Here is a 57,671-nt window from a genome sequence, read left to right as displayed (position 1 = left end):
CGTTTTGAAGACTTCTGCGCGCTGAATAATGTCGGAGGAGAGTACGTCAAATGAGAATTCACGACCGTCATTATCTGTTGCGATTGTACGGTCATTAATCGTGACCACGTTGAATTCCGGCCCAAGACCCCGAACTGTGATGAACTGCCCCTCACCGCCGGACCGGTCAATTGCGACACCCGTAATACGCTGAAGGCTTTCAGCGATATTTGTGTCGGGGAATTTACCAACATCTTCTGCCGAAATGGCATCGACGATGGAATCAGAATTACGCTTCACATCGAGTGATTGTTCGAGCGAGCTGCGAATACCTGTTGCAATGACGACATCGTCGCCTGCGGTTTGCGCCATAGCAGGTAAGGACGCGACCATTGCGAATGCGCCTGCGGAACAGGCCAAAATTGTTTTTGTGGATTTCATTTTCGATTCCCTCAGATGTTTTCGCCCGTTATTTTTATCGGGTCTTCTATACTTTTTATTCATGTGCCTGTCCGTTTTCGAACGGTCAAGATAGAAAAATGTTGTTTTTCGAACATTGTGACAAATTAGCATCATGACATCGCTGTCATTTGCCACTCAAACATTTCGGTATCGAATATTTCCGGACATAGTGGATTTACGGAACAGATGCACGGAATCATAATGTGGCCTGATTTAAACGAGCCTCATAAGCGCCCTCAGACGTGTTATCGCACGATAAGTCTTTACAAGCTCAATAAACCTAATCCTCGCAGACATGTACGTCTGTATCGGACTCTCGACAGAGGGTTTTATATTTTTCACTCAAGGGCGCGTCTGTGACGAGTGCATCAACATCGCGCAAATGCCCGGTCCGATTCATCGCCCGAATCCCAAATTTATGATGATCTGCGATTAGAACGACTTTCTGCGAATTCCGCATAACGGATTGCGCCGTTCGGACTTCATCCGCGTCAAAATCCAGTAATGCCCCTGTTTCATCGATCCCGCTAATGCCGACAATTCCCACATCCATGCGAAAACTATCGACGAAACTAATGGCAGAGAGCCCAACAACGGCCCCATCATGATGCCGAACCTGTCCTCCGGCCAGCATAATTCTGAAGCTTTCATTTTTCGACAGGATCGTTGCAACATGCATATTATTCGTCGCAACATGGAGGTCTTTATGATCCAACAGAGCCTCAGCCACAGCTTCTGCTGTCGTACCGATATTCAGGAAAAGCGAGGACCCATTCGTGATGAGCGAGGATGTTAGCTCGGCAATTTTGCGTTTGGCTTCCAAACCGCTCAGGCGTCGATCCTCATAGGGGAGGTTGACAGCACTCTTGGCTTGCCCGGCCCCACCGTGAAACCGCGTGAGTTGACCCTCACGCCCAAGTTCATTCAGGTCCCGCCTTATCGTCTGAGGTGTCACTTTAAATTCGGCCACCATAGCTTCCGTTGAGACGAAACCATTTTGCGCGACCATATCCAAGATGGCCTGCTGACGATCAGAAGGTATAAAGTTTGTCATGTTCGTTTGTCTAAACAATCTCGCCGCGAACGTAAACCAACATGAAATATCACACGAATTCCCCCTAGCCATGAGCGGAGAGCTTGGATAGAGAATGTTCGAATTCGAAAATGACGACGTTCTATGATTGATGAAACGAACACACTTTCTACGGTGGCTGCAGGCCGGACTGTTTATCGACGCCATTTCACAAAACGGGATGGGCGCCCACTTTTCCTCTATGGATATAAGGCCCATTCCGAAACGGCTCTACCTCAAGAAGAAGCCGAGGTTGCTAAGGGCGGAGAACTCCGTTGGCACCCCTTGCGCCGCGAGTGGAATGTTTATGCCCCGCATCGTCAGAACCGGACCTTTAAACCGTCTTCAGCAGACGACCCGCTCGCGCCATCTCGTCCCGGCGGACCCGAGACCGAAATTCCGTTTACCGATTTCGAACTCGCAATTTTCGAAAATAAGTTCACGAGCCTTCACCGCGAAGCTCCGGAACCCCAACAGGTCATAGGCGTCGAGAGCGCAGTTGCAAAAGGTCATTGCGATGTCGTCGTCTACACGCCGGAGCACACAGGTAATCTCCACACAATTGGGCAGGACAAACGACGCCTTCTTCTCGCGGCTTGGAATGATCGCTATGCAACGCATTTTTCCAATGGCGCGAAATTCGTGTTACCATTTGAGTCGCGTGGCGACGCGGTCGGCGTGACATTGCATCACCCACACGGTCAGATTTACACATTTCCTTTCGTCCCAAAAGTTCAACGCGACGCCGCCGCAGGATTCCAAGACGGATATGATCTGGTCGGCCATATGGCGGACTGTCGTGAAACCTATGGCGTGACCTCGGCAGGTGGAATTGATGTCATCTGTCCGCCCTTTGCTCGCTTCCCCTATGAAACTTACATTGTCCCGCAGCGCCCTGTGAAAGGGCCTTGGGAATTCACAGAGGAGGAAGCCGACGGGTTCGCGCATTTGCTCGGGGACATGACCCGCCGCTATGATGCGCTATTCGGGCAAACCACGCCCTATATGCTCTCGCTTCATGCGGCGCCTGTTGGCTTGGAAAAAGACTGGCAGTTTTCTGCACAGTTCTATCCCCTGATGCGGGCGCCCGGACGGATTAAATATCTTGCATCTGTCGAACAATCGACGGGCACATTTACTGTTGATGTTATGCCCGAACGTGCGGCGCAGGAGCTCCGAGCCTTATGATCGTCGCAGAATTCAAACGCGTCTTCGATATTGCACCCTCCGTCACAGGATTCACGCCCGGTCGCGTAAATCTGATAGGGGAGCATACGGATTATAATGGGGGGAACGTTCTGCCGACGGCACTTGATCTCGGCGTGACCCTCGCCCTCGCCCCGCGTGAAGATGGCCTGATCAGAATTTGGTCCGATAAATTTGACGGTATTGCCGAACGGAAGATGACGGATGCCGCCAGCGATCACTGGTCCGATTATATTGCGGGGGCCCTACAACTCGCGCGATCCGAGGGGTTCGGGCCGGACGGGGCAAATATCGCGGTCACAACCACCCTACCCTTTGGCGCAGGTATCTCGTCTTCTGCGGCTGTCACAGTCGGCGTGATACGCGCGGCGGCCGGTCTTTCCGATAATTCCCTTACAGACACAGACATTGCCGTTCTCGCCCGTCGGGTCGAAAATGAATATATCGGCATGCCCTGTGGTATTATGGACCAAATGGCCGTCGCGATTGCGAAACCCGGTCAGGCCTTATCACTGGACACAAAGTATTTGGAGTTTGGCCTCGTCAATCTTCCTGAAACACATCACATGGCTGTCATCCATTCCGGTGTGTTCCGGCAGTTGAATGAAGGGCGTTATAAAATTCGCAAAGAAGAATGTGACGCCGTGAAAGCTGCTCTCGGCCATGATGATCTCTGCCTCATGACGGACGCGGAATTCGCGTCACTGGCGCACCTGGCCGCGCCCCTGCGCCGTCGCGCAAAGCATTGTATGACGGAACATCGCCGCACAGTGGCCGCAACAGTAGCACTGCAAAAAGGCGAGATGGCAGCCTTTGGCGTGCTCATGAATGAGAGTCACATTTCCATGCGCGATGATTTCGAAATGTCAGTTCAACCCGTCGACGCACTCGTGGCGGACGCGCAAAAATTCGGCGCAACGGGCGCCCGTCTGACCGGCGGTGGTTTTGGTGGCTGTATTGTTGCTTGTATTGAAAAAGAAAAACTGGGCGCTTGGCGGACGGCTCTGCTCGACGCTCATCCAGACGCTTTTTGGGTTTGCTGATATGTATGACTTAAACGGACAGGATATTATCGTCGTCGGCGGGGCGGGTTATATTGGCAGCCATGTTTGCAAAATGATTGCGCAACAGGGCGGCCGCCCCATCACATTCGACAACCTTTCCGCCGGACATGAACATGCCGTGCAATGGGGGCCGCTTGAAAAAGTTGATCTCTGTGACCGCGCCGCCTTGGACACAGCATTCAAAAATTGGTCCAACGCCACTGCCGTGGTCCATCTTGCCAGTTCTATCGAAGTCGGTATTGGTGAAAAGCAGCCCGCAGAATTTTATACAAATAATGTGGTCGGCGCATTGAACCTGCTCGACGCCATGCGCGTGGCAAAGCTCGATAAGCTCATATTTTCGTCCACCTGCGCGACCTATGGCGAGACAGATAAAATGCCGATTGAGGAGAGCGATCCTCAATTACCCTTCTCCGTCTATGGCAAAACCAAACTCGCCATTGAGCATATGATACAGAGCTATCACAAAGCCTATGGTCTGAACTATGTGACGCTGCGTTATTTCAATGCGGCCGGCGCAGATGAAAGCGGACTAATCGGCGAAGAGCACGATCCCGAAACCCACCTGATCCCGATTGCGATGCAAGCGGCGGCAGGTCGCCGGAAAGAGTTGACCCTGTTCGGTACAGATTACGACACGCCCGACGGGACCTGCGTTCGCGATTACATCCACGTCAATGACATCGCCCGCGCCCATATATGTGCACTTGAGAAATTCGAGGCCGGATTATCAAAAGCTGAAATCAATATCGGCACAGGCGATGGCGTCAGTAATCTTGACGTTCTGAAAACGATTGGCGAAGTGACAGGTCATGTTGTGCCTTATGTCGAAGGCGCCCGCAGAGACGGCGACCTCTCCAAACTCTATGCTGATAAGGGACAAGCGAAAGCAGTGTTAGGGTTTGAGCCCATTCATTCCAGCTTGGAAAATATCATCAAGACGGCGTGGAACTTTCACAATTCTCGATGGCAGAATTTAGAGAATTAATTGCTTGAGTGGAACGACCTCATCCGCGAGGCGGGATCGATCAAGTTCCATCCCTTTCGTTAGAACCTGCCGACCAAACATAAAATCACGTGGCGCATTCACGGCATCAACGGCAAGAAGGTCTCCATCCTTGAAATAGTAAGCTGCGAAACTTCGACTACCTTTTATGTCTCCGCGAATAATTAATTCGTCATATCCATCTGACAGGCCCGCGATTTGAAGTTTGAGATCGAATTGATCCGACCAGAACCATGGCAGCGCATCATACGGTTTTTCCGTCCCGTTAATATGCAGCCCAACCGTCTTCGCCTGTTCCGTTGCATTCGGCACAGATTCTAAGCGTAAATGACAATCATAATGCGGGTTGTGATGCCACGTTACATCACCCGCAGCATAAATTTCCGGATCAGACGTTTGGCAGAATTCATTTACGGCGATGCCATTGCCAATGTCCAATCCCGCAACTTCCGCCAATTCAACATTGGGAATGACGCCTATTCCAATAATGACGATATCAGCGTCGAAATCCTCATCAGTAGATGTTTTCACAGATAACCCGGACTGGGATTCAATGATTGCCGACGCCATCACCTCTTCACGGATATCAACGCCTTCTTCCCTATGAATGCGTTTGTAAAAACTTGAGAGCTCGGGGGCCGTCACACGTTGAAGGATACGCGGCATGGCTTCTAAGACGGTAACCTCCATCGCCTGCTGTCGCAAACTCGCGGCGGTTTCTAAACCAATATATCCGCCACCAATGATGACGGCGCGTCGTCCTGCGGAAACTTTTGATTTTATCGAAAGCACATCTTTTGAGTCGCGCAGATAAAACACATTAGCCAGATCTTCCCCCGCAATCGGCAAGCGTCTGACCCGCGCGCCCGTACACAAAACGAGTTTATCATAGGCAACCGTCTCGCCCTCATCAGTGAGCACTGTCTTTGCATGGCGGTCTATCGCACCAACCCGTGTCGCTAATTTCATTTCGATGTCAGCAGTCTCGTAAACAGACTCAGGGCGCAGAAAAATATCATCCAATGATTTATTTCCGGACAGGAAATCCTTGGACAGAGGTGGGCGATGATAAGGCAGAACGGCTTCGTCCCCGATGACCGTCACACTGCCCGCATATCCGCCCTGTCGCAGGGACACGCAAAGCTGCGATGCGGCATGAGACGCGCCAACAATGACTACGCCGGGATCTGTGTGAGTTTCCATAGACACCTTGTCCGCCCCATGCCCGTGAAAATCAAGAGATTGCGTTCAGTGAAAAACCCTGTTCAATAACACCTATGAAAAATCCCTCCAAAATCCTCGTCACTGGCGCGACCTCCGGTCTAGGGCGTGAGATAGCATTGCAACTTGCGGGGCGCGGCGCACATGTTCTGGCAACGGGACGACGGGTTCAGAGATTGGCGGAGCTGGAAGCCAAAGGCTCTATCACAGGATATCAGCTCGATATGAATGATCCTGACGCGATTGAAGCGTTTTCCGCACAGCTGGGTTCATTAGACGGACTCATCCTTAATGCGGGTGTGACCTTTGCGGATGATTTTGAGAGTGGGGACTACGCAACAGACGCAGCTATGGTGCAAACCAATGTGCTTGCAAACCTGCAGCTGATCCGGCTTTGCCTCCCGGCCCTCACCGCCACCAAAGGATGTATCCTTTTGGTCGCGAGCCTCGGCGGATTAACACCTGTGCCCTATCAATCCGTCTATGCGGGGACGAAAGCCTTCATGGTGAATTTCGGACTGTCTCTGCGCGAAGAACTCGCGCCCTCCGGCGTGCGAGTGAGCGTCTTTGCGCCAGGCGGGATCAAAACGGAAATGACGGACATTCCAGCCATGTCGCATTTGGAGAAAAACCTCGCGCCCGTTGCAGAGGTCGCGAAAGCCGCCCTGAAAGCCTATGACACCATGCCCGCCCTCTCTGTGCCGGGCAGAGAAAATAAGCTCGTGGCCGCAGCCGGGAAATTACTGCCGCGCGGGTTCATGGCGCGACAGGCGGCAAAACTTTACCGCAAGGATTAGGCCTTCAAATAACGCGCATGCCACGCGATATGTTCATCCAGAAAGCTGGACACGAAATAATAGGAATGGTCGTAGCCTTCCTGCATGCGTAGCGTCAGCGGAATTTTGGCAGTCTTGCAGGCCGCTTCCAACGCTTCGGGGCGTAACTGTTCCGCTAAAAATTGATCGTCTATTCCTTGGTCAACAAGAATGCGAGTCGTGCGCGCACCGTCCTCAATCAAACACACGGCGTCATGCGCACGCCATGCCGCCGTATCATCACCCAAATATCCACCAAACGCTTTCTTGCCCCAAGATACGTCACTGGGATGACAAATCGGGGAAAAAGCGGAAACAGATTTAAAGGCACGCGGATGACGCAGGCCAATGGTCAGTGCCCCATGCCCGCCCATGGAATGTCCCGTTATCCCCTGCCGTTGCATATCAGCGGGAAAATTTGCGGCAATTAAGTCCGGTAATTCCCGCTCGATATAACTGCCCATTTTGAAATGTTCAGAAAACGGGGCTTGCGTCGCGTCCAGATAAAACCCTGCGCCCTGCCCAAAATCATAGGCGTCATCATCGGCGACACCTTCCCCGCGCGGCGAGGTGTCCGGCGCAACGAAGATAATTTTATGCTGCGCACAGGCGGCACGATATTCGCCCTTCTCTGTCACATTGGCGTGGGTACAGGTCAGGCCGGAGAGATAGGTCAGGACCGGAAACGGACCTTTCCCTTCAGGCACAAACACCGAAAAGATCATCGGCGTTCCGGTTGACGTGCTCTCATGGCGATAGACGCCCTGCGTTCCGCCATGAGATTTATTCAGGGATAATGTTTCCATTATTTCGCTGTCGTAAAAGCGCAGATTTTATTGCCATCCGGGTCTCGGAGGTAAGCCCCATAAGGATTACCCGGCGCACCTGAGCGCTCGCCCGGTTTACCTTCGCAAGTCCCGCCATTGGCGCAGCCCGCCGCATGAAACGCGTCGACTTCAGCGCGTGATTTCGCTCCAAAACCAATCGTCCCGCCATTCGCAAATGTTGCCGGTTCGCCGTCAATCGGCTCACCTACGGCGAAAGCTCCGCCCTTGCCCATATTTCCATAGAAAGACCGGTTCCCCATGCGATTACCGGAAATACCAAGCGCCCCGAGTGAGGCATCATAAAAGGCAATCGATTTGTCCGGGTCATTTGCCCCGACCATAACGTGTGTGAACATAGGGTTTCTCCTTTGGTGAACTATTTTGATTGATATTTTAAACTCAAGCCAATTCTAGGTCTTGCAGATTCGATCTTGAGTTCTTCATTTGATCTGAAAGGCCAAAAATTTTCATCACCATAGTTTCTGTATGCATCAAGCTGACGTTGATATTTATTTGGTTTCAGAGTAATCCATCCCAAAAGAGCTTTCCACCATGATGGATAAGAAGGCCAATTGAATTCCAGATCAGAATGAAGAAAAAGAATACACCTTTCCACTAAACGCCTGCCTTTCGGGCTAAGGCTGTCAGGCTTTAAAGTATGCTCTTTAAAATCATCGTATGTCGACCATAATATATCTTCCAATTCATGGATAACCCGTTCGTTCGTGTTAAATAATGAGAGTTCAAATTCGTGATTGGTCATCCTACCTGTCACGAGTTTTCGAACAAGTTTAGAAAACTTTCGTCTGTCCGAGAAGTTTACCATCTAATAAACCACCACGGCCCGAATACTCTTACCCGCATGCATGAGATCAAACGCCTCGTTAATCTCTTCTAATTTAAGCACATGCGTGATCATCGGATCGATCTCGATCTTTCCACTCATGTACCAATCTACGATTTTCGGGACGTCTGTCCGGCCCTTCGCGCCGCCAAAGGCTGTGCCTTTCCAGACGCGACCTGTGACGAGTTGGAAGGGGCGGGTTGAGATTTCTTTGCCAGCCTCTGCGACACCGATGACGACGGAGACGCCCCAGCCGCGGTGGCAGGCTTCCAATGCATCACGCATCACATCCGTATTTCCGGTGCAATCAAATGTGTAATCCGCACCGCCATCTGTAAGGTCAACGAGGTGCGCGACCACATCATCATGGTCTTTCGGATTGACAAAATGGGTCATGCCGAAACGCTCGCCCCACTCTTTCTTGTCGTCATTAATGTCGACGCCTATAATCTTATCCGCGCCGACCATGCGGGAAGCTTGCAACACATTGAGTCCAATTCCGCCAAGGCCAAAGACGATGACATTCGCGCCCGGTTCAACCTTTGCCGTATTCGTCACAGCACCCACGCCCGTCGTTACGCCGCAGCCGATATAGCAGGACTTGTCAAACGGTGCGTCTTCGCGAATTTTCGCGACTGCGATTTCCGGCAGGACAGTGTGATTGGCGAAAGTTGAGCAGCCCATATAATGATAGATCGACTCGCCCTTATAAGAGAACCGCGACGTCCCGTCCGGCATGACGCCTTTGCCCTGCGTCGCGCGGATGGCCGTGCAGAGATTTGTTTTGCCGGAGAGGCAGGATTTACACTCACGACATTCCGGCGTGTAGAGCGGGATGACGTGATCGCCGACTTTGAGCGACGTCACGCCCTCCCCGATTTCACGGACAATACCCGCCCCCTCATGGCCGAGGATGCAGGGAAACAGTCCCTCACTGTCCAATCCGTCCAGCGTATAGGCATCCGTATGGCAAATCCCCGTCGCCATAATTTCGATCAGGACTTCGCCCTTTTTCGGCGCTTCCAGATCGACCTCGACAATTTCGAGCGGTTTATTGGCGGCAAAGGCGACGGCGGCTTTGGTTTTCATGGGAGGCTCCTATTTCGGAAATAGGATAAACGCTCAGTGGGGCGACGCAAGACGCCTATTGGCGCTTTTCGTGTTCCTTGTCAGTGAACGCGTCAAAGGCATCAATCACGTCATCTACACTGCCCTGCATCTCGACATGACCGTCTTTGAGCCAAATCGCCGTCTTGCAATAGCGGCGAACGATTTTGGTATTATGACTCGCAAGGACAAAGCCCGAGGCACCCTCGACCATGCCTTTCAGACGCTTCTCAGCCTTCAGCCGGAAGACGCGGTCACCCGCCCCAATCCATTCGTCCAGCAGGAGAATTTCGGGCTTCAATGCCGTGATCGTGGCAAAGGAGAGACGCATCGCCATGCCCTGCGAATAGGTCACCATCGGGTCGTCAATCACAGCTTCCAACTCGCTGAACGCAATAATTTTGGGCATGATCTCAAGCATTTCGGCGCGGGAAAACCCTGCGATCATCCCCATCAGGAGGATGTTGGCCCGACCCGACATATCAATCCGCATCCCGATACCGAGATTAAACAGAGCCGCTGTACGACCGTTAATTTCGACGCTGCCTGTATCAGGTTCATAGATACCCGCAAGAATACGCAGCAACGTTGATTTTCCGGAGCCGTTCAGCCCAACCAATGCGAGGCTTTCACCTTCCACAATTTTCAAATTAATACCGGAGAGCGCTTGCTTTGGCGGCGCGGCTTTGCGCGTCAGAAGGCCTTTCAATCCACCCGCGACACGCGGATAGGTCAGTGAAAGGTCTTTGACGTCAATGAGGGTTTTGCGGCTCATGACATCAGACCCAGAACACGACGCGTTTACGGAAAATTTGCAGCAAGATAATGGCTAGTATCCAGCCGACCAAACTCATCACGCCCACGACAATCCAGGCCTTAATCGGCATCGTGCCATAAACAATCGGATCACGCACAATGGCGATATAATGTGTCAGCGGATTCCAATCGAGCATGGCTGCGCGTTTGCCGACCTGTGACGGAAAGTAGAGGATGGGCGTGAGGAAGAACATTACGCCCATAATCGCCTGCACTAAATGCGCCGCATCGCGAAATCGCGTGCAGATAATGCCGAGGACAATTTGGACCCAGACCGTATTAATTAATATCACGATAAAGCCGACAATCGCCCATAATCCTTCCAACGGGATTTTCCATGGCGACAGAACAACAACAAAAAGAATAACGGGAATTTGGTAGGCGAATTTAATCAGGCCGCGCAGAATACTTTGCAGGATAAACCCCGTCAGCGGTAGGTCTGTTGCCAGCAACCAGTTTCGGGAATGCACAAATATATTTGACCCATCCACGACCGTTTGCTGCAGGAAGAAAAACAGCCAGAGCCCGAACGTCAGCCACATGGCAAACTCGCCCGGCTCGCCCGGGGCAAAGGATCCGAAGATGAAGAGCTTCACGGCCACGAACAGGGCGAAGGCGAACGCAATCCATGCGACACCCACGATGGAGCGTTTATAAGTTTGCTGCATATCGGTCACGGCCAGACGCGCCCATAAATTGGTGCGTCCCAATGCGCTGCCGATATCCCTGAATGCATCCATCATTATGCGTGCGGATTAAGGCCGTGACAGCGTAACTGCAACCGCCAATTCATGTCAGTCTGCAGCCGTGACGTCATGACCATAGAGCCAATCCATGCGGCGATGGACAATGGACGGCACCATGCGCCCTGCCAACCACATGGGGCCGTAAGTCGCGAGTTGTTCCGGGACGGTGCGTTTGTGGAATGTCTGCATATTTGCGCGGGACGCGGCTTGGACTTTTGCCGTGCGCGCCAATCGCTTGGCCTGATAAGCTTGCAAGCCTCTGGGAGACTGCACTTTTGCGAGTTCCTCTGCCAGCACCCAAGCGTCTTCCACGGCCATTGCGGCGCCCTGTGCGAGGAAAGGCAGCATGGGATGGGCGGCATCCCCAAGCAAAACAACCGGCCCATCCGTCCATTTTGGAAGCGGGTCTCGGTCAAACAAAGCCCATTTATTGAGGGTCTCCGCCTCCTCTATCAGTGACGTAATCGTTGGATGCCAGCCTGCGAAATCCTCTAATGCGTCAGCCTTATCGCCTTTGACAGACCAACCTTCCTCTTGCCAATCCGTGCGTTCAACGACGCCCACAAAATTCGCGAGCGAAGCATCCGCGCCTAAGCAATATGTCACCGCATGCCGACCTTTCCCGAACCAAGCGCAGGCGGTGTGCCGCGGTGCATTCCGGCCCAGACGGTCCATGGGCACAACAGCCCGCCACGCGACATTTCCTGTAAATCGCGCTTTCTCAGGTCCCAACATGGTCTCTCGGATTATGGATTTGATACCATCCGCCCCAATGAGGATATCACCCTCAATATGAGAACCACCCTCTAGAATGACCCGAATACCGGTCTCCAATGTTTCATAAGACTGAATTTTTGAGCCTAGTTTCAACACGCCCGGTGGAAGATTAGCGGCCAGCGCTTCAATATAATGCGCGCGGTGAATGTGAAAATAGGGCGCTCCCCAGCGCGTCTCGCTTTGGTTCGCCAAGGGGATATCAAAGATGGGACGCCCGCTTTCCCCCATCCGCGCTTCAATTGAAACGGGGCGAAAGGCCCGTGTGGCCACGTCATCTAAGAGGTTCAATTTCTTTAGAACTTTCACCGCATTCGGTGAGATTTGAATACCGGCGCCTACCTCTTTGAGGGCGCTAGCTTGTTCTAATAATACAACCTCTAGGCCGCGACGATGGCAGGCAATTGCAGACGTGATGCCCCCAATCCCTGCCCCGACGATAATTATCTTTGTCATAAACCGAACGTGCAGATTTAACGCCTCTGACGCAATAAAAAAGGCGATGCCACGGCACCGCCTTTAAAGCTACTGAGTTTCAGAAAAGCTTAGAAAATCCGCTTCAAACTCGCAGAAACGGTTGTGCCACGATCAAAACTGTCTGTGATGACAGTTGTGTCACCTAACGTCTGGCTGGCTTCATATCCATCATTAAAGATGTTCTGGACTTTAAAGCCCAGTTCGTACTCGCCGCCTTTGATGTTGAAATCATGGTTATAAACAAAGTCGACCGTCAGGGGCAGTTCTTCGATAATGGAGGGCAAGCCGTTTGAGAGGTCTTCAACCGCACGGATACGCTCGGAAGAATAGTTCAATAGGAAAGTTGCTTCCCATCCACCGTCGAAATCCTCAAGACCCAGCTGAAGATTGGCGAGATGATCACTCTGTCCCTGCAATTTCCGACCATCGGAATAAAGACCCGAAGCCGATAAAACGAGGGGATCGACACCCTGCGCCGGATTAACACTGGGCGGGGTGATGAAGACATCGCCGTTAGCACTCACCGAACTGTCCGTGTATGTATAATTCGCACGAATGATGAAGTCTTTCCCGTTTAGCGCATCAACGCCAAGACCGGAAAGCTCGGTCACTTTTTCGAACTCAACTTCCATCCCATAAAGTTCTGCGGACGGGGCGTTCAGGAAACTCGTCGCATTAGACTCGCCGAGGCCGTTAAAGATAAATTCCTCAATCGGATTGGTGAAGTCTTTGTAGAACCCACCGAGCGTCACAAATTGCTTGCGCCCGAAATAATATTCGACGCGCGCGTCGAGGTTATTGGCTTCCGAATTTTTCAGGAAGGGGTTACCGACGAAACGGTCATCCGTTTCCGTGTTGACGAAAATGGATGGTGTGAGTTCGCGGAATTGCGGGCGGTTTATCGTTTTGGACGCTGCGAGGCGCAGCTGCAAATTATCCGCAAATGTGTAAGTCAAAGTCGCAGCGGGAAGGAAAAAATCCTGTGCCAATGCGTCAAATTCAAACCGGCTGCCCTCGACAGTGGCTTGAGCAATCGCCGTGTCCTGCGTGGAATCTTCATACCGTGCGCCCGCGGAGAAACGGAGCTTCTCGTTTACCTCAACATCAACACCCGCATAGGCACCGATGACCTCCAAAGCCGCTTCAGACTGATCCGGGAAGCCTGTTGTGCCGCCGCGACGGATTTCGAGGATGCCTGCGTTTACAACTTCATCGGAGAAAATCTGGTCTATTCGCGAATTACGGAGTTCCGCTGGCAGAGAACCGAAATAGCGGAAATCCGCCTGTTCGCTGTCACGGGACTTATCGAGATAAGCACCACCAAATTTCAGGTCTGTTTCCAACCCACCGAGAGAAATAGGTATGACGAAGTCGAGTCCTGCATCGAATGTCGTGTCGTCCAGCTCGGAAAAACGGATATCGTTATTTGTACCGGGACGGTTAAACTGGAATTGGAAGCCGTTGCCGTTTTCAAAATCCTCGTAGTTCACGCGACGCTCATAGGGCGCATCACGGCCCGCTTCCGCATAGGCGAGACGCCAATTGATCTCGGCATCGTTCAAACCACTAATAAAGTGAGAACCGAGGATTTGTCCCATATAGACTTCGCGCTCAAACCATTCGGTGAAATCCTGACGGAAAATCCGGTCTTCGCGGTCAACACCGGTCAGGATACGCGCTTCAGCAGAAGACTGACGTGTCGCCAGACCGACAAATTGAATGTCGTGATCTGGGTTGAACTCGATTCCCAAGCCTAGCAGGCCGTTCAGCGAAATTTTGTTTTCCGTAGAACGACGCGTACCTTGGTCGAGAATTTCGAGGCCTTCGGAGCCGATATTGGCCGTGTTGTCTTCGCCCTCGCGCGTTTCCCAACTATTGTCATAGCCAAGCGTGGCGAGCAGTCCGACGGACATGCCGCTATCCATATCCCAACGTTGACCGCCGGAAACGCGGACACCGCCATTAAATGGAATCTCGTCCTGTTGATCAATGATAAGCGTGGAGAAGCTCTCAAAATTTTCTGTCGGAACGCCATTCGCATCCAGAGGCGGAGCATCACGCAAACCATCATCAAATCCCGTAAAGTCGGAACCTGATCCGTCATAAGTAAGGCCTTCTTCCAAAGTGGTCTCAGAATTATAAGAACCGGAGACGGAGATTTCGAGGAAGGGTTCATTCGGCAAGGATTTGGTCGTCATATTAATCGCACCACCGCCAAATTCTCCGGAAAATTCAGGCGAATAAGTCTTGGACACGACCACACCGGACAGGACCGAAGTCGGGAACAGATCCAGCGGCGCAACACGGCGCAGCGGTTCCGGCGACGGGAGCGGCGAACCGTTCAATGTCGCGCTGGAGTAACGCTCATTCAGGCCGCGCACGACGACGAATTTGCCTTGGCTGAGGGAAAGTCCCGTCACGCGGGTCAGGGCCGAGGCAATATCGCCCGCACCCGTTGTCTCGAATGCACCTGTGTCGAGCACGCTTGTGATCTCAGATGTCACGCGTTTGGTATCAGGAATATTCGTTGCGGTCGCGATGACCACATCCTCAGTGCTGGTATCCTGCGCCAATACAGGCGCGGCTGTCAGCGTGGAAAGTGCGGTGGCGCCCATGAGGAGGCGGGTGAGTTTTTTTTGTGTCATGTGCGTCATGGATACTGTCCGGTTGAGCGCTGAAAGAAAAAGCGGACTGACGACGAGGTTAGTGACCGTCAGCCCTGTGCCGCCCCTTGAGGGGACGGCAGTTCATTAAGGTCTATTGTTGTGCAACTGTTGCGGTCGAGCTGCGATCAACCTGCAGTGTCCAACCTTCATACCAAGTGTCATCCGCATCTTCGACGGCCCCGACATAATCGGCTGCATCAAAGAAGGGGTCGATTGTAGACGGGTCAGTCGCGGGTGTTGTTGTGTCGCCATCGGCAGGCACATATTGGTCATTATCGACACTGGATGTGCCCGCAGAGACATTGTTTGCACCGGCATCGAACGCGGCGACCGTCGCGGCATCCCCTGCGTCGTCATCCGTCTCAAGGTTCTCGGCATTATCCACGACCAGCATGCTGTCAAATGTGATATCGCCGGATGTGACCTGAGCAACTGTTTCGCTATCGTCAATATCGACACCGGCGTCCTGGAAACCCGTAATGAGACCATTCAGGAATTCACCGGCCGTGCCTGCGCGAATGACCATCCCGCTATCGCCGACATCGCCGCCGACAAAGGTAAAGTTGGACACAGTCGGATTAGAGCGAGGCAGAAGCGTGTTGTTTGAAGAGCGGTTATCACCTTCAATCGCGCGGTCGCCCGCATCATCGGCTTGGTCCACGATGACGAATTGGGCGTTACCAACCCAGCCATCTGTCCAATCCATGCTGTCATCGCCATTACCCGTCAGGAAGACGTGTTTGACATTGACCGTCCCGCCGAAAAACTCGATACCGTCATCCGAATTGTTGTGAACCTGAATAAAGTCGACCTGTGTGCCGGAACCGATGCCTTGGAATGCGATGCCGTTCAACTCGTCCTCGTCATTGATAAGGTTGCCGGCAAAGGAGACCCGCGTAAAGAAAAGGTTGCCGGAGTTGTCCGTTGAGTCATTCCCGCCGAACAGACCGGAAGAACCTTCACCGGATTTCTCACAATTGGCGGACCCGCCTGTGGCTGTCGCATCGATACAATCATTGATTGGCGCGCGACCATTGATGATGAGGCCACCCCATTCGCCGCGATCTGTTAGCGGGTCAAAGGCATTGCCCGCTGCATCTTCGCCAAAGACTTCCTTGCGGGATGTCATGTTGACCGGCGCCGTTTCCGTGCCGTTGGACCGGATTTGCGAGCCGCGGGCGATGACGAGGTAATCTTCACCGGAGCGACCGAAAATCGTCACGCCCGGATCAATTGTCAGGATCGCAGAGGCTGCGCCCGCAATTGGGGCTGCCGGGTCACCACCGGCATCTTCACCGATAAAGACCGCACCATCGAGCTGATAGATAAAGTTATTATTCAGGCGGACATTGGATGTCACCGTCCCTGCCAATTCGCAGATGTCTTTGCCATCAACACTCTCACCCGTGGAAAGTGTACCCGCCGGACATTCCGTCGGGCTTTCTGTAATCGCAAATGTCCAACCGGAAGCCCAGTTGCTGTCCGGTGTTTCGGTCGGACCGAAAGCGCCGATATAGTCGACATTCTCGAAGCCGGGCTCAGTCGACAGGTCTGCTGCCGTGACACCTAATTCAGCATTTCCCGGGAAGAAATCGTTGGACAGAGAGTTATTGCCCTGAACGACATTGGGGGAGTTAGCGACAAAGCTCTCCGTGTCGAATGTTTCGCTGCTATCGCCGCTCTCGATATTATCCGCATTGTCGAGGAAGAGTGACGCATATGTCAGAGAGCCGTTCTGGGCGCGGGCAATGGAGCCGTCATCAATGTCGATACCGGCATCCTGGAAGCCCGTGATGATACCATTCACGATATTGGCGTCCGTGCCAGCGCGATTGACGACGCCCGTATCGCCGGACGCGCCGCCGAGGAAGGTGAAGTTGGCGATTGTCGGATTGGAGCGTGGGGTCAGCTCATTGTTCGAGGAACGGTTATCGCCCTCAATCCCGCGATCCCCCGCATCTTCACCCTGACGGACCAACACATATTGTGCGCCACCCTGCCAGCCATCCGTCCAATCAAGGCTATCGTCGCCGATACCCGTTAGGACGAGGAAGTTACACTGGACCGTGCCGCCGAAGAACTCGACGCCGTCATCGGCATTATTATGGACCTGAATATGATCGCAAGTCGTGCCCGCGCCGACGCCCTGGAAAGCAATACCATTCAATTCATCCTCATCATTGATGAGGTTACCCGCATATTTGACCTGCATGAATTGCAATGTACCCGAATTGTCCTGGGCATCATCACCACCAAAGAGACCGGAAGAGCCTTCGCCGGATTTTTCACAATCTGCAGAGCCACCCGTCGCTGTTGCGTCAATACAATCATTGATCGGTGCAAAACCGTTAATGACCAAACCGCCCCAGAGACCCCGATCCGTGTCAGGATTTACCGTACCCTGTACGTCTTCAATAGATGTCATAATGACGGGCGAATCCGCCTCACCCAGCGCGTTCAAACGCGACCCGCGGGAGACAACCAGATAGTCTTCGCCTGCCTTACCAAAAAGCGTCACCCCTGCCGGAATGGTCAGGGCCACATTTGCGCCGCCATCTTCACCGACAAAGACCGGGCCGTCCAGCGCATAGCCGTTTTCGGCTGTGAGGGTGAGGTTCTCGGTCACTGTGCCCGTAATGGTACAGGCCTCGACTGTGCCCGTTGTATTTGTGATCGTCTCCAGCGTTGTGCCTGTCGGACAATTATCATTCGGGACCAAGTCGACATCAGCAGCCGTTGCACCGCCACCGGTCGTTGGCGGGTTAATGACAACCGGCCCCACATCACCCGGAGATGCGACTGATCCCCCATCACAGGCCGCGAGCGCAAAGGCCGCTACAGAAGATAAGAGAAGACCGCGGACAGCGGAGGATTTGGAGAAAAGAGTCATGTGAAGGCCTCACCTACGAAAATTCTTTCAAGACGAGGCATTTCAGAATCGGTTACCTAACCTCGTCGTAACAAAGCGGCGTTTGACGTCTGAATGTGACAGGCGGGTCACAAATAGTTAGAGGTTTTTTGAATATTCCGTGACAGTTCAATGACAGCGCGTGGGCTTGGTCCCACGAAAAAGGCGTCCCAAATGAACGGAACGCCTGTGGATAAGGTTAAAGACTATTTAAGAGTCAGAGAATTGAGGGATAAGCTCTAGATCGCGGCTCTTAAATTGGCGAGATTTTCCTGCGCCATGCTCCATCCAGGCTGTAACGTCAGGGCGCGTTCATAGGCTGCAATCGCCCCCGCGCGGTCACCGGACATTTCGAGCGTGAGCGCCAAGCCGTAAGCCGCCAATGGCGCAGCGCGCTGATGATCCGCGCAATCCGCAAAGCGAGCTTTCGCCGTCGCCGCATCATTTTCCAGCAAAGCCGCAAAGCCCAGACCGAGATTGGCAAATTCATTATCGTCGACAAGGCGCGCAGCCTTGTCGAAATCGCGTGTCGCGGACTCAACTTTTCCGGAGGACAGGCGCAACAGACCCCGACGTGTCAGAAGATCAGAGCGGATATCATAATCCGGCACGGATGCCCGGTACGCTTTTGTACAGGCGCGAATTGCGCGGGAGGAGACATCACTCATATCCGCATTCAGACAATCCGACAGATTACCGAGTGTTTGAACATCCACAGTGGGAAGTGCGGTTGCGAGCGAATCCTGCGAGAATGTCTCAGTGGCATGGGCGGCGCCGACGCTGAGGCCGAGTGCGAGAAGTGTTGTTGTGATCCGTTTCATTGTGATCTCCTTTTTTGCTCCCGAATGTTTCGGGCGAGTTCACCAACTCTGTTCTTTTATGGGGCTGCAGACGCGCGCCGTTGGCATACGCACCGAAAGCCTAACCTCTTGTGACATCTCTGTTACACAAACTGTCACAAAACTGTCAAGAAATAAGGTGTTAACGGGGCGTTAAGGTGGGCTACTCACTTCACGTGGGAGGAAATTTTTATATAAGAAACAGTTATTTAGATAAATTTATATTGAGAATATTTTTTACAAATTTATGACAGTTATTGTCATATTTGTCACATTCTGACTGTCACATAGCGAAATATAAATGAAAACGGTCGGACCAAAAGGACCCGACCGTCATTATAATTACCGTATTTACGGCCTTAGAATTTTCCGACCAAGTTCAAATACCAACCCAGATCATCTTCGTCTTCCAGCGCGCCGAGATATTGCTCCTCGATACCGCCCCATGTGACGCCGACGCCCAGCTTGGCATTGTCGTTCATGTGGCGATAGACGCCGGCCTGCCCCCCTGTGCGGGTGATGACGCCGTTACCGATATCCAACCAGCGGCCTTCCAGATGCAGATCCCATTGGTGGGTCGCGTGGTAGTCGAGGCGGATGACACCGAGGTCAGCCGAGGACTTCGTAAAGTCGAGGCTCTCACGGTTGGATGTGACCTGTCCGGAACGATGCGCATATTTACCGCCCAGCGTCCATTTCTGCGACACGTCATAGGCGGCATCCACGGAGACAATTTCCGAAATCTGACGATAGTTCAGAGTCTCGCCGCCAAAGCGCTGACTCGTCGGAGATAGGTCTTCGAGATAGGTATATTTGGCCAGCAAGTTGAAGCGGTCATCCCAGATCGGGCGGTACGCCGCCGCGATAGAGCCTTCAGTGAACTCGGCCTCATTAAAGTCGACTGGACCTAGATCACCATCTTCCGTTTGTTTGGACATGGCGCGGTTGAACTTACCCTGCAGACGCAGCTCTTCGCTCGCCTGATATTGCGAGGTCCAACGCAGGAGCCAAGTTTCGCGCTCGGCGTCTGTGTCGATATTTTTGTCCTGACGCCATTCAGCGGCAAAGCCGGCCTTGAATCGCTCATTCGCGAATCCGGTCGACAGACCAAAGGCTTCACGGTCGAGTTGGTCGATCCGACCCACTTCGCCGTTCAAACCGAAGTTCCACTTTCCGGGCGTGTATTCGACGCCATAGGCATGTGTAATTCCGTTCAGACCGCGTTGATTGAACTGCAAACGTTCCTCACCAAAGACGGAGAGTGCATCGCCGTAACGCTTGCGCGCCCCGACATTGAACGTGCCGTAATTAGATGTCGGCTGCGCCTGTAGCGGAAGGTCATAGGCGAGGTAATATTCGTCCCCATCCTCTTCCTCTCGGCGGAGTGTTGCGCGCGCACCCAGACCGTCTTCGCCCGTGGAGACTTCGCCGCCACCGAAGAATGTCTTGGACAGGCGGACTTCGCCGCCAACGCCCAGACGGTCCGTTGTTCGGGTATTGTCACCTGTCAAACCAACTTGGCCAAAGACATAGAGATTAGAGTCATCCGTAAACTGATACTCTCCGCGCAATCCAACAGACGCTCCGGCATTGCCGCGTGCATCATCATTAAAGGACAGACCACCGCTAAGTGTTGTCTTCTCGTTCAGGGCGTAATCGACGCGCGCTTCGGCGAAGCTGTTCGTGCCGATGATCTCGGAGTCGGAGATATCCGCGCGGGCGCCGAATTCGAGGCCCTTGGCAATCACGATATCCATACCGCCACCAAACTGCTCGACCGAGCTATTGGTCGCTTCTGCATAGCCCGCAAAGCCGGCCTGACGTTTGCGCCAATAAGTATAGGCGGAGCCTTCGAGATCAGACACTTCGGAGAAGTTGACCGCTGCTTCAATCGCATAGGCCATGGCATCGACATTCTCGTCGCCAAAGACTTCTCCACGGTCGGCGGCATTATAGGTAAAGCCACCATCGATAGAAGCGAAGGTTTCGACACCCAGACCTTCACTGCGGGCGATTTCGCCTTTGATGTAAGTCCCAGCCGCATATTGCAGGGTCAGGTCCATCTCATAGAGGTCAGATTCCACGCCGCCATCATCAGAATGATTATAGGTCGCGCCGAGTTTGACGTGATCGCCGAACCAGCGTTTGGCCCGTGCGCCATAGACAGCGCCCGTGTCATTCGCACCGAAGACGGGCGTAAACTCATAATCAGCGACAAGGACTTGCGCATTGCCGGATTGTGATCCGTCGCGGAAGAGACGTCCGTCATCCCCCGTACTGCCCAGCGGACGGGTCAGGATCACACGACCTTGGATAAAGTCGAGATCATAATCTGTCCCATATTGTAGGCGACGGGATTCTGTAACCAGACCGGAGACACTATCGCGCGTTTCCACGCGGAGCTGTTCCGAGCCAATCGAAATATCACCGTGACGTAAGTAGTAGACCGAGCCGCCCGTGCCGCGCAGTTCATCGCGCGCCTGGCGGGTTCCGCCTTCTGCGATGAAGGCTGTGACGGCTGTGCGGGCATCGCCCAGCGTCGTGAAGCCGTTTTCATCCCAGTGCAGTTTCGCACCATAGAGCGTCCGGTTCACACGGGCGAATTCCGTATCGTTGAAATCGGTCTGATAATTGCCCCAGAGCGCATAATCATCGTCCCGTTCCACACGGGCATAGATACGACCGGATGTCGGCGCGTCCTGCTCAATCGTGGAATTATCACCATAGGTCGGATAATAACGATCGGGGTCCAGACGCCGCAGCAATTGATCAAGGTCTTTATCATCCAATGTGGAGACAAGGTCGCCCAATCCGGCTTCGCCCGTATCCGCTGTTGCTGTGACCGTCCAACGGTCATTCAGGCGGGAGCGGACGTAGAAGGCCACGCGGCCTTCCTCAAACGTATCGTCATCTCCAATGCGTTGACCAATCGTCGCCTCGACCTGCGCGACATAGAATGTCTCGCGGGCTTTGACATCGACCATACGGGCAATGGTTTGACCACCGGCTTCGATCATGACGGATTGCTCTCCGGCGGGCAGAAGCTGTTCCATGACGAAACGTCCCTGCTCATCGACGCGGACCTGCTCACCCATAACAGTCGCAGTTTCACCCGCAACATTGCGGCCATAGACGCGCACGGCTCCGCCGCGCACGAGGATGTTCGAGACTTGTAATGTATTCTGACCAAAGCTGTTCGGCGCTTCCGCGACCCACTCGGATTCCGTCAGATCGAACTTAGCCTCACCAACACGCAGACGTTTCGGTGCAGTGTCATCAAAGGCCCCGTCTTTGCCGTAAGCGCGCAGGATATAGAGCATGTTTTCAGGCAGGATATCCGGCACAGCCATTGAGGCCTCTGTCCCTGTCACAGGTATCGTGAAGAGCGGCTCTCCCCGTGCGGAACGTCGCGCATCAAAGACGCGAATTTCCAGACGGTCCGTAAAGGCCGCATAGTTGGAATAGGTCGCAGCCTTCAGCGTGCGGACACCGTTCCAGTTCACGACATCCACCTGCGCATTCAGGCGCTTGACGGGATCGAGACTATCGACAGTCGTTTCCAGTTCCATACTGTCAACATAGGCAGACGTGGAGTTACCCCAGCCCAGCCAACGTTGCAGACGACCCGGAGCCGGGCTTTGATCCGCTTCCGTCACGCGGTCACGACGACCCAGAACAGACGCGCGATTGCGACGCGTGTCAGATGCGAGCGCACCCTCGTCATCCTGGTCAGTATGATTGTCACGCAGACCTCCACCATTATTCCAGCGACGATCTTCATCACGATCTGTCAAAGCATCACGTCCGACAGGTCCGATCAGGCCATTTTCACCAAGAGCGAAGGCCTGACGATCTGTCCCGTTTTCTCGGCCATTATCTTTGATAGCGTCCATCTCACCTTCATCGGATGGTACACGTCCACCAAAGACTTCGCCTGCAATATTGCCGGACTCTTCGTAATATTTAGCCTGACCCCAACTCGCCTCAAGCGCGATGTCTTTAAGAGAGTTTGGCGCAAGATCGCGGACAGCTTCCAAAGCTACCTGAAGGCGGGCTTGGGCGGCATCAACGCTCATGTCGTCTTCTGCATTGAAGACAAGAACAGCGCGTTCGGCCGCATCATTCTGTGCGAGGAAGCTCTGCAGCTCCTGCACTTTGGCAGCCGCAATACCTGTCCCGTCGAGATTGAAGTCCTCGGCCATAAAGTCGACGCGGAGCTTCGTGCGGAAACCGGCACCAAAATTCATCTTCACGAATTTACCACGCGTAGCGCGGACAACCCGCGGGTTCTCCGTCGTCGGCGCATAGCCGAGCGGCAATGTACGCGTGTCAGCTTTCAACAGGAAGTTGGACCCGTTTTCAGCATCCGCCAAGATCGCACATGGAATGTGATAGCGACCATATTCATCCGTTGTGATGATGTCGCCGTTCACGGTCACGAGGCGGACACCCGGCAGACCGGGTTCGCCGTCATCCGGATAGCCGTTAACGTTCACATCATCATAGACGCGACCAATGACGGGCGTACAATCGAAGCTCGGTTCAGGAATGTAATCGACGACAGCCGTGGCGATGTCAGACCGTGTCCCTGTTGCCGTATTTTCTGCAAAGGCTTGGTTCTCATGCGCGCCGAATGTGACATTCGGACCCGCAAGGAGTTGCAGATTGACCGAGATCGTTTCACCGGGTTGCAGCGCATCCAGCGGCGTGACTTCACCCGCATTCAGTGACCAGCTCAACACGCCACGGGAGCGGACAGTTGGTTCCAATTCGACGACATCAGACGCATCGGACACACGGGAACTGTTCGGCACATAGGCGAACCCTTCCGGCAAGCGGTCAACAATATCCACGCCTGTCAGGGTCGAGGCCGACTCGTTCGTGACCGAGATTGTGTAGAGCACCGGATCACCGATCTGGACCGTCCGCGGGCTGGCCGTTTTCGTGACACGCAGGAAGCTGGCATCGGCGAGTGGCAGAAGTTCGAGCGTGGCTGTGCCCTCGCCCGAAATATCCCCTGTGTCCCGTGGACCCGTGGCGGATACTGTCGCGACATTTGTATATTCGCCGTCCACAGCCGGATTAACGGCGGCTTGCAGATTGAGGCTCAGGATTTCACCCGGCGCGAGGTCGCCTGCTCCGATCAGAAGATCCGTCACAGTCTGTCCGTCAAAACCCGGATTGACCTGTCCCGCGAAGCCATCAGGTGCGGCGGTAATGTCGAGCGTTTGAACCTCAACACGGTCAATGCCAAAGACAGCAGCCAGATCATCCTCAATTCGGATATCCTCAACCAACGTTTCACCTGTATTCGTCACATCGAAATTATAGCTGACCAATTGACGGCCATCATCAAGACGTTCCGGGTCACCCGTGCTGGATTTCGCCAGCTCAATCGCTGGAATACCACAGGCGCGAAGCGGGATATTGTTTAATAAGACAGACGGATCGCCAGCTTCGAATTCAAATTCGAAGTAGAACGGCGCATTGGCGTCTGCGGAGAAGTCCGCGATTTGACCCGTGTCACCGACTTCGGACGAGCCGAGGATGGCAGGGTTATCTGTGCGTGTACTGACATCCAGACCCTCTTCGATGGGAAGACGGGCTGTGCTGACCAGACCCGTATCAGGATAGGTCGGCGTCAATGTGTAACGCCCCGGTGCCGTGACGTAGAACTGATAGAAGCCGTTGGAACCATCTTCAACAATCACAATATTATTGAGTGTCCCGACAGCGCTGTTCACACCTGCGGGACCCGCGACAGAGATGCCACCACCCGGCAGGATGTTGCCGTTTTCTTCGCAATAGAAATAACCTGTTGGGTCATAATCCATGCTGTCCGGAATTCCGTCACCATCGCGGTCTGCTGTTGGACTCTCGAAACGATCCGGTGCGCCGTCACCATCCTCGTCGCCAAGGTCGACAGGCGCAGGATTGGTATCCTCCGGCGTATTGGGCGTGATGGTTTCATCATCGGACGCGACGGGCTGCGGCAAGGCTGGCGAGGACCCAAAGGCCGTATTGCCCTGTGCAGGGACGCCATTTGTGATATCGAGTTGGGCCGTCAACGTTAGAGAAGCCATCTCACCCACGGCGAGATTATCCAGACCCGCGAGAAGGTCGGTGATTGTCACACCATCATACTCACTATTTGCGGTCACACCTGTGGCGTCGAGTGTCGGCGTGCCGACAAGCGTCGCAGGCGCAAAACTGGCCGCGAGATCGTCTTCCAGCTGAACATTGGTCAGCGTGACATTGCCCGTATTTTCAAGTTCGAGATTATAGGTGACTTCGAAAATCGGCCCGAACATTTGGCGTGTGTTTTCTGTCGTCTTGCGGACATCCAATTCGGGGTTAGTCATCGCTTCGACCGTTTCCGATACTTCCTCGGACTCGGACCCACCGGATGTCGCCGTGGCGAGGTTCGTCACCTGCCCTGCATCCAGATCCGCCTGTGTCACCGCATAATCTGCGGAACATGTCAGCGTGGCTTGCGGCGCGAGACCACCCGCTGGCAGAGCCGGACAGGTCACATCCGCGATCTTGTCATCAGAAACGGTGACAGGCGTTGTGAGTGTCAGGTTACCCGTATTCGTCACGTCATATTCGTAAGACACGATGTCACCGACGGCGGAGAACCCTTCGGTTGTCGCGCGTTTGACGATGAGCAGGCTTTCCTCAGCCTCGGTCTCAACTGTGACTGTATCAGGTGCAGAGGTTGTTTCACCATCTGACGCAGTCGCGATATTGGTGACTTGACCCGCATCGAGATCAGCTTGCGTAACTGTGTAATCCGCAGAACAAGTCAGTGTGCCTTGCGGTGCCAAACCATCAGCTGGCAGCGCCGGACAGATGACATCCGCGATCTTATCATCAGTTACCGTAATCGGTGTCGTGATGGATGTGTTACCCGTATTTGTGACGAGATAATTATAGGTCACAAACTGACCGGCAGCTGTCAGGCTCGCCGTCTCTGTAGACTTTTCAATCGTCAGTTCCGGTGTCTGTGTGCCCGTAATGGTCACAACATCAGGCTCAGACGTTTCACCGCCGGAACTCGCCGTCGCGATATTGGTAACTTGACCCGCATCTAGATCGGCTTGTGTGACTTCATAATCTGCCGAACAGGTCAGCGTCGCATTCGGGACTAGGCCCGGATTTGTCGGACAATTAATTTCACCGATCTTGTCATCGGACACTGTGAAGGCATCGGTCAGCGTAACGTTACCCGTATTGCGGATGATGAAGTCGTAGGACAGCACGTCGCCGACCATCGAGAAGTCATTGGTCTGCGCGACCTTATCAATAGTAAAGGCAGACGTAATGTTGCCGGAAACAGTCTCGGTCTCTTCATTCGAAGATGTCGTTCCATCCGTCGCAGTCGCGACATTTGTTACTGTTCCTGCATCAATATCGGCCTGATCCAACGTATCCGTTGCCGTACAGGTGATGGACGCATTTGGCAGCAATCCACCCGCTGGCAGCGCCGGGCATGTGATCGCAGCAATCCGGTCATCCCTAATGGTGATGGCTTGTGTGATTGTCGTATTACCCGAATTGGTCACGAGATATTCGTAATCCAACGTGTCGCCCGCCGCTGCGAATTCAGTCGTCAGCGCGGTTTTCACAAGTGTGAGTGACGGGGCTTGTGCAGCCTCTGCCGTCTCGGACACTTCTTCCGAGCTAGTCTCGCCATCAGTCGCTGTCGCGAGGTTCGTGACAAAACCTGCATCCACATCGGCCTGTGTGATTTCGTAATCAGCCGAACAGGTCAGGGTCTGCGTTGGCGCAAGGCCACCGGCCGGTAGGGCCGGACAGGTAACGGAGGCGATTTTATCATCGGACACGGTGATGGGCGCAGTGACCGTCACATTACCCGTATTGGTCACAACATAATCATAGCTGACAATATCACCCGCCGCCGAGAAATCTCCGGATGTGGCAGTTTTCTCGAGGGACAGTTCTGGCGTTTGTGTGCCGGTCACGGTCGCGTCGTCTTCATCAGACTGCGTGGCGCCTGAGCGCGCAGAAGCCGTGTTGGTCACAAAGCCCGCATCCAGATCGGCCTGCGTGACTGTATCTGTGGCCGTACAGAGCAATGTCGCGCCCGGCTGCAATCCACCAATGGGCAGGGCTGGACAGGTGACGGTATCAATGCGGTCATCCGTAATTGTGACGGGGTCCGTCAATGTGATGTTACCCGTATTCGTGACGACATAATTATAGTCGAGCGTATCGCCCACGGCTGTGAAGTCGCTATTTTGTGCGAGTTTCTCAATCGTCAGTTCAGGGGCTTGTACACCGCCAATCGTTTCAGTCTGCGGCGTCGATGTCGTTGTGCCGTCCGTGGCTGTCGCCGTGTTGGTAACAAAGCCCGCATCAATATCCTCTTGGGAGACTGTATCCGTACCGCGACAGATCAATGTGCCACCGGGAGCGAGGCCGCCCGCGGGCAATGCATCACAGGTCACATCCGGAATGCGGTCATCCGAGATGGAAACCGGGAACATGATCGTTACGTTACCAAGGTTGGTGACGGTATAAGTATAGTCCAGCGTGTCGCCGACATTTGTAAATTCTGTCGTGACGGCGTCTTTGACCAAACCGATTTCAGGCTGCTGATCGGCCGGAATTGTCACGAAATCTGTCGGGCTATTCGTCCGTGGATGTGTCGCGAACGCGTCATTGGTGACGGAGCCGCGGTCCATATCGGCCTGCGTGACTTCGTAATCCGCTGTACAGGTTTCAATCTGCCCCGGAATGAAGTTGCCTGTATAACAGACAAAGGTGCCGATCCGGTTATCCGTGACGGAGATATTGCCCGTGAGAGTCACGTTACCTGAGTTCTCAATCTCGAAAGAATAAGTCAGGATATCGCCCGCCGCCGAGAATGGCAGTTCATCCGAGGACTTACGGATTTCTAGCGCAGGATTGGCATTGGCCGGAATCGTCTCACTATCCGGCGCAGAGGTCGTTGTGCCGTCCGTCGCCGTCGCGATATTGACGACCACGCCAATGTCGAGATTGTCCTGTGTGACGACATAATCGGCGGTACAAGTCAGGCTCGCATCCGGCGCCAGACCGTCCGTTGGAAGAGCCGGACAAACAACATTCGGGATGCGATTGTCACTAACCGTAATCGGATCTGTAATCGTTGTGTTACCCGAGTTGGTGACGACATATTCATAGGTCACGATATCGCCCGGCAGGGTGAAGTCGATATTCGTTGCCGTTTTCTCAATCACGAGTTCAGCCGTGCGGGTCGCAAAGACACGACGCGTTGTTTCGTCCGACTCTGTATCACCGCTGGCGGCTGACGCCGTGTTCTCAACCACGCCTACATCAATATCGGCCTGTTCGACTTCGTCCGTACCCGTACAGGTAATGGATGCGCCCGGAACCAATCCACCCGCCGGCAGCGCCGGACAAGTGACATCGGGAATGCGGTTATCTGAGACGGTGACCGGATCAGTCAGTGTCACGTTACCCGTATTGGTGACGTCAAAGGTGTAAGTGATGATCTGCCCAGGTGTGTTAAACGTGGAGAGATCGGAAGATTTGCGGATGGAAAGGGCTGGCATGTCGTCAGCTTCCACCGTCGCGCTATCCGTTGGCGATGTCGTTCCACCATTAGACGCGGAGGCGATATTCGTCACCTCACCCGCATCCAAATCGGCCTGTGTCACAAGATAAGTCGCCGTACAGACGATCTCCTCGTTCGGCTGCAAACCTGCCATGGGCAGGGCCGGACAGATGACGTTTTCAATCTTGTCATCCGCAACGGAGATATTCCCCGTCAATGTGACATTACCCGTATTGCGGACGCGATATTCATAGGACAGCACATCACCTGGTGCGGAGAAACTGGTCTCCAGCGCGGATTTCACAACTGATAGCGCAGGCGTCTGCGTTGCCGGGACTGTGACGTCATCTGTTGAGGAAACTGTTGTTCCCGTGCGGGCGGACGCCACATTAGTGACTTCGCCAGCGTCGATGTCAGCTTGCGTGACTTCATACTGCGCGGAACAGGTCAGCGACGCATTCGGGGCCAAGCGACCGCCCGGCAGCGCCGGACAGGAAACGGACGCGATCTTGTCATCAGACACCGTGATCGGCTCGGTAATGGTAACATTACCCGTATTCGTGACGAGATAATCATAATCGACAATTTCACCGACAGTCGTGAAGGATGTACTACGCGCAGACTTTTCAATCGCGAGTGCAGGCTGGAGATCGGCGGATACGGTTTCGTCAACCGGATCCGTCGTTGTCGTGCCATCGGTACCTGTCGCCCGGTTCGTCACGGATCCATTATCAATGTCCTCTTGGGACACGGTGTCTGTACCCGTACAAGTCAGGCTCGCGCCCGGAACCAATCCACCAGCTGGCAGAGCCGGACAGGCGACAGAGGCGATGCGATCATCGGAAACGGAGAGGGCGTCTGTGACGGTCACATTACCCGTATTCGTGATGACGTAGCTGTAAGTCACCATATCGCCGACCGCCGCATAAGTCTGCGGAGAGGCCGTCTTCGTCATGGCGAGGGACGGGGTTTGTACGCCGCCCACCGTCTCGGACACTTCCGGCGATGTGTTGATACCGTCTGTTGCCGTGGCGAGGTTCGTCACCTGCCCCGCATCCAAATCGGCCTGCGTCACAACATAAGTCGCGGAACAAGTCAGACTTTCCGTTGGCGCCAATCCACCTGCCGGAATGACCGGGCATGAGACAGACGCGATCTTGTCATCCGTAATTGAAATCGGATCAGTCAAGGTCGTGTTACCGGAATTTGTGACAAGATAATCGTAATTAATTGTATCGCCAACCCGTGTGAAATCAGAGGTTTGCGCCGTCTTCACAACGGTCAAACCTGGCACGAGATCTGCATCGACAGTTTCAGTTGTCCCAACAGGAGACAATGTGCCGCCAGCGGGTGTGCCGGAGACGGAAACGGTGTTTGTCAGAGAACCGTTATCAATATCGGCCTGCGTGACTGTATAGGACCCGGTACAGGTGAAACTTGCGGTCGGTGCCAGAGCTGCGGACGAGCAGGAGAGGCTTGGGATCAGGGGATCGTCCACGACGATGCCGGAGACCGAAACATTGCCCGTATTTGTGACGATGACTTCAAAGTCGACAATATCGCCCACAGCGTCAAAGCTGTTTGTGAGTGCGTTTTTGACGACGGAGAGACTAGGCGTTTGATCGCCTGAAATTGTGACCGTATCGGGAACTTCCGGCAGCGGATCGCCATTTGGCAGATCGGATTTGGCCGACGCATTATTGATGACTTCACCCGCGTCCACATCCGCTTGCGTCACCTCATATGTCGCGGAACAGACCATGCTTTGCGCCGGTGCGAGTGTCGTCAGAGGACAGATGACAGACGCAATCAGATCATCTTCAATGACGATATTAGAGAGCGTAACAGAGCCCGTATTTTCAACATCGAATTCATAGCTGAGAATGTCGCCCACCATATCAAACGCGGTGGAAACCGCACGTTTGTCAAATGTCAGACTTGGCTGCGCATCACTTCCAACTGTGGTCGTGCCCGGCGTTTCCGTCGGTGTGCCGCCACCCGGAGGTGTCCCCGCGACAGAGGCATTATTAACGACCTCGCCCGCATCCACATCGGCCTGTGTCACGGTATAGCTGGCCGTACAAACCATGGTCTGCGCAGGGGCAAGTTCCGTCAGAGGACAAACTACATTGGCAATAATGTCATCAGAGACGGAAACAGATGTCAGGGTGACATTGCCCGTATTTTCAACGTCAAATTCGTAATTAATGACATCGCCCGCATTGACGAATTCCGCGGTTGTGGCGCGTTTCACGAAACCGAGGGACGGCGTACGGGTCCCCGTCACAGTGACATCGACGGGTGCAGAGACCAGTGTTCCGTTCTGTGCAAAGGCTTGGTTCATCACCTCACCCGCATCAATATCCGCTTGGGTGATCGTATAGCTGGCCGTGCAGGTTTGCGTTGCGCCGGGTGTGAGATTTCCGGTGACGCAAGAAATTGTGCCGATCTTATCATCAATCACATCTACGCCACCCGTCAGGGTTACGTTGCCCTCATTCGTGACGTCGAATTGGTACTCAACAACATCGCCCGCCATTGTGAAATCACTGAAGAGCGGTGTTTTCACGATGGACAGAGCCGGAGATTGATCCGCCGGAATTGTCTCGGACGTTTGCGTCGAGGTCGTTGTACCGTCCGTGGCAGAGGCCAAGTTCGTCACCTGTCCTGCATCCAAATCGGCCTGTGTCGCTTCATAGGTTGCGGTACAGGTCAGGCTGGCATTCGGGGCCAAACCACCTGTCGGCAGAGCCGGACAGTTTACGGTCGCGATCAGGTTGTCTGTCACTGTGATGGGGTCGGTAATCGTGACATTACCCGTATTCGTGACGACATATTCATAGGTCGTGATGTCACCGGGCAGTTCGAAATTCACATCTGTGGCCGTTTTGACAGTTTCAAGTGACGGCGTTTGCACAGCATCCACGGTTTCGTCATCACCGGCAGGCGCTAGCGTGCCGCCCGCAGGCGTGCCGGAAGCTTCCGCATTATTCGTAACAGACCCGGCGTCCAGGTCTTCCTGCGTGACTTCATAATTCGCCGTACAGATAACCGTTTCCGTCGGGTCGAGATTGTCATCATTATTGCCAATCGCCGCAACGTCGCAGACCACGGTTGCGATCTTATCATCGGTGACCGTGATGTCGGATACGAGGACATTGCCCGTATTCGTGACGGTGTAAGTATAAGTGAGAATATCGCCAACAGCATTGAACGATGTTTCGCCCGCAGCCTTTGCCAATGTCAGAGCTGGCATTTGGACGGCGTCGACTGTCTCAGACGTTTCCGGTGGTGTCAGTGTTCCGCCATTCGGTGTCCCGCCAGCAGAGGCGAGGTTCGTGACAGAGCCCGTATCCAAATCAGCCTGCGTGACTTCATAAGTACCCGTACAGACAACAGATTCTGTCGGGTCGAGAATAGCATCGCCATTGCCGATAGCCGCAACATTACAGGTGACGGAAGCGATTTTGTCATCAGTTACGACAATATCGGCGATCCCGACATTGCCCGTATTCGTGACGGTATAGTCGTAATTAATTAAATCTCCAATCGCGTCGAACTCGGTCTCACGCGCGATTTTTGCGATTGTTAGGACAGGTGATTGCGTGCCCGAAACCGTTGCATCATCCGTTGGCGATGTCGTTGTTCCGTCAGACGCAGATGCGATATTTGTGACAAAACCTGTGTCCAGATCGGCTTGGGTCACGGAATAGCTGGCCGTACAAGTCAGGCTCTGCGTCGGTTGCAACCCACCCGCAGGTAGGGCCGGGCAGGTTACGATGGCCGGAACCGTGATCTTATCATCCTCGACTTCAATCGCAGAACTGATCGTGACGTTACCCGTATTCGTGACGAGATATTCATATTCTAACGTGTCGCCTATGGCAGCAAAGTCGGATGTGAGCGCTGTTTTCTCCAAGGTCAAAGCCGGGGACTGCGTCCCGTCCACAGTCGCCGTGTCACCCGCAGGCGTTAGGGTTCCACCCGCTGGTGTAGCATTCGCGGATGCAATGTTCGTCACGGATCCAGCGTCCAGGTCTTCCTGCGTCACGGCATAGGTCGCTGTACAGGTTGTGAACTCTGTCGGGGCCAGCGTTGTTACAGGACAAACGACTGTCGTGATTTTATCGTCAGAGACGACCAAATCGGTAATTTCGACATTCCCCGTATTGGTCACGAGATATTCGTACGACAGCTCATCTCCGACCATGGCGAAGTCCGTGTCAATCGCGGTCTTGGCGAGTGTCAGTGCGGGAGATTGCGTGCCGCCGACTGTTTCGGTATCCGTTGGCGGCACGAGTGTTCCCCCTGTCGGCGCACCATCAACAGACGCGATATTCGTGACGGACCCCGTGTCCAAATCTGCCTGTGTGACTTCATATGTCGCGGTACAAGTCGTGGAGGCCCCGGGCGCAAGTTCCGTGACCGGGCAATTAATTGTCGCAATTTTATCATCTGAAACGCTGATACCGGAAATCGTGACATTGCCAGTATTCGCAACATCATATTCATAGGTCAGTTCATCACCAACCATTACGAAATCAGTGGACGTCGCGCGTTTGTCGAGTGTCAGAACGGGCGCTGGTGTTTCCGGTCCCACGGATTCTGTATCCGTTGTCGGTGGCAATGTTCCACCGCTTGGTGTGCCCGTGAAGGTCGCCGTGTTTGTGATCGGCGTGCCAGAGTCGATGTCCGCTTGTGTGACTTCATAGCTGGCCGTGAAGCTTACTGTCTGACCCACGGCCAGTGTTGCAATATTGGCCGGTGTGATCGCAGAGAGCGTGCCTGTGCCGTCATGGACATCGGACACGCTGACATTGGTCAGGGTGACATTACCCGTATTGGTCGCGGTATAAGTATAAGTGATGATATCGCCAACCGCGACATCTGTTGTGATGTCAGCCGTCTTTGCAAAATCGACCAGCGGCGCGGGTGCATCGGGTGAGACGGATTCCGAGTCTGTGGCGGGCGTAAGTGTGCCTGCGACAGGCGTGGCATTGGCTGTCGCTGTATTGGTAACGGGTGTGCCCGCATCAATATCGGCCTGTGTGATGACATAGGTCGCGGTGAAATCTGCAAACTGCCCGACGTCTAATGTAGGCACATTGGCAGGCGTAATCGCACCGAATGGCCCTGTCCCTTCATGGACATCGGAAACCATGACGTTGTTGACGGTGACATTGCCGGAGTTCGTGACGCGGTAAGTATAGGTAATTGTATCACCGGCGGCGGCATCAGCTGTCACGTCTGCCGTCTTGACGAGCGTCAGTTCAGGCGCAGGACCGTCGAGCACAACATTCTCATCATCCGTCGCAGGGACATAAGTCCCGCTGGGCGGTGTCGCAGCAACCGTCGCCGTGTTTGTGATCGGCGTAGCGGCGTCGATATCCTCTTGGGTCACAACATAAGTCGCTGTGAAATCTACGAAATCGCCAATGGCCAGCGTCGCAACCGTCGCAGGCGTAATCGCGGAAAGCGGCCCTGACCCTGAGTGTACATCCGAGACCGAGATATCGGCCATCGTCACATTACCCGTATTCGTGACGCGGTAAGTGTAGGTGATCGTCTCGCCCACAGACAGATCCGCTGTCGCATCCGCCGTTTTCGCCACGGTCAATTCCGGTCCGGAGGTTTCCGGTGTGACAGACTCGGTCGCATCAACGGGGTTCAACACACCTGTCGCAGGCGTCGCCGTCAGGGTCGCCGTGTTCGTGATAGCGACGCCCGCATCAATATCGCCTTGGGTCACTTCATACGTCGCCGTGAAGGTCGCCGTCGCACCGGGTGCAAGACTGGCCACAGAGGCCGGCGTAATGGCCGAGAGTGTACCGTCACCCTGATGAACGTCTGACACACTGACATTTGTCAGGGTCGTATTACCCGTATTCTGGGCAGTATAACTATAAGTGATCGTCTCACCCGCCACGAGGTTGGCGGTTTTAGACGCGACCTTATTGAAAATGACGTCAGGTGAACCCGGATCAGGTGTGACAGTCTCATCATCTGTCGCGGGTATGTAGCTGCCGCGTGCAGGTGTCGCAGAAACTGTGGCCGTATTCGTAATCGGTGTCGCGGAGTCGATATCGCCCTGTGTCACTTCGTAAGTCGCCGTGAAGATTTGCACCTCACCCGGCTCCAGATCGACAGAAGCAGGCGTAATCGCAGAAAGCGTGCCCTGCCCTGAATGCACATCAGAGACCGAGACATTCGTCATGGAGACATTGCCCGTATTCTCGACGCGGTAGCTATAGGTGATGATATCGCCTGCCAGAACATTGGCCGTTTTGGACGCGGTTTTCTGAACATCCAAGAGTGGGTTTGGACCTTCAACCGTGACGGTTTCATCCGCTGTCATCGGCGCGAGTGTGCCACCCTTTGGTGTGGCCGCAAGGGTCGCCGTATTTGTCAGGTCCGTGCCCGCATCAATATCGTCCTGCGTGACAACATAAGTCGCCGTGAAAGTCTGGCTTTCCGTTGGGGCAAGATCAACAGAGGCGGGTGTAATCGCGGAGAGCGTTCCCGTACCGGATTGGACATCAGACACGGAAACATTGTCTAGGCCGACATTGCCCGTATTCGTGACGACGTAAGTGTAGGTAATCGTGTCGCCTTCGCTGACATCAGTTGTGTCAGACGCAGTTTTTGTGAAGGTCGCATTCGGGGCCGCCGCTTCCGGCGAAACCGTTTCATCGGCGGTCGCAGGAGTCAGCGCACCATTGGCGGGCGTGCCGTCTGCTGTCGCGGTATTTGTGATATCCGCGCCGGAATCGATATCTTCCTGTGTAATCGTGTAGGTCGCCGTGAAAATCTGGCTTTCCATTGGCGCGAGGTCGACAGATGCGGGTGTAATCGCAGACAATGTGCCAGACCCAGAGTGCACATCGGAGACCGAGACACCTGTGATCGTAATATTGCCGGAGTTCGTGACCTCATAGGAATATATAATGACTTGCCCGACCTCGACATCCGCCGTCGCGTCCGCGGTCTTTGTCATGGAGAGTTCCGGCGCGGGCGCATTAACGGCAACCGTCTCATCCGCTGTCACAGGTGTATAAGCGCCCAATGCGGGTGTCGCCGCAGCCGTCGCCGTGTTTGTAATATCTGCTCCCGAATCAATATCGGCTTGGGTGATTGTATAAGTCGCCGTGAAAATTTGGCTTTCCGTTGGCGCAAGATCGACAGAGGCTGGCGTAATCGCAGACAATATGCCCGTCCCGGAATGCACGTCGGAAATCGAGACACCGTTCATCGTGACATTACCGGAGTTTGTTGCCGTGTAGGAATAGGTGACGATATCACCTTCCGCGAGACCGGATGTTTGCGACGCGGATTTTGTAAATGTCAGCGCAGGGTTAGGAGCTTCAACAGAGACCGTCTCGTCATCCGTTTCCGGTGTGAAAGTCCCTGTAGCAGGCACGGCATTCACCGTCGCCGTGTTGGAAATATCCGCACCGGAGTCGATGTCTTCTTGTGTGATGACATAAGTTGCCGTGAAGGTCTGGCTTTGCATTGGCGCAAGGTCGACACTGGCTGGCGTAATGGCGGTGAGTGTGCCCGTACCACCATGCACATCGGAAACACCAACATCCGTCAAGGTGACATTGCCGGAATTAATAACGAGATAGCTATAGGTGATGGTTTCACCAGCAACCAAGTCCGAGGATTTAGAAACTGTCTTTGCAAAATCAACATCCGGCGTCAGGGCTTCGAGGGTGACCGTCTCATCATCCGTTGCGGGGGTGTAAGTTCCACGCGCAGGTGTAGCGGCAACCGTCGCCGTGTTTGTAATCGACGTGCCCGCATCAATATCCGCTTGCAAGACCTCATATGTTGCGGTGAAGGTCTGCGACTGTCCGGGATCCAGATCGACACTGGCGGGTGTAATCGCGGATAGAGCGCCGACACCTGAATGCGCATCAGAGACCGAGACGGCCGTCATAGACACATTGCCCGTATTTTGGACGACATATGTATAGGTGATGATATCGCCAACCGAGGCATTCGTCGTCTGCGAAGCGGTCTTCACGACCGTCAGTAATGGATTGGCAGCTTCGACAGTCACTGTCTCATTATCGGTGACAGGTGTGTAACTACCGGCGGCTGGCGTCGCATTGACAGTCGCCGTGTTCGTGATGTCCGTTCCCGCGTCGATATCTTCCAGTTGAACCACATAAGTCGCGGTGAAATCTTGGCTGTCTCCCGGCTGCAATGTGACGCTGGCAGGCGTAATGGCGGAGAGTGCTCCGGCGCCGCTCTGCACATCAGAGATGGACACATTCTCCATCGTCACATTGCCGGTATTTACGACGGCATATGTATAAGTGATCGTGTCACCAACCTGAACATCCGTCGTGTCAGACGCCGTTTTTACAACGGTGAGTAAAGGATTTGGCGCTTCGACGGTGACGCTTTCGTCGGCTGTGACAGCGGCCAGTGTTCCACGTTTTGGTGTGGCCGCGAGGGTCGCTGTATTTGTAATCGGCGTGGCCGCATTCACATCGTCCTGCGTCACGACATAGGTCGCGGTGAAAGTCTGGCTTTCAGTCGGGGCGAGATCAACGGAAGCTGGCGTGATCGCAGAGAGCGTTCCCGTCCCGCTATGGCTGTCGGACAGGCTGACATTATCAAGCCCGACATTGCCCGTATTCGTGACGACATATGTATAGGTGATCGTTTGACCTTCGACGACATCCGTATCGTCAGAGGCTGTCTTAGTCAGGGTCGCAGCCGGAGTTGCGGCTTCGACGGCAACGGATTCATCTGCTGTCGTTGGTGTGTAAGTTCCCCGAGCAGGCGTTGCGTTAGCCGTGGCCGTGTTCGTAATCGCTGTGCCCGCATCCACGTCGGCTTGTGTGACTTGATACGTCGCGGTGAAAGTCTGGCTTTCCGTGGGCGCAAGATCAACCGAGGCGGGGATAATAGCGGAGAGTGTGCCTGTACCACTATGGACATCGCTGATGGAAACAGCTGTCAAATCGACATTGCCATCATTCGCCACAACATATGTATAAGTGATCGTCTGACCTTCTACGAGGTCAACATCGTCCGAAGCTGTCTTCGTCAGGGTCGTAGACGGCGTGGCGGCTTCAACGGCAACCGACGCATCATCCGTTGTCGGGACCAGCGTGCCTTGTGACGGCGTCGCGCTCAACGTGGCCGTATTTGTGATAGCCGCGCCCGTATCAATATCTTCCTGCGTGACGAGATAGGTCGCCGTGAAGTCAACAAAATCACCAACGGCCAATGTTGTTACATTTGCGGGCGTGACGGCGGAGAGCGTACCCTCCCCACTATGCACGTCTGAAACTGAGAGGTTACTTAACGTAACTGTGCCGTTATTCGTGACGCGATACGTATAGGTGACCGTGTCACCTGCCGAGAGGTCCGTCGAAACATCAGGTGTCTTGACGAGTGTTGCGGATGCGTTGGGTGTGGCCAATGCCAGAGACTCGCCATCCGTCGGCGGAGTGAAACTGCCATTGGCAGGCGTGGCGTTACCCGTTGCAGTGTTTGTAATCGGGCCACCCGCATCAATGTCTTCCTGCAGAACGACATAAGTGGCGGTAAAACTGACATCATCACCCGGCAAAAGGGTCGCGACTGTCGCGGGCGCAATGGCGGAGAGCGTCCCTTCCCCGTTATGAACGTCAGAGACCGAGATATTTGTCAGGGTCACATTGCCCGTATTCTCAAACACATATGTATATGTGATCGTGTCGCCTTCTACGACATCCGTGGTTTTATCCGCCGTCTTAGAAAGTGTCGCAGCCGGGGCGGGCCCTGCGGTTGTGACGGATTCATCCGCAGTCGCAGGCGTAAATACGCCACGGGTCGGCGTTGCATTCGCGGTCGCTGTATTCGTAATCGCGACACCCGCATCAATATCGGTTTGCTGCACAACATAAGTTGCCGTGAAGTCCTGATTGCCGCCGACGGGAATATCCGCAGTTGCAGGGGTGATCGCGGAGAGTGTGCCCGTGCCCGCGTGGACATCCGTGATTGTCACATCTTCCAACGTCACATCGCCCGTGTTCACGACATTATAGGTGTAGGTAAGGGTCTGGCCTTCGACGACATCTGTATCATCATCGGCGAGTTTGGTCATGGTGGCGGACGGTGCGGGCGCAGCGAGGCTGACGCTTTCATCGGCTGTGCGTGCGCCTAATGTGCCGCGTGCCGGTGTAGTATTGAGGGTCGCTGTGTTCGTGATATTCGCCCCAGAATCGAAATCGTCCTGCGTGATGACATAGGTCGCGGTGAAGTCCTGCGACGTACCGGGCGCGATATCGACGCCAGTTGGCGTAATCGCGGAAAGTGTGCCCGACCCCGAATGAACATCGGAGACGGAGGTATTGGTCAGCGTAACATTACCCGTATTCTGAACGGTGTAAGTATAGGTGACGGTATCGCCCTCTTCTAAATCCGAATCAGGTGAAGCAATTTTGGAGAAGACGGCTTCCGGTGTTGGGGCCGTGACGGAAATACTCTCATCCGCTGTGGGCGCGACTATCGTTCCCCGGCGGGGTGTGGAATTGGCCGTCGCAGTATTGGTAATATCCGCGCCGCTATCTATGTCGGCCTGCGTGACGACATAGGTCGAGGTGAATGTCTGGCTCCCGCCATTTGGCGCCAATGAAACTGAGGCAGGCGTGACAGCAGAGAGTGTGCCCTCACCTGAATGGACATCCGTGATGTTCACATCGTTGAGTGTGATATTGCCATTATTTGTTGCGACATATGTATAGGTGACCGTCTCACCCGCCGTCAGGTTCGTCGTCTTGTCGGCGACTTTTGTCAGCGTCATGACATTATTGGCGGCGGGGCCGGGAATGGACAAAGTACCGGACACGTTGCCCAATTGACCCTCAGTTGGGTTCGCCGTCACTTCCGCCGTGTTCACAAAAACGACATCGTTATCAATGTTCTCCTGCGTGACAATATGCTGCCCCGTACAGGTCATTGAGTCGCCCGAATTGAGCGATGTAAACGGACAAGAGACTGCGCCTGTAATGAAACTATCATCGACGACAATGCTGTTGAGTCTGACGGATCCGATATTCGTCACCTCGAAACTATAATTGATAATATCGCCCACGGCGTCGTAATCCGTCCGGTCAGCCATTTTTTCAATCGTAACACCCGGCGCGACTTCCGGTGTGCCTGTTGCGTCTACACCGTCTTGGAAGAACCAGGCATTATCACCCCGTGTTGTACTACTCCCAGTATCGTCATCCCGAATGAATGGTGTGGTGCTTCCGACAGACAGAATATTTGTAAGGAGCGGCCCAGGAAGATCGAACCACCCTGTACTTGTTTCAGTTGTGCCTTGATTACGGAAGCAGTTTTCCTGACTGGCAATTTGGGTCGTCCCGGTCAGGTTTGTACGTTGCACATCCGTTGGCCCAAGGTTGGACAGGCTGGAGACTTCAATCCCGTTGACCAGAAAGGCCACGTCTTCAAAATCAAAGTTACCCGGACAGGCATCCGCATCGCGAACGGTAAGACGAGCGTAACCTTCGGCAATGGACCCACCGAAATAGTCAGAACACGAGACGATCCCGCAATTCAGTGTCTGTTGCGGGCCCAGTTGAAATGTCGGAATACCGCGGAAGGCGGTGGGAGTGCCTGTCCCTGCAAAACCTTGGAATTGCGTCGAAGGGTTGACGAACTGGTAGTAGATATTTCCGTTCACCCCTATCAAAACAAACATCGTGCCACCAACAGCAGGATATGTATCCGGGATTGGACCGTTCCCATTTGGAACAGTTTCCGTGAAGGTTGTTGCCCAGGCCGTTTGGGATGCGGCCGTCCCCCCGAGAAGGAGGGCGGCGACCGCCGAGGCTTTCGCTGTGCGGCTTAAAAGGCGTTTTGTACGCGTGAACAGTGTATATAATAAGTTCGGCATGACCGGTTTCCATAAAATCGAAACCAGAGCGTGGTGACCCAAATGTTACGCAGATGTTAACTTCCCTTTCGAAATACGGTTAACAAATTCATTTGCATTTATCTGCGGTTCAAAAAGGTTAATATCTACATGAGCACGTCACTTAACCATCTGTATTTATTCTTTTTTCAAAATCTCACCCGTTAACTTATGCCCTGACCTACATTCGGGTAACGCCACTTTTGATTGTAGTCCTTTGCGGCGAATTGAGACGAAGGGTGACTCACAAATCGGAACCCATATGGGTTACGGATTGAGATTGCACATCCGAATTTCTTCGGTTAAACCATGGTTACGATTCGTAACTTAGTATTTAATCTATGACCCGATCTTCGAAATCATATCCCGCACCCAACAAAGCGCCGGATATATTCTACGCACCGGACCTTTGCCCGATACGCGGCGTTTTAGGTCATATTGGACAGAAATGGCCATCCCTCATTCTGTGCCACCTCTCCTTCGGAACTCACCGTTTCTCAGAGCTTCGCGGCGCGATTCCGGACATCTCTCAACGGATGCTGGCAAAGACTTTGAAGACGCTTGAACGCGACGGTCTGGTCAGTCGGGATGCGTGTCCCGGTATGCCGCCAAGAGTCGATTATAGCCTCACCCCTTTGGGTGACAGCTATATCGAGCACTTGCAGAATCTGATGAATTGGGGTGCTCGGAACAAGGCCAGAATAGAAACGATCCGCCAAGCCTATGATGCTGAGACATCACCCGGTACCATTTTGCAGAAGAAGAAGATCGGTTGAGACATGACCGGCCATAGGCCCGAAATGCTGACATGTCGAATCAACATAAAAGAAAAAGTTCAAGTGAAACACTTTCAAAGATATTTTATGTTGTGAAAGAAGCACAACATATCAAATAATCCACAAAGTCTTTATATCAGAGAAATGGCGCACTGGGGAGGATTCGAACCCCCGACCCCTTGATTCGTAGTCAAGTACTCTATCCAACTGAGCTACCAGTGCGTGGTCGTCTTTCAACGAGGTGCGCCTTAAAGCGGAAAATGCCCGCGCCCGCAAGCGCTTTTTGCCGCTAATTTATAGCTTTTGCATAGTAACATACGGCTTTGCTTTTTTCCGGTATGTTCCGCTTACCTATGGCTATGAACCCCGCGCGCTGGTGAAACATGTGCGAGCCAGGATTGTCGGGACGCGTGTTCACCTCACAAGCCAAATTTTTATAACCCTGTGATTGAGCGTGAACCGCCAAGTCTTGATAAAGCGCGTGACCCACACCCTGCCCCTGCGCCTCGGCTGCAATGACTATACGGTCAATATAGAAAAATTCGGACAAGTTCTGACGCAGCCATATCAAATTCGCATGATCGGGGTAATCGATATCATGGGGATATGCCAACAAAGCCCCCAGCAACTGACCTGTTTCAGGATCAATCATGCATTTTTGATAACTGGTTTTAGAGAGAAGATAATCCAATCCCTTATTGTCCAGCGGCGAGAGCCAATGCACAAATTCTGCGTTCAGCTGTAGAAAACGCGCTTTATATTCTGAGGAAAAGGCAACGATCATAGGGCCAGTAAAACCCCACGCGTCAGCGCCCGTGCGACTGCGCGTGCCGCAGCAGCGCCTAACGCTGCCAAGTCAATCGGGCGCTCACAGGACTTATCGCCAAGACTCAGCGCAAATAATGTATCCCCGTCCAATGGCGTATGGGCCGGCTGTACGGCCATCGCAATGCCGTCCTGCGCCATAATCGCCAAACGTTTGAGTTGTTTCTGCGTGAGGGCCGCATCTGTCATGATTGCGCCGATGACCGTGGACTGCCCTGCCGCCTTTAGGAATGCGAGCTTTGTGTCTTGGGGGTCTGACCATCTATAACCCTCTGGCGGGCGGCGGGACCCGAATTCTCCGTCACGTTCATAAACCCAGGCCCACGGGCAATTCGTGCCAGGCATAAAGGGGGATCCGACGGGATTGGCCGCAATCACGGCTTGAACAGAGATATTCTCGACCCGTTCCGTCGCAATCCCCAGACCGCCGGGATAGAGCCCTGCCGTGGCACCGTACCCGGCTCCAACGCTGCCTTCATTTGCAGACGCTTCTGCAGCTTCGCAGGCCGAAATCGCGAGGTCGCGAAAAGGCGGGGTTTGGCCCCAGTCTTTGTCGCCCCCATTCGCATTGTCGAATAAAATGGCGGAGGGTACAATGGGGCTTACCGGTATGGGGGCGGGACCGGGCGCATAACCTATGCCTTTTCCGCCAAGCCATGCCGTCGCCCCATCGGCCGCCGCCAACCCATAGACCGAGCCACCCGAGAGCATAAGGGCATGGACCTGTTCAATCAGCCCGCCATCTTGCAGCGCAGAGATTTCGCGTGTGCCAGGCCCGCCGCCGCGCACATCCACCGAGGCAATTGCGGGATTATCGGGCAGGATAATGGTAACGCCGGTCTTCACCCGCGCGTCCTGCGCCTGTCCGATTTTATATCCAGGGAGTAGGTCAATCATGGAGCAGGCTTAGGACGCAAATTGGGCTCTGACAAAAGGATTTATGACGATGCGGCCCGAAAAAACTGCCTGTATAAAATTCCAGCCAATCAACCTGTGTTAAAGCCAGCCCTCTTCTGAAATGTTATGTTATTCAGATGCGCCATTTGAATTCGTCTGCCTGACGTTTCCGGCGACAGGCCTGAAACGATGATGAGCGGATCCCTAAACCAGACACTTCAAGACCCAGACACGGCTGTTTTCCGAAAACTGACGAGTCTTACACCTGCCACAATGGGAGACCTTGCTCCCTTTGCAAAAATTCCAATGCAGCCAAGGGCGGTCTCAAAGGGCGATATCGTGATCGACAATCGTGCGATGAGCAAACGTCTTTATCTTGTAACATCAGGCTGGTTTTACGCCTATTCCTTCCTGCCCAATGGCCGGCGGCAGGTTTATCATATCTATCAAGAAGGCGACTTTATCGGTTTCGAAGATATGATGCACAGTAAAAACGCTTTTTCAGCAGGCGCACTGACGGCGGGCCGCATTTGCGAGATCGACATTCCAGCTATAAATAACATTTTAGGATCGCATCCGCGATTTGCGAGCTATCTCTACGCTGTGAGCTCTCTCAACCACATTGTCATGATGGACCGCATGCAATCTATCGCGCGTCAGAATCCACGCGAGCGCGTTGCGCATTTTCTATTGGAAATGGCCAATCGTGTGCGGGTCACGTCAAAATTCCATAGCGGACAGAGCGGGAACTCCCTCACCTTCAATCTCCCGATGGTGCAGGACCTTTTCGCAGATTGTGTCGGCCTAACAGCGGTTCACATTTCCAGAACTCTGACATGGATGACGCAAGAGGGTCTGATTGCAAGACCGTCCAGAACGCTTATAACAATTAAGGACGAAGACGGACTGATTGAGCTGGCCAGTTATCGTAATCGTTATAAAAGAGACTAAGATTGCCTACGACTAAAACTATGATTACTAATTTGAATATATTGTTTAAGAATAAAATCTGCCTGCGTTATCCTGCCACAGTTGTATGGCTCCATAGCCTTCCCAAATTAGCAGATGTTAGAAATGGCGGTCTTAAGCAACGCCATCGTCACGAGGCATTGTGCTTCGTCGATCAGAACGGCGTGTAGAACATGGCGGGTGAATTTTTAAAAAAGCTCGAAATCTTTGCAGAATTGAGCGAGGCTGAGGCCAATCTATATAGGTCCCTGACTCAGACTGAGCGGACGTTAAACGAAAACCAGACGCTTTTGACGGATGGTGCGCCTCAATCCAATTTATATGTTGTCAAATCCGGCTGGTTTTATTCCTATGCCATTCTACCCGATGGAAGCCGTCAGGTTCACGGAATTTTCACGGCGGGCGACGTAATCGGGACAGAACATCTGTCTTGGGGGACATCAATGTCCAGCGTTGCTGCGGCGTCAGACGGCGTCGTGTATCAAATTCCCGTTAAAGCGGCACGTCAGTTCCTCATGGACAATCCGCGCCTAAACGCAATTTTTTACGCGCTGCACATGGTGCATAACGGGCTGCTTTTGGACCGGATCACCGCGGTCTCCCGTCTGGGGGCTTACCAGAAATTAGCTTATTTCCTGGCGGATACGCTCATTCGTCAAAATCTTATTCTGGAAACAGAGACGGATATTCTACACCTCCCGCTCTCGCAAAATTTTGTTGCAGATTGTCTGGGCCTCTCTTCCGTGCATGTTTCACGTCAGGTCGGAAAACTGATCAAAAATGGGATTATCGAGAAACAAGGCCGGTATGATTTTCGTGTCCTGGACCGGGACGCGCTACTGAAGCTAAGTGACTATACGGACCGGTTTGCCGATATTGCGAGCAGCAATTTCGATGCAAATTTTTCATCCGATCATTCGAAAGGTGAATTTGGATAGACGTCATGCGTCACGATATGACATTTGATGGCGACGCGCCCAGTTTGGGCGCGTTTGACGTTTCGCATTTCTTCGATGTCACAAATATGTCCGTCGTCATTTCCGACGCGCGGGAACCGGACCTTCCGATTATCTATGTTAACCGCGCCTTTGAGATGACAACTGGCTATGCGCGCTCATTCGCGGTCGGACGAAATTGTCGATTTATGCAGGGCGAGGATACTGATCCCGCAACTGTTCGAAGAATAAGGCAGGCCCTCAAAAAAGGTCAACCGGTCACGGAAGTCCTGACAAATTACCGCGCGGATAAAACACCCTTTCTCAACGAGCTCATCCTAACGCCGATCTATGACAAGCAAGATCGGCTCGTCTTTTATGTCGGCGTTCAAACCGTTATCAATGAGGCCATCTCTCAGGACATTACGAAAGATGAGGGTCGTAACCTTGTCGCCTCTATACAGCGGCATATTACGTCGCATTTAGATGTCATTATGGACATTTCATCTCTCGCGGATGACAATGAGACCGTTACAATATCAGATGTGAAACGCGACTTCCTGAAACGAATTTCAAGTCTCGACGTGCTTTATCGTGATTTGGGGTCCCATCTTTCAGAAGATGGACTGGTCGATCTGGGGGCCTATGTCAGTCATATTACCTCAATATGTGCAGCCCGCTTTGCCCGCTTTGGTGTCAGGGTAAATATCCGAACGGAAAGCCTGCCCGCACCCATTGATTATTCAGTTCGTATTGGCCTGATCCTCAATGAAATTTTGGAAAACGCATTGCGTCATGCTTTTCATGGTCGGGACACCGGGTTTGTAGAAGTTTTGATGACCTTAAGCGATGATACACTGACACTTTCCGTCATAGATGACGGGACGGGTTTTTCGACCGTAGAGCCTTGGCCCGCCATTGGACGGTACGGCGCAGCCGTCACCCGCTTACTTCTGGATTTAACTGGCGGGGAGATCAGTTTTGAGAGCTCCAAACACGGCACAGTCATTGAAATAACCTCGCCTCTGACGGCAAATGGTGTGAAACCCTAACCTTATTCTTCCTCTGTGGACTCTTTCAGGTCGGTTTTGGCGGCTACGCCGGAGTCAACATCAGTCAAAGCATCATTCTGCAGGGCTTTCGAGCTCGCCGTGGTCGCCTCATTTGCTGCATCGCGGGTTTTTTCCCAAGCTGGGTTTTCGGTGTTTTTCTTGTCTGACATAAATTTTCCTTTCAGATTTTTAATTGCATACGGACTTTAACGTAAAGACCGCGCTCTTGTTCCAAAACTCCGCCCTGCGTCGTTTTCGATATTTACGGAGCCAAATGTTCTTGTTATGTTCACACATGGCCAAGACACTTATTGATAAGCTGAAGATCCTCGCGGATGCCGCAAAATATGATGCGTCCTGCGCCTCCTCTGCGACGAATCGCAAAGATAGTGCAACGTCCGGTGGGATTGGATCGACGGAAGGGATGGGGATTTGTCATTCTTATGCGCCGGACGGCCGCTGTATCAGCCTGCTCAAAATCCTGATGACGAATTTCTGCATCTATGACTGCCGCTATTGCGTGAATCGCGTGTCGTCCAATGTTGAACGGGCACGGTTTTCCGTCGAAGAAGTCGTCACGCTGACGCTCGATTTCTACAAGCGGAATTATATTGAGGGGCTATTTCTCTCCTCAGGCATTATCCGGTCATCTGATTATACAATGGAGCAGATGGTCGAAATCGCACGGCGTTTGCGTGAAGATCATCTCTTCAAAGGCTATATTCACCTCAAAACAATCCCTGAAGCTGACCCACTCCTCATTAAACAAGCAGGGCTTTTAGCGGACCGACTTTCAATCAATATTGAACTTCCAACGGAAGCCGCGCTGCAATCCTACGCGCCTGAGAAATCAACCACGACCATTAAAACGGCCATGGCCGATGTGCGACAGGGCATTGAGGATGCCCGTCCGGACATTAAAGAACGCTCGCGTTTCCGCCCTGCGAAATTCTCACCCGCCGGGCAATCGACACAAATGATCGTCGGCGCAGATGCCAGCACGGATGCCGATATTATGACATCCTCCACGACGCTCTATTCCAGTTATAAATTGAAGCGCGTTTATTATTCCGCCTTCTCGCCCATTCAGGATGCGTCGAAAGACCTGCCCCTCGTCAAGCCGCCGCTGATGCGGGAACATCGTCTTTATCAGTCGGATTGGCTGCTGCGCTTTTACGGTTTTAAAGTGAGCGAGATTTTTTCAGGTCAAAGCAACGGCATGCTCGACCTGGATATCGATCCCAAACTCAGCTGGGCCATTGCCAATCGCTCCGGCTTTCCGGTGAATATAAACACGGCGCCAAAAGAACGCCTCTTGCGCGTGCCTGGGCTGGGTCTGAAATCGATTGACCGGATACTCCGCGCACGACGACAGACAAAGCTCCGCCTCGCCGATGTGAAAACGATTGCCCGGTCGATTAAGACGTGCCGCGCCTTTATTGAGACCTCGGACTGGAACCCCGGCAGTCTGCTCGACAGCGTCGCCCTGCGCCAAGTCTTTGCGCCGGAGCCGGAACAACTCGCACTTTTGTAGGGATATGGGGCTATGAGGTGTATCACCCTCGACAGTGAGACAGATTTCGACGGCTGGCGGGATGCCGTGCGCCCCCTCCTCGCGGCGCGGATTCCCTGCGAAGCTTTGGGTTGGCGTGTGGGTAATACTGCAACGGACCTGTTTTCTACGACGGGCGATAGCGACCTCTTCAAAGTCACCGACCATCCACAATATCCCGTCCGGATTACAAAGACCCAGGTGGCGATGTGCAAACGGGTCCTCTGTCACCGCTCTCCGGAACGGCTTTATCACCTCTATGCGACATTGCTGCGATTACAGACCGATCCCTATGCCTTGGATGATCCGCTCTTCACGAGCGGGTTATGGGTGCGGGAGGCGGATAAGAATATCCGTCGCGACGTCCACAAAATGCACGCCTTTGTCCGGTTTAAAAAAGTCGGCGAACGGTTGGTTGGAAATATGATGCGGGAAAATTTCTGCGCCTGGTTTGAACCCGATCACCGGATTGTCGAACATACCGCTGATTTCTTCGCCCGACGTTTTACGGGCATGGATTGGTCCATCCTCACGCCCGATGGCTGCACCCATTGGGACGGTAAAAATATCACCGTCTCCCCCGGTGTCGATAAATCCATGGCGCCCGACGCGGATGATACGGAAGAGGCGTGGAAGGCCTATTATGCGTCCATCTTTAATCCGTCGCGCGTGAAGATTGGCGCGATGATGGCAGAAATGCCGAAGAAATATTGGAAGAACCTGCCAGAGGCGGACTTGATTCCGCAACTCATTCAGCAATCCGAAGCCATGAGCCGACAATTTATGGCGACGGCTGAAACCGCGCCAAATATTCGCACAAGTAAAGTTGCACCCGACGTCTATGCCCAGACAACTGCGCCCGCCAATATCTCAACATTGAAAGACGCCGAGGACGCGGCCCGTCGCTGTACAGATTGTGACCTCCATTGCAGCGCAACGCAGACTGTTTTCGGACAAGGCCCTATAGATGCAAGGATCATGTTAGTCGGGGAACAACCCGGCGATCAGGAAGATATTGCGGGCGTGCCCTTTATCGGCCCCGCCGGACAACTCCTCGACCGGGCGCTGAATGAAGCAGGGCTGGATCGCGGGGGGCTTTATGTGACCAATGCGGTCAAACATTTCAAATTCGAACCGCGCGGAAAAATGCGCCTCCACCGCAATCCTGTCGCGGATGAGGTTGAGCGCTGCCGCACTTGGCTGACGCTGGAACGGCAATTCGTGAAACCCAAGGTCATTCTGGCCATGGGAAAAACGGCTTTGCTGTCCCTGACGGGCCATAAAGGCACATTGAAAGCCGTACGGGGGGGCAGTTTTGAGGGGGAGTTTGGCGAGACGATTATACCTACCGTGCACCCCAGTTTCCTACTCCGCCTGCCCGACCCCGCCGCACGGGACAGGGAGTATGCGCAATTCGTCCGTGATATTTCACGGGCCGAAGAATTGACGAAAGAGGCGGCCTAACGCACTCTCCCGATGAAAAGAATTATCAGACCAACCAACCAGCTCACCCATTTTTCCACGACCTCGGCGACAGGTCCGTCAATGTTATAAGCGATGACTGCTATCGTGAATCCGGCTAAAATCGCTAGCAGCACAGCCCCATCGCGCAATGTCCAACCTAAACATTTAACGAGAATCACGGGACCGAACCCAGCGCCCAGCGCAACCCAGGCAAAAAGCACACGGCTGAAAATTTCCTGTGGAAGAGCCAGTGTCAAAATGACCGCGAAAACCGCTACGCCGACCATAGCAAGGCGCCCGAACATCAACGCGCGTTTCGGGCTGACATAGGTCACGCCGCTATCATGCGAGACGGCCGACGCAGCCGCGAGAAGCAGGCTATCGACGGTCGACATAACTGCAGAGAGAACGGCCGCAATCACAACACCCGCAAGCACGGGCGGCAGGAATTGTTGCGCCGCCGCAAAAAATAAGCTCTCACCGCCCGTGTCGACATTCAACGCCCGCGCGGCAAAGGCGAGACAAATGAGACCGGAATAGATCACGACGCCCCAGCCAATCGTGATAGCGGCCGCCTTCTTTCGCTCTCCATCAGAGCGGACGGCCATAATCCGGTTTAGGAGTTGCGGCTGCCCCAATGCGCCCAAACCCGTACCTAGCAAACCCATGGCCAGACCAATACCTGCCATACCTGCAGCGCCATTGGTGAAGCTGAAATAATCATGATCTTGCGTGGCATGCAGGGTCTCAATAACAGACCCAAATCCACCCGCCGCCATGACCGTCGCCAGGGGTACGAGCACGCAAGCCAACATCATCACGCCCGCTTGTAGAGCATCCGTAATACTCGCGGCCCAGAAACCGCCCAACGCGCAGTAAATCACGATGACGACCGCGCCGATAATGACAGCTTCCGCGATGCTGAGTCCGAAAACCTCACCCAGCGCATTGCCCGCCGCTTGAAACTGACTGGAAATATAAAAGACAAAACAAAAGAGGATGAGCGCCGCGCAGACCAATCCCGTCACGCGTTTGGCCTTCGGGGCAAGACCTTCCGTGATGAAATCAACAATTGTGATATGCCCCTTGGCCGCCGTCTCTGCGTTCAAGCGTGGGCCCATGACAAGCCATGTCATCAGATAGCCGCCAAAAATGCCCGGCACGAGCCAGAGTCCGACAACGCCTTGCGTAAAAACCATGCCCGTAAAGCCCAAGAGGACCCAAGCGGAACTCGTCGACGCGGCATAGGACAGTCCTGCCGTCCAAGGCCCCAGACCGCCACCCGCGAGGAAATAATCCGACTCATCAGACACCCGTTTCGATGCCCACCATCCAACACCCAACAGGACGACTTTATAAGAAATCAGGGTAATTAAAACGACGAGAGTATCAGACATATAATCTGCCTTAAGATGACATTTGTGATTTTGATAGCCTCTTACGAAAAAAGCGGTATCTTATATCTATGAAGACACTCAATCTCTCGGCCCTTAGCCTCCTTCTTTTCCTGAACACGGCAGGCCTCGCGCAAGCGCAGTCCGCGCCAGACCTACGCGATATATTGAAAGAGACAGGTTCCAGCACGGCAACATTTAACTGCACGGCCTCAAAGTCGATGTTTGAAAGCAATAATAAATTGGGTGGATTGGATGCAATTTTCAACTTTGATGGCGATTCCGGTAAAGGTACAAAAACGTTCAAAACCTACACGCGGGAGGCAGCCCAACGCGCGCTCGATAATGGTTATAATTACGCCATCATGGCACCGCTCTCGATTGGGAATTATCGAAATCAAAGAGAAGTTGTCTATTATGGCTGGGGCGTTGCCCGTAAAGGGACGCAATATGGGGACGAGCGCAGATCATATAATCTGGGCTGCACAGGCTTAGACGATGTCGCAGCATTTGATTTAATGTGGGACGCGCGCACGGAAGAGTCGATCGGAGATGAAGGCACATTGGTGGACTTGCGTCTGCTCAATGACACGTTGGACCTCGGACTGACGGTTCCAGCAAGATCCCGAAAAATTCATGATATTCGCTATAAAATTCCGGGAGACCGAGAGCGAATTGCGGCGCAATTTGATGTCAAACAGAAATCGGCTTCCTGCAGGACACCCTTGAGTCCCGTCTCCCTGCGACAGTTCAAACCTTCCGACTCCGCGAGAAATCGTGCGGAAGAAACGGCCTGCCTCGAAAAATACAGAGCTGAAGCCAAAGCCGTCGGATGGGATAGGTTTCCCCTCTTCGTAAAAGACACGAAAACGGAAAGCGCAACACGCGGCTATGTGCTGAACCGGCCTGACTCAACGGATCCAAAAAGTGACGAGATGGACAACGCACTCTGGGGAAAAGGTTGGGTAGACCTCTCAGATGATTTTCAATCGGCATCCGATTTATTGATCCACAATCCATCCCAAAACTTGCTGCTCATTGCCTCGCAGAATTTGACGGAGACAGAGGCCATTGACCGCGCCGTGTTCCTGACATCTGATATCTATATGTCTGAGAAGAAAACAGGCATCGCTTTGAACGATAAGACATCTTATTATCGAGGCCGTTTTGACACTAAGGCGCGTGCAATGACGGCGAAACGCCTCAAAAATGCGGAACGTGCAAACCGGTCGAGCGGCGGTATCAGTGACAGGAAAATTGAGTATAAGCAGCGTGATATCGCAAGAGCGGAAGAGCGTCTGAACGAGCTTCGCGCGGGCGATGACGAAGCCACAATCGCACAAATGAAAGCTGCGGTCTCAGGCTTTCCGGGCGCAGAATTTGACGCTGATGAAATGCGCAAACAATTAAAAGATGTTAGAGACGCAAATATAAAGGCCAGAGAATCGAAGCTGACGAAATTGCGATCCGAACTGGCTGAAATGACAGCACAGCAAGCCAATGAACGAAGCGCCCAAGCCACCCAAAATGCGCAAGGCCAAGCGAAGGCGACACAGAACATTCGTCCCAGCGAGGAAACAGCCACAACGTCGGCAGATAAAGGCATTTACCGCGCATTTGAAACATACAGCATTGTCTTTATTGTCAAGACTAACAGTTTATCCGCCAGTTCCCGCTGCCGGGACGATTATCTTGTCTGCGCGGATAAACTCCAAGCCTATAATGCTTTGGGCGATCAAGTAGGGAAATCCGGCTTTACGCCGCTTTCGCTCCCTGTTGGATATGAGCCTTATGAAATGCGTTAATGGTTGAACCACGGTCGGCTTAGAAAGATCATGGATAAGTCAAGAGATCAGTCCGAGACATTCTGTAGTCCCTACAATTATAACCCCAACCTTTGGCACCAACAGGTTCATTGTCGATCCACTCCATCTGCATGCGCCGATGATATTGCCCCGCCCTCGTCCCTCCCCTACACGACAGTTATGAAACATCTTCTCCTTGCCTCGACTATTTTTCTCGCCGCATGTGTGGCGACGGAAACTGCTCCGTCCACAGACCTAAAATCCGCAAGCGCCGTAATGATAAGCACGACACCCACCCCGAAAACGGGCATGGTGGCGGCTGCAAATCCTTATGCGACGGAAGCCGGACTGGAAATCTTGCGCGCAGGCGGGTCAGCCGTGGACGCCGCGATTGCGGTGCAGGCCACATTGGGCCTTGTGGAGCCGCAAAGTTCCGGCCTCGGCGGCGGAGCATTCATGGTTATCTATGATCCGAAAACTGCAAAAGTCTGGTCCTATGACGGGCGCGAAACCGCACCTGCGGGCGCAGACCCAACCATGTTCCTCGATCCAGAAACGGGCAAACCGCTCGGTTATTTCAACCGTGTTGGGTCGGGCATGTCGACGGGTGTGCCAGGAGCAGTTGTCATGCTACACCGCGCGCATCAGGATTACGGCGTGATGGACTGGGGTACGCAATTTGACGGATCTATTGAACTGGCGGAAGAGGGCTTTGTCGTCAGTCCGCGTATGGCGGGATTAGTCAAACGCCTTGCACCCTACATCCTACGCGATGATGCGAATGCCAATGCCTATTTCTTCCCGGACGATGCGCCCATTCCAGAAGGCTATGTCCGCAATAATCCGGAATATGCGCAAACCCTAAAAGCGATTGCGGAAAACCCACGCGCATTATTGGAAGGCGAAATCGCCGAAGATATTATCAAATCCATTCGGATGGAACCGCGTCCCGGCACGCTGACCCTCGCCGATATGGCGGCTTATGAACCGAAGAAATCCGAAGCACTCTGCACAGATTATCGCGGACATGCCATTTGCGGGGCGCAACCTCCCGCCAGTGGCGGCGTCGCAGTACAATCCATTCTCGGCATGTTGGAAAATTTCGATATGGCCGAGGCGGGCAATTCCGCGCTGGGCTGGCACCTCTTCGCCGAAGCCAGCTTTCTCGGCTATGCGGACCGCGATGAGTTCGTGGCCGACCCCGCATTTGTTGAGGTTCCTGTCGCAGAAATGTTGGATGAGGATTACCTGAAATCCCGTGCCGAATTAATTAAAGTCGACACAGTCAATACCAATGTCACGGCAGGTGACCCCGTAGGGTTTAAACCCGGGAAAGATGCCACACCGGACAGTCCGGGCACTTCACATTTCACCGTCGTGGACAAGAACGGTTTGACCATCTCCATGACGACGACGGTCGAAAGCGCCTTTGGCTCTCAACGGATGGTACGTGGATTCATGCTCAATAATGAGCTGACGGATTTCTCCTCCTATGCCGTGGATGAGGACGGCGTCGCGATTGCCAATGCCGTCGCCGCCGGAAAACGCCCGCGCAGTTCGATGTCGCCGCATATTGTCTTCGCGCCGGATGGAGAATTTCTCTTCACGACGGGATCGCCGGGCGGCAATTCGATCATCGCTTACACGGCGAAAACCATTGTCGGCATGGTGGATTGGGGTCTAAGCCCGCAAGAGGCGATTGAGCTGCCCAATGTTATTGCACGGAACGGATCGCTGCGTCTGGAAGCCAAGAACCTGAAAGACGCCGAAACGGACGAGTTGGACCGCGGCGCGGGCGCTGTTGAATTCGGTATGGAGGAAGACATCGTCTCCGCACTGGAAGAGATGGGCCATACAGTCCGGCGCTCAAAAGGCGAAATTTCCGGCCTGCATATTATCTATCGTCAGGAAGACGGCACACTGATTGGCGGCGCGGACCCGCGCCGTGAGGGGACAGCGGAAGCACAGTAACTTATTAGTCGTCGAGACTGTCGACCTCGGAAAGATTTTTGAGCGTTAAATCCTCAAAGCCTGCGGGATCATCGGCAGACATTGGGATGACAGAAAAACTTCCATCGGTTTCCAGAACCATTGCGCGGACCTCTTTAATATCAGCAATGCCCGCACCCCGCGCGGCGGCCAGAATTTCGCCTTCGCCGACATGGGTTTTTTGCATACCATCCTCGACCAACTCTCCACACCGGACGAGGAGCGTTGGATTATTCTTGAGTGTCTTGCGGAACATTTTGGAATGCGTACTGATATAGGTCAGCAACCATTGGAACACGATCAGCGCTGTTGCTGCGATAATGGCGGGGCCGAAATCATCCGGAGCGACGACGGCGGCGGCGACAATAGAACCAACCGCAACAGTCACGATCCAATCGAAACTGTTCATCTTTGATACGCTGCGTTTTCCGGCAAAGCGGGTCACAACAATTATGAGAATGTAAATGAGGAGGCAGGCCGTCAAAACACGGATAGGAAGCGCCTCATCGGGCAGGAGTTTAGGATAGATATTCATAAAAGAAAAAGCCCCCGCCACGCCGAAGGTTCCACCATTTAGGATTTGGGCAGAGTCAGTTGAAACGTCGTTCCGTTTTCATCAGAGGATAAAAGACATAAATCACCGCCCTGTGCCTTCGCGAGTTCCTTGGAAATGGAAAGGCCAAGGCCCGTCGACTTTGTCCCGGCGGAATGGGCTTGCCCACCTGAAAAAGCTTGAAACAGGTTCTCACGGGCGCGGTCAGGAAGGCCCGGTCCGGTATCAGATATGCGAAGGTCTACGCTGTCCTTCATTATATCTACCCCGACTTTCAATACACGATTTGGGCTTTCCGTCGCAGCCATCGCTTGGGAGGCATTACGGAAGAGATTGTGGAAAATGCGGTAAGCATGATCAGGATCGGTGCGCACCATCAGGTCGGTCGGGATTGTATTCCGAAACCGCGTGCCGGGGAATTGAGCGGTGACATCGGCCGCCGCTTCGCCAATCGTGAAAGCGATACGGACGTCTTGGATTTGCGGGTCAGCGGTCTCGGCCTTGGAATAGGACAGGACGTCTTCTGTTAAGCTTATCCCGCGTTCAACAGTACGGGTTAGACGTTCGCCCATCGTGGACATTTTCTCGTCCGGGTTCATGGATAGGCGATCCGAGATGAGAAGTGCCGAGGTTAGAACATTGCGGAGATCATGGTTAATTTTCGCAACAGACATACCCAGCCCCGCCAGCCGTTCCCGCTGCCGGAAAGCCGCCCGAAGCGATTGTTTGAGGTCAGTAAATTCTCGTTGGAGCTGCCCGATTTCGTCATGACGTTTCGAGCGCACCTGGCGCGCACGACGCTTTTCCGGATCCTCGCGAAAGGCCGTCATATCTTCCGCCAATTGCTGAACGGGGCGGATAATCATGGCGGACATCGCCCAGAAAATCAGGGCGCCCGTAATAATGGCAATAAATACAGAGAGCCAAAATATATTGCGGACATAATCCCGCAAAGCCCAGCGTAATTTATTGCGGGGAATAATTAATTCTATCGCGTCCTGCCCGTCAACGGGACTGGCCGCCATAACACGGAGCGAATCCGTTTTATCGCTAAACAAATCACTGAAAGGCGCAGTTAATGACGGGAATCTTCCAGACTCGCGCAGGTCAATCATGATGACTTCGCCCGTGATTCCACCGGGCGTACCAAGAACAAGCTCCGTCATCCCGTCACGTTTCGCCGCCATGACCATCACGTCTGTATCAGCCACAAACTGATCCGTCAGGGTCTGGGACGCCTGATAATCCGGCACACCCGTGAGAGCTTGGGCGAGGAGCCCAGCCTGTCGAGCCCGGTCTTCCAGCCAAGACTGACGCTCCAGCGCGACTGACGGAATGAAGAGCAGCATTTCCGCCAGCATGACGAACCCAATCGTCAACAAGAGCAGCTTGGACGACAGACGCCTGGATATGAAACCGTCAATCATGGCGGAAGCTGTAATCCGTTACGGCGCGGATGCCTAGTGGAACTTCGTCCAGAGCGCGGAGAGCTTTTTCGCTTTTGCATTCTCGCCAAAGAGCGTTTCCGTATACCAACTCCCCGCCGCCCGCTTCACAGCTTCCGACCGTGTGGGGTAAGGCGAAATGATCCCGGCAAGGCCCGAAATCTTGACGCCATTGGACATTGCAACAGACAGCATGTGAAGAATCTCACCCGCCTGCATCCCGACAACGGAGCCGCCCAGAATCACGCCTTTCTTCGTCGCGACAATTTTCACGCCGCCCGCTGTTGAACGCTCCGCGATGGCACGGTCATTTTCGTCAAATTCAAAATGGACGGACTTCACCTTCTCCGCGCCATATTTCTCAATCGCTTGTGCCTCAGTCAGACCAATATTGGCCAGTTCTGGTTCCGTGTAAATCACACCAGGCATGACATTGGTTGTCGCCTTGGAGAGTTTCTTGTTCAGGAATGGAAGCGGCGGGATAAAATAGAAACCCGTTGTGATCTGCTTGGCGTGGAAACCGGCCGCATGGGTTAATCCCCCTCTGCCTTTCACAACATCGCCAGCCGCATAGACCTTCTTATTCGAAGTCCGGAGATTATCGTCGGTGTGAATTCCGCCGCGATCATACTCAATACCCGCGGCTTCGAGGCCCAACCCGTTCACACTTGGCGCACGGCCTGCAGCGACGAGGAGATGAGACCCCTGAATGACGGTTCCGTCTTCAAGTTCAATTTCAACGCCTGTGTCTGTCTTGCGAATTTCTTTTGTATTGGCCGGCGCATGGAAAGTGATCCCTTCATCTTCCAAGGCTTTGACGAGGACTTCCGCATGTTCCGGTTCATTGCGACCCAGAGGCTTGGCAATATCAATAATGGTCACCTCTGCGCCGAGACGTTTGAACGTTTGACCCATTTCCAGACCAATCGGACCGGACCCGATGACGAGTAGATGTTTCGGGAATTCAGGGAGGCTGAAGACAGTCTCATTCGTGATATAATCCACCGTGTCGAGACCGGGAATTGGCGGAGCCGATGCGCGGCTGCCCACGGCGACGATAAAGCGTTTCGCCTTCACACGCGCGGTCTTTGATTCAACCGTATTGGCGTCAACAAAATGCGCATGTTCTGTGATGACTGTCGCGCCAAACCCTTCAAACCGTTCAACAGAATCAACAGGTGCGATCGACTCAATGACATCTTTCACATGGGCTTTCACCGCGCTCCAATCGACTTCGGGTTCAACGGGGTTAATACCGAATTTTGCACCGGACCGCATGGATTGCGCGACTTTACCCGCTTTCAAAATCGCTTTTGACGGAACACACCCATGGTTCAGGCAATCGCCGCCCATCTCTTCACCTTCGAACAGGACAACGGAACGGCCCAGATTCGACGCCACCCAAGTTGCCGTCAGGCCGGCAGAGCCCGCGCCAATGACGCAAAGGTCAACATTATACTCTTTCATCGGATTATCTCTCTCTTGTGCAGGTCGGGGCCTTACGCCGCGACCGCTTTCTTCTTGAAGAATTTTTTGTAAATCGCCGGGATCAGCGCCACGACGGCGAGGGCGAAAAAGGCGGGAATGAGGTTTTTGGCAGAAGAAGCGACGAGCGAATTGACATCAACGGCCTCACCAGCTTCTGCAGCATCCAGTAATATAGCACGCAGGCCCGCGCCA

34 protein-coding genes and 1 tRNA gene (2 of these 35 only partly in view) are annotated in these 57,671 nt (G+C 53.6%); 12 read left to right on the top strand and 23 right to left on the bottom strand.

The genetic code is table 11. The annotated features are described in order from the left end of the window. Both ACP9M6_RS05575 and ACP9M6_RS05570 read right to left on the bottom strand, forming a co-directional pair. Nucleotides 1–420: the 5' end (the start) of a TonB-dependent receptor gene (locus ACP9M6_RS05575; RefSeq protein ID WP_427454256.1), read on the bottom strand. The gene continues 2,439 nt to the left of window position 1, outside the view; the window shows 420 of its 2,859 coding nt (coding positions 1–420); the start codon lies at nucleotides 418–420; its stop codon lies off the left edge, out of view. Between the two features lie 301 nt (nucleotides 421–721). Then, nucleotides 722–1,495, bottom strand: a complete 774-nt coding sequence (locus ACP9M6_RS05570) for a DeoR/GlpR family DNA-binding transcription regulator (RefSeq protein ID WP_427454254.1) — start codon at nucleotides 1,493–1,495, stop codon at nucleotides 722–724. 123 nt (nucleotides 1,496–1,618) lie between these two features. On the opposite strand from ACP9M6_RS05570, the gene ACP9M6_RS05565 reads away from it, so the two are divergent. Genes ACP9M6_RS05565 through galE form a run of 3 tightly spaced genes read left to right on the top strand, consistent with a single transcriptional unit; the run spans nucleotide 1,619 to nucleotide 4,771 of the window. Continuing rightward, on the top strand, nucleotides 1,619–2,701 hold the full coding sequence (locus tag ACP9M6_RS05565; RefSeq protein WP_427454252.1) for a galactose-1-phosphate uridylyltransferase: 1,083 nt from the start codon (nucleotides 1,619–1,621) through the stop codon (nucleotides 2,699–2,701). Beyond that, on the top strand, nucleotides 2,698–3,762 hold the full coding sequence (galK, locus tag ACP9M6_RS05560) for a galactokinase (protein WP_427454250.1): 1,065 nt from the start codon (nucleotides 2,698–2,700) through the stop codon (nucleotides 3,760–3,762). The genes ACP9M6_RS05565 and galK overlap by 4 nt, the downstream gene beginning before the upstream one ends. A 1-nt stretch (nucleotide 3,763) precedes the next feature. After that, nucleotides 3,764–4,771 (top strand): UDP-glucose 4-epimerase GalE, encoded by a 1,008-nt coding sequence (gene galE, locus ACP9M6_RS05555; protein ID WP_427454758.1) that lies wholly within the window; start codon nucleotides 3,764–3,766, stop codon nucleotides 4,769–4,771. Here galE and ACP9M6_RS05550 read toward each other — a convergent pair. Then, nucleotides 4,760–5,992 carry an NAD(P)/FAD-dependent oxidoreductase gene (locus tag ACP9M6_RS05550; RefSeq protein WP_427454248.1) on the bottom strand — a complete coding sequence of 411 codons (1,233 nt, stop codon included), beginning with the start codon at nucleotides 5,990–5,992 and terminating at the stop codon, nucleotides 4,760–4,762. The two genes, galE and ACP9M6_RS05550, sit on opposite strands and share 12 nt — an antisense overlap. A gap of 74 nt (nucleotides 5,993–6,066) precedes the next feature. Between ACP9M6_RS05550 and ACP9M6_RS05545 the strand changes: the two genes are divergently transcribed. Continuing rightward, a complete protein-coding gene (locus ACP9M6_RS05545) occupies nucleotides 6,067–6,807 on the top strand; it encodes an SDR family NAD(P)-dependent oxidoreductase (RefSeq protein WP_427454246.1) in 741 nt (246 codons plus the stop codon). Here ACP9M6_RS05545 and fghA read toward each other — a convergent pair. The 11 genes from fghA to ACP9M6_RS05490 all read right to left on the bottom strand — a co-directional run bounded on the left by fghA (nucleotide 6,804) and on the right by ACP9M6_RS05490 (nucleotide 40,317). Next, nucleotides 6,804–7,631 carry an S-formylglutathione hydrolase gene (gene fghA / locus ACP9M6_RS05540; protein WP_427454244.1) on the bottom strand — a complete coding sequence of 276 codons (828 nt, stop codon included), beginning with the start codon at nucleotides 7,629–7,631 and terminating at the stop codon, nucleotides 6,804–6,806. The genes ACP9M6_RS05545 and fghA overlap by 4 nt on opposite strands. After that, nucleotides 7,631–8,008, bottom strand: a complete 378-nt coding sequence (locus tag ACP9M6_RS05535; protein ID WP_427454242.1) for a VOC family protein — start codon at nucleotides 8,006–8,008, stop codon at nucleotides 7,631–7,633. Before ACP9M6_RS05535 ends, fghA begins: the two co-directional genes overlap by 1 nt. Nucleotides 8,009–8,028: 20 nt before the next feature. After that, the gene (locus ACP9M6_RS05530; RefSeq protein WP_427454240.1) at nucleotides 8,029–8,415 is read right to left on the bottom strand and encodes a hypothetical protein; all 387 of its coding nucleotides are present in this window, start codon (nucleotides 8,413–8,415) and stop codon (nucleotides 8,029–8,031) included. A gap of 63 nt (nucleotides 8,416–8,478) precedes the next feature. Continuing rightward, a complete protein-coding gene (locus tag ACP9M6_RS05525) occupies nucleotides 8,479–9,585 on the bottom strand; it encodes an S-(hydroxymethyl)glutathione dehydrogenase/class III alcohol dehydrogenase (protein WP_427454239.1) in 1,107 nt (368 codons plus the stop codon). A gap of 55 nt (nucleotides 9,586–9,640) precedes the next feature. Beyond that, complete coding sequence (locus ACP9M6_RS05520) at nucleotides 9,641–10,378, bottom strand: ABC transporter ATP-binding protein (protein WP_427454237.1); 738 nt, start codon at nucleotides 10,376–10,378, stop codon at nucleotides 9,641–9,643. A 4-nt stretch (nucleotides 10,379–10,382) separates the two neighbouring features. Then, nucleotides 10,383–11,162 (bottom strand): ABC transporter permease, encoded by a 780-nt coding sequence (locus ACP9M6_RS05515; protein WP_427454235.1) that lies wholly within the window; start codon nucleotides 11,160–11,162, stop codon nucleotides 10,383–10,385. A 51-nt stretch (nucleotides 11,163–11,213) separates the two neighbouring features. Then, the gene (locus ACP9M6_RS05510; protein ID WP_427454233.1) at nucleotides 11,214–12,395 is read right to left on the bottom strand and encodes an FAD-dependent monooxygenase; all 1,182 of its coding nucleotides are present in this window, start codon (nucleotides 12,393–12,395) and stop codon (nucleotides 11,214–11,216) included. A gap of 89 nt (nucleotides 12,396–12,484) precedes the next feature. Then, nucleotides 12,485–15,061 carry a TonB-dependent receptor domain-containing protein gene (locus tag ACP9M6_RS05505; RefSeq protein WP_427454232.1) on the bottom strand — a complete coding sequence of 859 codons (2,577 nt, stop codon included), beginning with the start codon at nucleotides 15,059–15,061 and terminating at the stop codon, nucleotides 12,485–12,487. A 112-nt stretch (nucleotides 15,062–15,173) separates the two neighbouring features. Next, on the bottom strand, nucleotides 15,174–17,972 hold the full coding sequence (locus ACP9M6_RS05500; protein WP_427454231.1) for a hypothetical protein: 2,799 nt from the start codon (nucleotides 17,970–17,972) through the stop codon (nucleotides 15,174–15,176). 257 nt (nucleotides 17,973–18,229) lie between these two features. Next, nucleotides 18,230–18,811 carry a tetratricopeptide repeat protein gene (locus tag ACP9M6_RS05495; RefSeq protein WP_427454230.1) on the bottom strand — a complete coding sequence of 194 codons (582 nt, stop codon included), beginning with the start codon at nucleotides 18,809–18,811 and terminating at the stop codon, nucleotides 18,230–18,232. A gap of 377 nt (nucleotides 18,812–19,188) precedes the next feature. After that, nucleotides 19,189–40,317, bottom strand: coding sequence for a DUF7507 domain-containing protein (locus ACP9M6_RS05490; RefSeq protein ID WP_427454228.1), 21,129 nt, complete (start codon nucleotides 40,315–40,317; stop codon nucleotides 19,189–19,191). Nucleotides 40,318–40,676: 359 nt separating this feature from the next. On the opposite strand from ACP9M6_RS05490, the gene ACP9M6_RS05485 reads away from it, so the two are divergent. Then, nucleotides 40,677–41,111: a winged helix-turn-helix transcriptional regulator gene (locus ACP9M6_RS05485; RefSeq protein WP_427454226.1), complete on the top strand. Its 435-nt coding sequence runs from the start codon at nucleotides 40,677–40,679 to the stop codon at nucleotides 41,109–41,111. 145 nt (nucleotides 41,112–41,256) lie between these two features. On the opposite strand, the gene ACP9M6_RS05480 is transcribed toward ACP9M6_RS05485, so the two are convergent. The 3 genes from ACP9M6_RS05480 to ACP9M6_RS05470 form a co-directional block, all read right to left on the bottom strand. Beyond that, a tRNA-Arg gene (locus ACP9M6_RS05480) sits at nucleotides 41,257–41,333 on the bottom strand. 67 nt (nucleotides 41,334–41,400) lie between these two features. Then, a complete protein-coding gene (locus ACP9M6_RS05475; RefSeq protein ID WP_427454225.1) occupies nucleotides 41,401–41,895 on the bottom strand; it encodes a GNAT family N-acetyltransferase in 495 nt (164 codons plus the stop codon). Beyond that, nucleotides 41,892–42,833 (bottom strand): P1 family peptidase, encoded by a 942-nt coding sequence (locus ACP9M6_RS05470; RefSeq protein ID WP_427454223.1) that lies wholly within the window; start codon nucleotides 42,831–42,833, stop codon nucleotides 41,892–41,894. The genes ACP9M6_RS05475 and ACP9M6_RS05470 overlap by 4 nt, the downstream gene beginning before the upstream one ends. 273 nt (nucleotides 42,834–43,106) lie before the next feature. Between ACP9M6_RS05470 and ACP9M6_RS05465 the strand changes: the two genes are divergently transcribed. The 3 genes from ACP9M6_RS05465 to ACP9M6_RS05455 all read left to right on the top strand — a co-directional run bounded on the left by ACP9M6_RS05465 (nucleotide 43,107) and on the right by ACP9M6_RS05455 (nucleotide 45,789). Beyond that, nucleotides 43,107–43,784 carry a Crp/Fnr family transcriptional regulator gene (locus ACP9M6_RS05465; protein ID WP_427454221.1) on the top strand — a complete coding sequence of 226 codons (678 nt, stop codon included), beginning with the start codon at nucleotides 43,107–43,109 and terminating at the stop codon, nucleotides 43,782–43,784. A 191-nt stretch (nucleotides 43,785–43,975) separates the two neighbouring features. Beyond that, a complete protein-coding gene (locus ACP9M6_RS05460) occupies nucleotides 43,976–44,740 on the top strand; it encodes a Crp/Fnr family transcriptional regulator (RefSeq protein ID WP_427454219.1) in 765 nt (254 codons plus the stop codon). Between the two features lie 5 nt (nucleotides 44,741–44,745). Next, nucleotides 44,746–45,789, top strand: a complete 1,044-nt coding sequence (locus ACP9M6_RS05455) for a PAS domain-containing protein (RefSeq protein ID WP_427454218.1) — start codon at nucleotides 44,746–44,748, stop codon at nucleotides 45,787–45,789. 2 nt (nucleotides 45,790–45,791) lie between these two features. Here the strand turns inward: ACP9M6_RS05455 and ACP9M6_RS05450 are convergent, their stop codons facing one another. Then, nucleotides 45,792–45,959: a hypothetical protein gene (locus ACP9M6_RS05450; protein ID WP_427454216.1), complete on the bottom strand. Its 168-nt coding sequence runs from the start codon at nucleotides 45,957–45,959 to the stop codon at nucleotides 45,792–45,794. 125 nt (nucleotides 45,960–46,084) lie between these two features. Between ACP9M6_RS05450 and ACP9M6_RS05445 the strand changes: the two genes are divergently transcribed. Together ACP9M6_RS05445 and ACP9M6_RS05440 are read left to right on the top strand one after the other, a co-directional pair. Beyond that, nucleotides 46,085–47,323 (top strand): putative DNA modification/repair radical SAM protein, encoded by a 1,239-nt coding sequence (locus ACP9M6_RS05445; RefSeq protein ID WP_427454214.1) that lies wholly within the window; start codon nucleotides 46,085–46,087, stop codon nucleotides 47,321–47,323. Between the two features lie 12 nt (nucleotides 47,324–47,335). Continuing rightward, entirely contained in the window at nucleotides 47,336–48,805 is a 1,470-nt protein-coding gene (locus ACP9M6_RS05440) for a UdgX family uracil-DNA binding protein (RefSeq protein WP_427454212.1), read from the top strand. On the opposite strand, the gene ACP9M6_RS05435 is transcribed toward ACP9M6_RS05440, so the two are convergent. After that, nucleotides 48,802–50,202, bottom strand: coding sequence for a sodium/proline symporter (locus ACP9M6_RS05435; RefSeq protein ID WP_427454210.1), 1,401 nt, complete (start codon nucleotides 50,200–50,202; stop codon nucleotides 48,802–48,804). The genes ACP9M6_RS05440 and ACP9M6_RS05435 overlap by 4 nt on opposite strands. 68 nt (nucleotides 50,203–50,270) lie before the next feature. Between ACP9M6_RS05435 and ACP9M6_RS05430 the strand changes: the two genes are divergently transcribed. Together ACP9M6_RS05430 and ggt are read left to right on the top strand one after the other, a co-directional pair. After that, a complete protein-coding gene (locus tag ACP9M6_RS05430) occupies nucleotides 50,271–52,004 on the top strand; it encodes a hypothetical protein (protein WP_427454208.1) in 1,734 nt (577 codons plus the stop codon). A gap of 180 nt (nucleotides 52,005–52,184) precedes the next feature. Next, on the top strand, nucleotides 52,185–53,975 hold the full coding sequence (gene ggt / locus ACP9M6_RS05425; protein ID WP_427454206.1) for a gamma-glutamyltransferase: 1,791 nt from the start codon (nucleotides 52,185–52,187) through the stop codon (nucleotides 53,973–53,975). Nucleotides 53,976–53,979: 4 nt separating this feature from the next. Here ggt and ACP9M6_RS05420 read toward each other — a convergent pair whose 3' ends face one another. The 4 genes in view from ACP9M6_RS05420 to ACP9M6_RS05405 are tightly spaced (at most 38 nt apart) and all read right to left on the bottom strand, a layout consistent with a single transcriptional unit that may run on beyond the window. Beyond that, entirely contained in the window at nucleotides 53,980–54,528 is a 549-nt protein-coding gene (locus ACP9M6_RS05420; protein WP_427454204.1) for a DUF421 domain-containing protein, read from the bottom strand. Between the two features lie 38 nt (nucleotides 54,529–54,566). Beyond that, on the bottom strand, nucleotides 54,567–55,973 hold the full coding sequence (locus tag ACP9M6_RS05415; protein WP_427454202.1) for a sensor histidine kinase: 1,407 nt from the start codon (nucleotides 55,971–55,973) through the stop codon (nucleotides 54,567–54,569). 33 nt (nucleotides 55,974–56,006) lie between these two features. Next, complete coding sequence (locus ACP9M6_RS05410) at nucleotides 56,007–57,458, bottom strand: dihydrolipoyl dehydrogenase family protein (protein ID WP_427454200.1); 1,452 nt, start codon at nucleotides 57,456–57,458, stop codon at nucleotides 56,007–56,009. A gap of 32 nt (nucleotides 57,459–57,490) precedes the next feature. Beyond that, nucleotides 57,491–57,671, bottom strand: partial view of a TVP38/TMEM64 family protein gene (locus tag ACP9M6_RS05405; protein WP_427454198.1) — the final stretch only. 572 nt of this gene lie beyond the right edge of the window; 181 of the gene's 753 nt are visible here — the last part of the coding sequence; its start codon lies beyond the right edge, outside the window; it ends in the stop codon at nucleotides 57,491–57,493.

The organism is Litorimonas sp. WD9-15, from assembly GCF_050271975.1.
Lineage (GTDB): Bacteria > Pseudomonadota > Alphaproteobacteria > Caulobacterales > Maricaulaceae > Litorimonas.
This window is presented reverse-complemented; position numbering and strand designations above follow the sequence as displayed.

Coding starts and splice junctions, on each gene's coding strand:
- ACP9M6_RS05570 (WP_427454254.1), bottom strand. CDS start 1,495: ATGACAAACTTTATACCTTCTGATCGTCAGCAGGCCATCTTGGATATG.
- ACP9M6_RS05565 (WP_427454252.1), top strand. CDS start 1,619: ATGATTGATGAAACGAACACACTTTCTACGGTGGCTGCAGGCCGGACT.
- galK (WP_427454250.1), top strand. CDS start 2,698: ATGATCGTCGCAGAATTCAAACGCGTCTTCGATATTGCACCCTCCGTC.
- galE (WP_427454758.1), top strand. CDS start 3,764: ATGTATGACTTAAACGGACAGGATATTATCGTCGTCGGCGGGGCGGGT.
- ACP9M6_RS05550 (WP_427454248.1), bottom strand. CDS start 5,992: ATGGAAACTCACACAGATCCCGGCGTAGTCATTGTTGGCGCGTCTCAT.
- ACP9M6_RS05545 (WP_427454246.1), top strand. CDS start 6,067: ATGAAAAATCCCTCCAAAATCCTCGTCACTGGCGCGACCTCCGGTCTA.
- fghA (WP_427454244.1), bottom strand. CDS start 7,631: ATGGAAACATTATCCCTGAATAAATCTCATGGCGGAACGCAGGGCGTC.
- ACP9M6_RS05535 (WP_427454242.1), bottom strand. CDS start 8,008: ATGTTCACACACGTTATGGTCGGGGCAAATGACCCGGACAAATCGATT.
- ACP9M6_RS05530 (WP_427454240.1), bottom strand. CDS start 8,415: ATGACCAATCACGAATTTGAACTCTCATTATTTAACACGAACGAACGG.
- ACP9M6_RS05525 (WP_427454239.1), bottom strand. CDS start 9,585: ATGAAAACCAAAGCCGCCGTCGCCTTTGCCGCCAATAAACCGCTCGAA.
- ACP9M6_RS05520 (WP_427454237.1), bottom strand. CDS start 10,378: ATGAGCCGCAAAACCCTCATTGACGTCAAAGACCTTTCACTGACCTAT.
- ACP9M6_RS05515 (WP_427454235.1), bottom strand. CDS start 11,162: ATGATGGATGCATTCAGGGATATCGGCAGCGCATTGGGACGCACCAAT.
- ACP9M6_RS05510 (WP_427454233.1), bottom strand. CDS start 12,395: ATGACAAAGATAATTATCGTCGGGGCAGGGATTGGGGGCATCACGTCT.
- ACP9M6_RS05505 (WP_427454232.1), bottom strand. CDS start 15,061: ATGACACAAAAAAAACTCACCCGCCTCCTCATGGGCGCCACCGCACTT.
- ACP9M6_RS05500 (WP_427454231.1), bottom strand. CDS start 17,972: ATGACTCTTTTCTCCAAATCCTCCGCTGTCCGCGGTCTTCTCTTATCT.
- ACP9M6_RS05495 (WP_427454230.1), bottom strand. CDS start 18,811: ATGAAACGGATCACAACAACACTTCTCGCACTCGGCCTCAGCGTCGGC.
- ACP9M6_RS05490 (WP_427454228.1), bottom strand. CDS start 40,317: ATGCCGAACTTATTATATACACTGTTCACGCGTACAAAACGCCTTTTA.
- ACP9M6_RS05485 (WP_427454226.1), top strand. CDS start 40,677: ATGACCCGATCTTCGAAATCATATCCCGCACCCAACAAAGCGCCGGAT.
- ACP9M6_RS05475 (WP_427454225.1), bottom strand. CDS start 41,895: ATGATCGTTGCCTTTTCCTCAGAATATAAAGCGCGTTTTCTACAGCTG.
- ACP9M6_RS05470 (WP_427454223.1), bottom strand. CDS start 42,833: ATGATTGACCTACTCCCTGGATATAAAATCGGACAGGCGCAGGACGCG.
- ACP9M6_RS05465 (WP_427454221.1), top strand. CDS start 43,107: ATGGGAGACCTTGCTCCCTTTGCAAAAATTCCAATGCAGCCAAGGGCG.
- ACP9M6_RS05460 (WP_427454219.1), top strand. CDS start 43,976: ATGGCGGGTGAATTTTTAAAAAAGCTCGAAATCTTTGCAGAATTGAGC.
- ACP9M6_RS05455 (WP_427454218.1), top strand. CDS start 44,746: ATGCGTCACGATATGACATTTGATGGCGACGCGCCCAGTTTGGGCGCG.
- ACP9M6_RS05450 (WP_427454216.1), bottom strand. CDS start 45,959: ATGTCAGACAAGAAAAACACCGAAAACCCAGCTTGGGAAAAAACCCGC.
- ACP9M6_RS05445 (WP_427454214.1), top strand. CDS start 46,085: ATGGCCAAGACACTTATTGATAAGCTGAAGATCCTCGCGGATGCCGCA.
- ACP9M6_RS05440 (WP_427454212.1), top strand. CDS start 47,336: ATGAGGTGTATCACCCTCGACAGTGAGACAGATTTCGACGGCTGGCGG.
- ACP9M6_RS05435 (WP_427454210.1), bottom strand. CDS start 50,202: ATGTCTGATACTCTCGTCGTTTTAATTACCCTGATTTCTTATAAAGTC.
- ACP9M6_RS05430 (WP_427454208.1), top strand. CDS start 50,271: ATGAAGACACTCAATCTCTCGGCCCTTAGCCTCCTTCTTTTCCTGAAC.
- ggt (WP_427454206.1), top strand. CDS start 52,185: ATGAAACATCTTCTCCTTGCCTCGACTATTTTTCTCGCCGCATGTGTG.
- ACP9M6_RS05420 (WP_427454204.1), bottom strand. CDS start 54,528: ATGAATATCTATCCTAAACTCCTGCCCGATGAGGCGCTTCCTATCCGT.
- ACP9M6_RS05415 (WP_427454202.1), bottom strand. CDS start 55,973: ATGATTGACGGTTTCATATCCAGGCGTCTGTCGTCCAAGCTGCTCTTG.
- ACP9M6_RS05410 (WP_427454200.1), bottom strand. CDS start 57,458: ATGAAAGAGTATAATGTTGACCTTTGCGTCATTGGCGCGGGCTCTGCC.